We start from the raw sequence: 56,069 nt of genomic DNA, 5'->3' as shown, positions 1-56,069 counted from the left end.
TGGTCTGCGTGAGCTACAACGCGGTGCTCAACCCGGCGCAGCAACGGCTGATTGCGTTGCTACCGCGGCAACGGCTGTGGCTGGTGGCGGGGCGTCTGCCCTATGACCTCGATCTGGCGCCGGGCGCAGCGGGCCGCATGACCGCTTACGCCAATCGGCCCGCCGCGCTCAGCGCGATCGCCCAGCGTTTGCAGGCGCCGTAAAGCATGCGGGCTCGGCGGCGCAAACCTGCGCGTATTCTTGACGTCACGCCCAGCAACGAGGCCGTGCCACGCCTGCCCATCATTGATGCGCTACGCGGCTTTGCGGTGTGCATGATGATTGCGTACCACACCTGTTACGACACCACGTTTTTCCGCCTGACCCATTTTCAGTTTCTGACCGACTGGCGCTGGATGGCCTGGCGCGACGGCATAGTCACCAGCTTCTTGTTGCTGGTTGGCTTGAGCCTGGTGCTGGCCGAACGCCAATCCGCGCGGGGCTTTATCAAGCGTTGGTGGCAAATCGTCGGCGGCGCGGCCTGTGTGTCGGTCGCCAGCTATTACCTGTTTCCAGACTCGTTTATTTATTTTGGCATTCTGCATTTCAATGCCATTGCAGCTTTGATCGGCCGTGGACTGCTGACCCTGGGCCTGTGGAATGCAGCGTTTGGTGGGCTGGCGCTGGCGGTAGGGCTGTTGGTGCAAATGCCGCAGATGAATCCCAAATGGCTTAACTGGATCGGCCTGGTCAGCGAAAAACCAGTGACTGAAGATTACGTGCCGCTGCTGCCATGGATGGGCGTGGTGTTTATCGGCATGGCCCTCGGTTTCTGGTGGAAGCGCCACCAGTTTGCCTTGCCAGCCTGGGTCAGCGCGCTGCAACCGTATCTGCCCAAACCCTTGCTTTGGCTAGGTCGGCACAGTCTGCTGGTGTATCTGCTGCATCAGCCAATACTGTTTGCATTGTTTTATGCCGAATACATGCTGACCCGCTGACTTCCCGAATATCGTAAAAAATACCGCGCCCGGAATTACAAGACCGCGCAGGTATACTGCAACCTTTGCGCGCCTTAAGCGTTAAACCGAATCAGGCTTTTCCAGTCTTCGCACTGGGGCTCTCGATAGACCAAGTCCAGGATTACCCGATGCAACGAATTCTCAAACTGGTGGTAGGCGCACTGCTGTTATCCGCCGCCACTGTCTACGCCGATGACGCGCCGCTGCCTTTCGATGATCCCTCGTCCATGCCGCCGCCCGCGCAAGTGCACAAAGTAATGACCCCGGCCCACAACAGCAAAGCCACCGCGGCCCCGGCCCACGCCAGCAAACGCAGCCACGGTAAAACGCACAGCAAAGCGGGCAAGAAAGCGTCGACCAAAGCCGGTAAAGCGCACGTCACCGCGCTGGCCACTACGCCAAAAGCCGCACACCCCAGCACAGGCAAGGCCAGACAACCCGCGCCCAGCCGCAAAGCCGCCAAACCGGCCCACACCAGCAAAGCCAAAAAATCTGCCGTACCGCGGCACAAGAAAAAGGCCTGATTCGGTCAGGCCTGACTAATCAACAAAGCCGGCATTGCCGGCTTTGTTGATCGGGATATATGAACCGCGCTCAGTTTTTGCGCTGTGGTGGCGGAACTGCGGCTAGCTGGGGCCATGCCCCCGGGTTTGCGCTGGCTCAAGGCCAGATACAACAACAGCCACGCGGGGTTACCGGGTGGCCGTGGGCTCTTTACAGCAGGAAGAAGCTGGCGTCAGGCCAGGGCTTCCAGCCCTTTGCGTTCAACCAGGTTGAGCAGCTTCAGTGACGGACCGTTGGGGTGCTTGTCACCCCGTTCCCATTTCTGCACCGTCGAGGGGCTGGTGTTCAGGTAGGCCGCAAACACAGCCTGGCTGGCCCGGCTGCGCAGGCGCAGGCTCCGGATCTCGTCCGCCGTATAGGCTTTCACCGGCGGCAGGCAGGTGACGTCAAATTCACGCAGGGTCTGCTGGTCCATCAAACCGATTTCGGCGAAGTCCAGGGCAGTTTCATGCAGGGTTTTCAGGAGTCGGCTCGTCATCGTTCTTTACCTCAATCAGTTTGCCTTCGGCCAGCGCATGCGCCAGTTGCGCCGGACTGAGCCCCAGCTGGAATGCGGCCAGCTGCTTCAGGGCTTTCAGCTCTTTGTCATCAATGTTGTCGCGCTCGTTCTTGGCAAAGCCGTACAGGAAGAAGGCACGATCACCCAGGGTCCAGGCCAGCAGCGTGCGCGCACCGCCGCTTTTGCCGCGCCCAGGCAGCGCGACCCGCTTTTTCACAACATGCCCGCCCAAGTCGGCATCGACCAGGCCGTGTTCAATTTCGGCGACGGCGGTGATCAGTGCGGCATGGCTCAGGCCTTCTTTTTCGGCCCATTTGTCAAACGCGCGGGTTGTGTAGATGTGCATGGTCAGACCAGATGTATAGCACGAATTATACCACTCAGTGCAATAGATGGAAGACGTACGGCCGAGGGTCCGCTTGCGTCAGGCCTCACCGTCCAGCTCTTCATCCGCCTCGGCGTCCAGCGCCGCCAGCAGGTCGGCCAGTTCGACCGGCGCCGGTGTTGCGGGCGGGGCATCGTATTCCGCCAGCGCTTGGTCCAGCGCATCACCACGCGGCCGGATGATCCGTCCGGGGTGCGTGGCAGTGTGGATGGCCTTGAGGGCGCGGATGCTGACCTGGGTGTAGATCTGTGTGGTTTCCAGTCTTGCATGGCCGAGCATGGCCTGGATGCTGCAGGCGCAGGTCGTCAGACGGACCACGTTCTCACATGCCCGAGGAAGAACGCCAAATCGTCAAGGCGCTGCTGGAAGGCATGATCCTGAAGTACCAGACCAAGCAGATGGTCAAAGGGCTCAGCAGCTAAACCGGAAGCCCACCGTCAACCCCACGCCACAGGCCGGGGTCAGGGGCTTTTTTAGCAGCTATATACAGATCAACCTACAAACACACCGGCAGGACCCATCCATGACCACGTTCACCCCATCCAGCGGCAACGTCTATGCCGACCTGGGCTATGCAGACCCCGAAGGCATGCGTGCCACCTCGGCCCTGGTCATGCAACTGCAGGACCTGATCGGCGACCGCCCGCTGGCCACTATCGCCACCCGGATCGATCTGCCGGAGGCCGAACTGGCCGCCATCCTGCGCGGGCACTTCAGGCCACACCAGCAGCCACAGCTGGCAGACTACATCGCCGTGCTGCAAGCCCAGGGCTGAATCCCGGCCAAAGGTGACAGCACCCGGCAAGCCCCCGCAGTGAGCAAATAGTGAGCATTTAGTGAGCAAAAAGTAAGCAAATTCCCCAGCCAGACCACTTGAAATAAGCAAATAGTGAGCAAGAAGTGAGCAAACCGGTCTGTGCATGACCGGGTTTGCGATCAGGCACCGCCTGATCGTGTGAGGTGGACGCCGCTTGATGGCTGTTTTGCTGGCAGATGGGGGATTTGAGGGTGAGGGAGATCCTTTCCCTTAACGCATAAAACCATCTACACCATACGCAGGGCACCTGCGAGGACAAGCCATTGATTTGCATGTTGAATTGGCAAATCCAGGTGCAAACATTCAGCTACGCTTTATGGCAAGGCCCTGTTTCAGAACGACATAAGTGTAACTTCGGTGTAACTCCGCCACCAGGCCGCAAACCACCCCGTTTTACGCCTGCCGCACCGCCGAGGACGGCTTCCCGGAACACTCGCCAATCACCCACAGCTGCGGTGGCAGCGTGGTGGCGGGGTTTGCGCTTGCAGATCAAGGTGTTGGTGAGGGTTTGCCTAAAGCCCGGTGGCAACGAGCATGCCGGAAGTTGACCGATTAACCAATACGGATCAAACAGTTAGGGGTGCGGGCAGGCCTGCGTATGGTGTATGTGCTGTTATGCATTAAGGGAACGGGCCAGCAAACACCGCAAATGATCCACGGCCGCCCCCGGAATCCGCAATGCAAAGCGTCCTCACCCACCCCGCTGGCGGCAGCCTGCGGCAATGCCGACGAACCAGTCAGGCAGCAATGGGCAAGTTGGTAAAAAGTAGATGATTGGTAGATTAAAAGTAGGCAAAAAGTAGGCGTTTTACGAGCAGGACACCCGCTGGTAGGCACAAAGTAGGCGAATAGTAGATAAAAAGTAGGCGATTCTGGCGCAGCAGGCAGAACGTAAAAACGCCCGCTCAAGGCGGGCGTCAGTCACTTAACTCAAAGAGGCGTTTACGATACCTGTTCCCACAAGCCCGCAAACGGTGGGTCTGGTTCTACCAAACGCCAAATACACTGGCATTTACTGCACTGATACCAACGCTCTAGTAGGCCCACATTAGAATATGGTGCTTTAACCGGTACTTGTACGAGGCTCGTTTCAGCCTTCAATACCGCGTCAAATGCATCAAAGTCGTTCCACCCTGTAAATGGGCCAGCCTCCCGAAGTGTTCCGCAATCACATTCTTCCACTGTCGCATTGCCGCTCATCTTAGTACGCCTCCCCCAATCTTCCATGCGGGCTGTGCCCCACCGTCAATTAACAACTGACTCTTTCCCCCGATCCACGCACTTCCCTGGGACCCTACCTCTCCAATATGGATAGTGGTTCCTGCGGGTAGTTGAACCGTGGTGTATTGAGTGGCTTGTGCGTTAAATGGGGTGCCCCGAACATTCCCCCACTCAGGTAAAAGGGCCGAATCAATACGAGCCTGAAGAGAACCAGTCGGTTCTTCTAACGACCAAAATGCGCCAAATTCTCTGGACTGGCCAGGCGCCCAAGCCCGATAGACTGTCATGGGCTGCTCCAGTTGCATTGTTGCATAACGACCGCCAGAGAAGGTTCCGGGGAGTCCCGCTAGATCGTTGCCCAAAATGCCGGGGGTAAGTGCATCGGCCTGAGAAAGGATTTGCCCTGGAACACGACCAACAATATCTTGGTAGGCCGAGCCGGCTACTGTACTTGTAATAGTCCCAGACCCAAAGCTCGCCTCTCTCACGAACGCCCCAGTCACCCCAGCCGTCGCCCGACCACTGCCCGACATGAGGGTCACCAGCGGGTCAGCAAACGCTTTGGCCGTATAGGCATACGCATAGCCGTAATTGCCGGCGTTGAAGTTGGCCCGAGCCTGATCCATGCTGGCCGCTCCCGACATCTCATAGCCCAGCTGTTTGGTGCCATTCCAGAACTCGCCAACATAAGCCCCGGCTGTGGCCGCTGACGAAGTCTCCATCACCCCCAGATCACCACGACTGAACCCGCGCTGGAACGCCTGCCAGGTGCTTTCCGGTGTAGCGGTACCACCTGTTGCCTGCCAGACCGGAAGCTCATGCCCGGTGATGCCTTCGCTCGGGTCAGGCAGGGCGTAAATTTCTACACCGTTGGCATAACGGAATCCAGGTCGGCCGTCGTCGCTGAAGATGCGCGCCACCGGTTGATCTGATCCGGTACGGATGATCGGGGTATCGTCACCCGAGGCGGCTGCCCCCACATTCCCGGCGAGGTCCGAGCTACTTTGATAACGATTGGCCTGTGCCCGTTGTGGCACATCCTGCATCTCAGTCGTACCGCTCTGGCCGGCCATCGAGTCCGCAATCTGGTTCTGCGCAGCGAAACAAATAGTGCAGAAAGTACTGCAGTCGGGGCTGGTTCTTGACCTCATCGATCAGCGTGGTCCGTTGCGACCAGACAAAATCCCAGGCTTTGACCACGCGTGCAGGTGCCACGTAACCAGCTTGCCAGTCGGACGCCTGTTGGCGCAGACGTTCAGGTTGCAGCGCTGCGGTCTCACTCGCGGTTCGCCCGATGTATTGCAACAGGCCGGTTTTATCCAGCACGCAGGCGGCGAAACCAAAAACATCGACCGGCCAGTTGGGGCAGGTATGCCAGCTGGGCGCCTCCACCGCATCGGGCGGTCTGCTGGCCGGGCAGGTTCCGTCAGGGAACAAAAACCTGATCAATGTTTCCAGATCCATGCATCTATCCCCCGAAAGTCGAAACAAAAACCGGCGTGCAAGATGCGTGCCGGTGCTCTTGTTGATAGGCGACCTGCAGGATAAATCTTAGGGTGGCTTCAAGGATTTAGGAAAAAGCTCAATCCTCCGCCACGCCGCTCATCGCCGCGGGCAAATTCTGCAGCCAGAACGCGCCGGTAATCGTCTTGGCGTCCGTCACCTTGCCTTCCAGAATGCCCGCTACCAATTCAGCCTGGCTAACCGGCAGGCATTCCACAAACTCGCCTTCATCAGGCTGCGCCGCGCCCTCGGTCAGGCCGTGGGCCAGGTACATATGGATCATTTCGGTGGTGTAGCTGATGATCGGGTGCAGCACGCCCAGCTTTTGCCAGTGCTGCGCGGTGTAGCCGGTTTCTTCCAGCAGTTCGCGCTTGCCGCATTCGAGCGGGTCTTCGCCAATTTCCAGCTTGCCGGCCGGAAATTCCAGAAATACCTGTTTTAGCGGATAGCGATACTGCCGTTCCATCAGCAAACGGCCGTCGGGAAGCACCGGCACCACCATCACTGCGCCTGGGTGTTCGATATATTCGCGCGTGGCGCTGCTGCCGTCGGGCAGGCGCACGGTGTCGCGGTTGATGTGCAGCAGCTTGCCGTCGAACACGCGCTCGGTTGCCACAAAATGTTCGATCAGATGATCATCGTTAGCCATTCTTGTTTTCTTCCGTATAGATAAACACACGGCGGCACCAGGCCGCCGTGTTTCAGAGTATTGCCCCGCCCTGGTTAAAGTTTGACGGGTTTTACATTCCAGATGTCTTCGGCGTATTCGCGGATGGTGCGGTCAGACGAGAACGGCCCCATGCTGGCGATATTGATTGCCGCCGCGCGGGTCCATGCATCCTGCTTGCGATACAGCGCGTCCACCTTGTCTTGCGTGTCGACATAAGAACGGTAGTCGGCCAGCAGTTGGTAGTGGTCGCCCCAGTTAACCAGCACATCAAAGATGGTGCGATAGCGTTCGGGATCATCCGGGCTGAATACGCCAGACGCCAGCATATTCAGCACCTCACGCAGCTCTTCGTCTTCGTCGTAGTACTTGCGCGGGTTGTAGCCTTGGGCGCGCAGCGCTTCGACCTGGGGCGTGGTGTTGCCGAAGATAAAGATATTGTCGTCGCCCACCGCTTCTTTGATTTCGACGTTGGCACCATCCAGCGTGCCGATGGTCAGCGCGCCGTTGAGGGCAAATTTCATATTGCCGGTGCCGGAGGCTTCGGTGCCCGCCAACGAAATCTGCTCCGACAAATCCGCCGCCGGGATGATCAACTCCGCCAGGCTCACGCCATAGTTGGGGATGAACACCACTTTCAGCTTGTCGCCCACGTTGGGGTCGTTGTTGATCTTGCGGCCCACGTCGTTGATCAGCTTGATGATGGTTTTGGCCATCTTGTAGGCCGAAGCCGCTTTGCCGGCAAAGATCACCACGCGCGGCACTACGTCTTTCTCGGGATGCTTCAGGATGCGGTTGTAGCGCGTAATCACGTGCAGCACATTCAGCAACTGGCGCTTGTATTCGTGGATGCGCTTCACCTGCACATCAAACAAGGAATGTGGATCGACCACCCCGCCCAGCTTGCGCGCGATATGCAAAGCCAGACGGCGTTTGTTTTCGAACTTGGCGTCGGCGATGGCTTTGGTGAAGGCCGGAAAATCAACGTGTTCGCGCAGTTCGGCCAGCTCATCCAGATTGCCGCGCCAGGTTTTGCCGATATAGCGATCGATCACGCCCGACAGGGCAGGGTTGGCTTGCGCCAGCCAGCGCCGCGGCGTAATGCCGTTGGTTTTGTTGTTAAAGCGGCCGGGGAACAGCTCGGCAAAGTCTTTAAAGATGGACTGCACCATCAGTTCGGAGTGCAGCGCCGACACGCCATTGATCTTGTGGCTGGCCACCACGGCCAACCAGGCCATGCGCACGCGGCGTTCGCCCGACTCGTCGATCAGCGAGATGCGCCGGATCAGCTCGGTATCGCCCTTGTGATGCGCGCGCGTGTCGTCCAGAAAGCGTTCGTTGATTTCGAAGATCAGCTTCATATGGCGCGGCAGCACGCGGCCGACCAGATCCACCGCCCACGTTTCCAGCGCTTCCTGCATCAGCGTGTGGTTGGTATAGCTGAAGGTCTTTTGCGTGATGTCCCACGCGTCGTCCCAACTGACTTCGTATTCGTCCACCAGAATACGCATCAGCTCAGGGATGGCCAGCACCGGGTGGGTATCGTTCAGGTGGATCGATACCTTGTCGGGGAATTTGCTGAAGTCATCATCGGTCTGGCGGAAGCGCCGGATGATGTCTTGCAGGCTGGCTGAGGTAAAGAAGTACTCCTGGCGCAGACGCAGTTCTTTGCCGCCATAGGTGGAGTCATCGGGGTAGAGCACGCGCGACACGTTTTCGGACAAATTCTTGTCTTCGACCGCGGCAAAATAATCGCCCTGGTTAAACTTGGTCAGGTTGATTTCATTGGAAGCGCGCGCCGACCACAGCCGCAGCGTGTTGGTGGCGGTGGTGTCGTAACCGGGGATGATCTGGTCGTGCGCCTGGGCGAATACGTCATGCGTTTCAATCCAGCGCGTGCGATGGTTTTCTTCTTGCAGACGCCCGCCAAAGCGCACCAGATATTGCACTTCAGGGCGGGCGAATTCCCACGGATAGCCGTAGGCCAGCCAGTAATCGGGCGTCTCGACCTGGTTACCGTCGATGATGCGCTGCTTGAACATGCCATAGTCGTAACGGATGCCGTAGCCATAGCCCGGCAGCGCCAGCGTGGCCATCGAATCCAGAAAGCATGCCGCAAGACGGCCAAGGCCACCGTTGCCGAGTGCGGCATCGGGTTCCAGCTCGACCAGCTCGTTGTAATCCATGCCCAGTTCATCCAGTGCGCCACGCACTTCGTCGTACAGACCCAAGGCCAGCAAGGCATTGGTCAGCGCGCGGCCGATCAGGAATTCCATCGAGAGGTAATACACGCGTTTGACGTCTTGCGAATACTGGGCGCGCGTCGTGCGCATCCAGCGTTCGATCAGGCGGTCGCGCACCGCCAGGAAGGTGGCATTAAGCCAGTCGCGTTGTTGTGCCGAAATCGGATCTTTGCCAATGGCAAACACCAGCTTGTTGGCAATCGAGCGCTTGAGCGCGGCAACATCGGTGCCCGGTGAGTCATGGACGAACGACACAGTCATGTTCGAACTCCAGAAGTTTTTGTCAGTGAGCCAACAGTCTTTCGTAGAGGTGGTAGTACGAGCGCGCCGAGGCTTCCCAGCCAAAGTCTTGTTGCATGGCGTTCTTGCGTACCGCTTTCCATTCCTTTTGCTTTGACCATAGCGCAAATGCACGGCGCATGGCGCGGCGAAGATCATTCACATCAAAGTCATTGAACACAAAACCGGTCGCCGTATTGTCGGCGATATCTTCGAGTGTGCTGTCGACAACGGTATCGGCCAGGCCGCCCACGTGGCGCACCAGTGGCAGCGCGCCGTACTTCAATCCGTAAAGCTGGGTCAGTCCGCACGGTTCAAAGCGGCTGGGCACTAAAACGACGTCAGCAGCGGCCATGATAGAGTGCGACCACGCTTCGTCATAGCCGATCTGCACGGACACTTGTCCTGGATCACGCATCCCGGCGGCGCTGAAGGCGCGTTCCAGCTCGGGGTCGCCGGTGCCCAGCAACACAAACTGGCCGCCTGCGGCTACCAGTTCCGGAAGCAATTCCAGGACCAGATGCAGGCCTTTCTGTTCGGTCAGGCGGCTGACCACGGCAAACAGCGGCGCATCCACATCCGATTGCAGGCTGGTGTGTTCTTGCAGCGCCACTTTGCAACGCGTTTTGTTCTGCGGCTTGGCCACGCTGTAATTGGCGCCGATCAGCGGGTCGGAATCCGGGTTCCACACCTTGGGATCAACGCCATTCAGGATGCCGGTCAGATGCCCGCTGCGATCGCGCAACAAGCCATCCAGGCCGCAGCCTTGCTCGGGCGTGGTGATTTCGGCGGCATAGGTGGGGCTGACCGTGGTGATGTGGTCGGCGTAGTACAAGCCAGCCTTCAAAAAAGAAATCTGGCCATGGAACTCAACCCCTTCCACCGAGAAGAAGTCGCCGGGCAATTGCAGTTCGCCAAAGTGATGCGGCGCAAACACGCCCTGATAAGCCAGGTTGTGAATGGTGAACACCGATTTGGCCGGACGGCCGCGCGCAGCCAGATACGCGGGCAGCAAGCCAGCGTGCCAGTCATGGCCGTGCACAACTTCGGGGCGCCAGTACGGATCGCGACCGCTGGCCAGCTCCGCGCCCACATAACCCAGCAATGCAAAGCGCAGATGGTTATCCGAATACGGTTCCTGGCGCGGGTCCATATACGGATTGCCGCTGCGGTTGTACAACGACGGCGCGTCTATCACGTACACGCCCAGATGCGTGTCGGGCAGGTGGCCATACAGCAAGCGCACCGGGCCGGCAAAGGTATCGAATTCAGCGACCACGCCTTCTTCGACCAGGCCATTACGAATGGCCGGAAAGCCCGGCAACAGCACGCGCACATCGGCGCCCAGTTCTTGCAAGGCCAGCGGCAATGCGCCGGTTACATCAGCCAGGCCGCCAGTTTTTAATAGGGGAAAGAGTTCGGAGCAGACGTGCAGAACCAGCATGGTCGGTTTCCTTGGTCGCGAAGAGCGGGAGATCTACAGAATGACGCCCATATCGGAGTCTGCGCCGCACAACGGCAGCAGACCCGGATACAGGCGTAGCACAGCGCACCACCCCGCCCAGCATACGCAGGCGGGGTGGCAAAGACTTTACAGCGCGGCGAGCATGTCTTTGGTGACCAGCACAATGCCGCCTTCCGAGCGATGGAAACGGCGCTTGTCTTCTTCAACATTCTCGCCAATCACCATGCCTTCCGGGATGGTGCAACCGCGGTCGATGACGCAACGGCGCAGACGCGCCGAGCGGCCGATGGTGACGTCCGGCAGAATCACCGCCGAATCCACCGTGCAGAACGAATGCACGCGCACCTTGTTAAACAGCACCGAATTCAGCACCAACGAGCCGCTGACGATACAACCGCCCGACACCAGCGAATTGAGCGTCATGCCGTGGCTGCCGTTGCGATCCTGCACAAACTTGGCCGGCGGCAGTTGTTCCTGATAGCTCCAGATCGGCCAGTCCTGGTCGTACACATCCAGTTCCGGGGTGACCGAGGCCAGGTCGAGGTTGGCTTTCCAGTAGGCATCGACGGTACCGACATCACGCCAGTAGGCCGGGCCCGACGGGTCGCTCGACACGCAGGACAAATCAAATGGATGCGCAATGGCGGCGCCTTCCAGCACCGCTTTCGGGATCAGATCTTTACCGAAGTCATGCGCTGACTTGTCGTCTTCGATGTCTTTTTCCAGCAGCTGATACATGTAATCGGCATCGAATACATAGATCCCCATGGACGCCAGCGCCACTTCGGGCTTGCCGGGCATGGGCGGTGGGTCCGCCGGTTTTTCCACAAAGTCGATGATCTTGCGATATTCGTCGATATGGATCACACCAAACGCAGTGGCTTCTTCGCGCGGTACTTCAATACACGCCACGGTGCACTTGGCGCCTTGCTCAACGTGGTCGAGCAGCATGCGCGAGTAATCCATCTTGTAGATGTGATCACCGGCCAGAATCACGACATATTCCGGGCGGTAGCTGCGGATGATGTCCAGGTTCTGATACACCGCATCGGCAGTGCCGCGATACCAGTGTTCTTCGTCTATACGTTGCTGCGCGGGCAGCAAGTCGATGAACTCGTTCATCTCGTTGCGCAAGAACGACCAACCGCGTTGCAGATGGCGCAACAGGCTGTGCGACTTGTATTGCGTAATCACGCCGATGCGACGGATGCCCGAGTTCAGGCAGTTGGAAAGCGCAAAGTCGATAATGCGGAACTTGCCGCCGAAATGCACCGCTGGCTTGGCGCGGTGGTCGGTCAGGGCTTTCAGGCGCGAGCCGCGTCCACCCGCGAGCACCAGTGCCACCGATTTATTCGGCAACTGCCGGGCCAGGGTGATTTTGTCCATGATGGGGTACTGCATGGTGTTCTCCACGTGTTGCGGGTGTGCGCCCATAGTTAGCGTCCTGCTACTGGTTTTACGTCACGACGGTGGGTTCTGTCCGCCCGGTTAACTCCGATATCCGTGCCAGATCGCGCGAAAGCTCGATCAGGTCAGACAGTGCGGTTTGCGTTTCCAGGCCATGGCGGCTGGGGTTGGCTTCATAACGTTCAATGTAGACCCGCAGCGTGGCGCCTTCGGTGCCGGTGCCCGACAGGCGATAAACGATGCGGCTGCCGTCATCAAACACCAGACGCAGGCCCTGCTTTTGCGACAGCGAACCATCCACCGGATCGTGATAGGCAAAGTCATCGGCCAGCGCCACTTTGCGACCGCGCAACGGGGTGCCGGTCAGTTGCGGCAAACGCTCGCGCAGGCTGTCCATCAGCTTGTTGGCGGCGTCGGTATCGATGCCTTCAAAGTCGTGGCGCGAATAAAAATGGCGGCCGTATTTGGCCCAGTGCGCCTCAACGATTTCGTTAACGCTCTTGCCGGTGGCGGCCAGGATGTTCAGCCAGAACAGCACGGCCCACACGCCGTCTTTTTCCCGCACATGGTCGGAGCCAGTGCCATAGCTTTCTTCACCGCACAGCGTGGCCTTGCCCGCATCCAGCAGATTGCCGAAGAATTTCCAGCCGGTGGGGGTTTCAAACGCCGGGATATTCAGCGCCTTGGCCACGGCATCTACCGCGCAAGACGTCGGCATCGAGCGTGCCACGCCTGCCAGGCCTTTGTGATAACCGGGCACCAGCGTGGCGTTGGCGGCCATGATGGCCAGGCTGTCGGACGGGGTCACCACCAGGTTGCGGCCCACAATCATGTTGCGGTCGGCATCGCCATCCGAAGCGGCGCCCAGGTCGGCGGCATCGGTGGCGTTCATGTGTTCGATCAGATCGGTGGCGTAGGCCGGGTTGGGGTCAGGATGGTGGCCGCCGAAGTCTTCCAGCGGAATCCCGTTCACTACCGAGCCCTTGGGGGCGCCCAACAAGCCTTCGATAATGCGCGTGGCGTAAGGGCCGGATACCGCCGACAGCGAATCAAAGCGGATGCGGTGGCCGTTGGCCAGCCAGTTCTTGATGGCCGGAAAATCAAACAGCTGCTGCATCAGATCGGCATAGTCTTCCACCGAATCGATCACTTCGACTTCCAGATCACCCAGCTTGCCCAGGCCCAGCGTGTCGATGTCGTAATCAGGCGCATCCACGGTCAGATAACGCGTGATGGTGGTCGATTTCTCGTAGATGGCGTCGGTGACTTTCTCAGGCGCCGGGCCGCCGTTTTCGGTGTTGTACTTGATGCCGAAATCGCCGTCCGGACCGCCCGGATTGTGCGATGCCGACAGAATGATGCCGCCTGACAACTTGCGTTTGCGGATCACGCAGCTGGTGCCCGGCGTCGACAGAATGCCGCCCTGGCCCACCACCACGCGCTTGATGCCATTGGCTGCGGCCATTTTCAGGATGGTCTGCACGGCATTGCGATTGTAGAAGCGACCATCGCCCCCCAAGGCAATCTCGCGCCCACGCACGTCGCCGAGCGCGTCAAAAATGGACTGGACAAAGTTTTCCAGATAATTGGGTTGCTGGAACACCGTCACTTTTTTGCGCAAACCGGACGTGCCCGGTTTCTGCCCTGCAATCGGTTGTGTGGCGATTTCTTTGCTCATCGTTTTGCTTCCGTTGAAATGTCACAGTTTTGATCCAGCGTGCGCGTCAATATCGTCATGCTGCGCGCGCTGGCACGATATTCGTCTTGATGTGCGCCGGTCTGCCTGTCGTGCGCGCTGTCCAGTTCCACGCACCAGTCGCCAGGAGGCAGGCGGAATTCAATCTGGTGGGCGGAGCCATTGCACAGAATCAGGAATTCGCCGCACAGCAAAATGCCCATGGCGCGGGCGGCGTTGTCTTCCCAATCGTGCTGGCGCAAAGGCCCGCCCGACGGGTTTAGCCATTGCACATCGTATTCGCCACTGCTGGCGTCGGGCGTATCTTGCCACCACAGGCCCGATTGCAGCGCATGGCAACGCCGGCGCAATCGCAGCAGGGCGGCAACAAAATCAATCTGGTTCTGGTCGGCATGCGGCCAGTCCAGCCAGGTGGTGGCGTTGTCCTGGCAATAGGCGTTGTTATTGCCTTGCTGGCTGTGGCCGAATTCATCGCCCGCCAACAGCATCGGCGTGCCTTGCGCCAGTAACAAAGATGCCAACAAGGCGCGGCGCGAACGTTCGCGCAGCAACAGTACATCGGCATCGTCGGTGGGGCCTTCCACGCCGCAATTCCACGACTGGTTTTCGTTATGGCCGTCGCGGTTATGTTCGCCGTTGGCGTCGTTATGCTTCTGGTTGTAGCTGGTCAGGTCGGCCAGGGTAAAACCATCGTGCGCCGTGATCAGATTGACGGACGCATACGGTTTGCGGCCGCGGCGCTGAAAAATATCGCTCGATGCCGCCAGCCGTTGCGCCAACTGGCCGCGGTTAACGCCGTCGTGCAGCCAGAAGCGGCGTAGCGAATCGCGAAACTGGTCGTTCCATTCGGCCCAACCGGCGGGAAATTGCCCCAGCTGGTAGCCATCGGGGCCGATATCCCACGGCTCGGCGATCAGTTTGACGCGCGACAACAGCGGGTCTTGCGCCAGCGCGGCAAACACGCCCGCCTGCGTCGAGAAGCGGCCATTAGCGCGGCCCAGCACCGGCGCCAGATCAAAGCGGAAGCCATCCACGTGGCATTCGCTGACCCAGTAACGCAGGCTGTCCATCAACAACTGCAACATGCGCGGCTCACCCAGGTTGAGCGTGTTGCCGCAGCCGGTCCAGTTCTGATATTCGCCGTTGCTGCCCAGATGGTAGTAAGCCGCGTTGTCGATGCCACGCAGCGACAGCGTCGGGCCCAATTCGTCCAGTTCGGCGGTGTGGTTGAACACCACATCCAGAATCACTTCGATGCCGGCCTGATGCAGCGCTTTGACCATATCGCGGAATTCAGACAGCGGGGTGGTGTTGGCGCGGCCGGACCAGAAACGCGGTTCCAGCGCCATAAACGCCAGCGGGTTATAGCCCCAGTAATTGCGCAGATTCATGCGCTGCAAGCGCGGCTCGTCGGCGTGCATGGTTACCGGCATCAGTTCCAGCGCGGTAATGCCCAGCTTTTGCAGATAAGCAATCATGGCCGGATGCGCGATCGCGGCGTAGCTACCGCGCAACTCGCCGGGGATATCCGGATGTTGCATGGTCAGGCCGCGCGGATGCGCTTCGTAGATCACCGTCTGGGCCCACGGATGGTCCAGCGGTACATCGCCTTCCCAGTCATAGGGTTCATCGATCACCCGGGCTTTGGGTGCCAGTTCGCCGCTATCAAGCGGATCGGGCTGGCCGGGTTTACTCAGGTCTTCGCCGTTAAAGGCGGGATGATCCAGCGCACGGCCGACCACGGCGCGCGCATACGGATCCAGCAATAATTTGGCCGGATTATGGCGCTGGCCATGCAGCGGCGCGTATTCGCCATGCACGCGATAGCCATACAACACGCCTGCTTTGCCGCGCGGCAGATAACCGTGCCAGACGCCATTGTCGTTGCCGGGCAGATCAAAACGTTGCAGCTCATTGCCGCCGTGCTCGTCATACAAACACAACTCCACCCGCGTGGCATTGCCCGCATACACGGCAAAGTTGATCCCGCCCGCATCCAGCGACGCGCCTAAAGGCCAGGCGGAGCCGGTTTGCAGCTTGTCGATGGTCTGGGGGGCGGTCTGGCCGAGCGGCATCGTTTATCCCACGCGCTTCAGGTAGATCGTGGCCAGCGGCGGCACGGTCAGGCTCAGGGATTGCGCGTGACCATGGGCACCGATGGCGTCGGTGTGGACTTCGGCGTTGCCGAGATTGCTGCCGCAGTAATGCCCGGCATCGGTATTGAGCACTTCCACATAACGGCCCGCCAGCGGCACGCCGATACGGTAGTCATAGCGCGGCACCGGGGTGAAGTTGCTCAGTACGATGATCTGGTCATTCGGGTCCTCGGCGTGGCGGATAAACGAAAACACCGAGTTTTCGCCATCGTCATGCGCAATCCAGCTGAAACCGGCGCCGTCAAAATCCACCTGGTACAGGGCTGGATTGGTTTTGTAGGTGGTGTTGAGATCGCGCACCAGATCGTGCACGCCGCGATGCCAGTCGATATCCAGCAAATGCCAGTCGAGACTGCTGTCGTGGTTCCACTCGGCGCCCTGGGCAAATTCGCCGCCCATAAACAGCAGCTTCTTGCCCGGGTGCGCCCACATAAAGCCGTAATACGCGCGCAGGTTGGCAAACTTCTGCCAGGTATCGCCCGGCATGCGCGCAATCAACGAGCCTTTGCCGTGCACCACTTCGTCATGCGACAGCGGCAGCACAAAGTTTTCGTTAAACGCATACACCATGCCAAACGTCATCTTGTGGTGATGATATTTGCGATGAATCGGGTCGGTGCCCATGTATTCGAGCGTGTCGTGCATCCAGCCCATATTCCACTTGTAGTGGAAACCCAGGCCACCCATCTCGGGCGGGCGTGATACGGCGGGGAAAGCGGTCGATTCTTCGGCAGAGGTGATGGCTTCGGGGCGGTTGCTGCCGACGATGCTGTTCATGCGCTTGAGGAACTCGATGGCCTCCAGATTCTCGCGGCCGCCAAATTCATTGGGCACCCATTCGCCTTCTTTACGGCTGTAATCGCGATACAACATCGAGGCCACGGCATCCACACGCAGGCCATCCACGCCGTAGCGTTCAATCCAGTACAGCGCATTGCCGGTCAGGTAGTTGCTGACTTCGCGCCGACCGTAGTTATAAATCAGCGTGTTCCAGTCCTGATGAAAGCCTTCGCGGGGATCGGCGTGTTCATACAAATGCGTGCCGTCGAACATGGCCAGGCCATGCGCATCGCTGGGGAAATGCCCCGGCACCCAATCCAGGATCATGCCGATGCCATTGGCGTGGGCGGTTTCGACCAGGTAACGGAAATCTTCCGGCGTGCCAAAGCGCGAGGTGGGCGCGTACATGCCCAGCGGCTGGTAGCCCCAGGAGCCATCAAATGGATGCTCGTTGATTGGCAGTAATTCCAGATGAGTAAAGCCGAGGTCTTTAACGTACGACACCAGTTGATCGGCCAGCTCGCGATAACTGAGCCAACGATTGCCTTCTTCCGGCACGCGCCGCCATGAGCCCAGATGCACTTCATAAATCGACATCGGCGCATTCAAGGCATTGGCTTGCTTGCGTTGTTCGGTCGGTTCAATCCACGCCGGCAGTCTGGCCACGCACGACGCCGTGCTCGGTCGCAATTCGGCCGAGAAACCATACGGATCGGCTTTTAAAAACACATGGCCGTTGGCATCGCGGATTTCGTATTTAAAGTTTTGTCCGATCTGGGCATTGGGCACGAACAATTCCCACACCCCGGCTTCGGCGCGCAAACGCATGGGATGGCGGCGGCCATCCCAGAAATTGAATTCGCCCACCACCGATACCCGGCGCGCGTTCGGCGCCCAGACGGCGAAGGCCACACCGCCAACGCCTTCCAGCGTGGTGGGGTGACTGCCGAGGCGCTCAAACGGCCGCATATGCGTGCCTTCGGCCAGCAACCAGACATCGACATCACCCAGGCAGGGGCCAAAGCGATAAGCGTCTTCCAGTTCCACGGCGCCATCGGGCCAGGTCACTTTCAGACGATACGGAAACCGGTTTTTACGGCGCGGGATGGGGCCGGCAAAAAAGCCGCGCTCATCCACCCTATGTAGTGCGGCAATTTTTTTGCCGGCGGTATCCACCACCACCACTTCGGTTGCACCGGGCTGCAAGGTGCGCACCACCAAGCCATCTTCGACGCTATGCAAACCCAGAACAGAAAACGGATCGGCGTGCGTTCCGGCAAATAACGCATCGATGGCGACGGTATCCACGTAGTGCGGCATGGCGTTGTTCTCTTTTTAGCGGTGTGCAGCGGCGAATCCTGATTAGCAAACCAGGCGCTTGCGCTTGCAACAGTAAATTATTTATCGCCAGTATGAAAGCTGGCTGGCGCTTTATCCCAGCACGACGGCAGAGATATATAAGTTTCTGCTGTTAAAGCTGGACTTTAAAACCGTGACGGTGATCGGTCGGTGATGAGGTGATGCAGCATAAAGCGCGCTGCAAAACTGCGAGGATGGTAAAGGAGAGCGGTCGGCGCTTCTGCCGGGTGTTCGCCTACAAAGCGCGTGTTTGTTGGATTGCGGCAGGTGCGGCCCGCGTCCCGACGCTGTGGGCGGTCGGGCAGGCATTGCCGTTTGGGGCCGGATGGCGCAACCGGCAGATGATCAAAAAAGCGAGAAATTGCTTTGCTTACAAAGCGCTAGAAAACTCCGGCAGGTAATGAGCTGGCGCAGTCATACATGACGGTCTTTTTTTAAGCCGAATTAAGGTGCTGTAATTTTCGCTTTGAGCCGGTTTTAAAACCGGTTTGTTGCAGCGTGAAGCCCGGCTTTGCAATCAAGGTTAATTGCATTGCTGATATGAGTAATAAGCCGGTGATTAATCAGTAGCAGGCAAAAAAACCGCAGCCGCCACTCGGAGCCAGGTGACGCAACCGTCGCGGCATGAGCGCAATCGCGCCGATCCGGCACATCAGGCTGACGGTGGTGCGCAGGCGACGGTGACTGGCGCGATGTCATCGACGCGTGCCGCTAGCTGTGCCACCAGCAGATCGACCGCAACCCGGATACGCGGCGGCAAATGCGGCGTTTTGCGCCAGACCGCATAAGCGTGATGCGCCACCCCCTGATGCTGCGGTAATACGCGCACCAGATGCCCGGCGCGTACGGCATTACGCACCAGCCAGCATGGCAAAAACGCAATGCCGAGCCCGGCGCTGGCGGCGTCGCCCAAGGCCTGCAAGTCGTCCATCAAGATTTGATGTGGCGGCAGGATCTGGCGCACGCTGCCGTCATCGTGCGGAAACGCCCAGGCTTTAGGCCCGTTGCTGTACTTATAAAGCAGTCCGGCATGACGCTCGACCTCACCCAGCCCGGCAGGCATGCCGTGCTGCGCCAGCCATTGGGGTGCGGCATACAAATACATGCGATGCGTGGCGATGGGGCGCGCAATCAGATCGGGATAGTCTGGCAGCGGGCCGTTGCGGATGGCCAGATCGAAACCATCCTCGGCCAGATCGACCACGCGATCGCTAAACGAGAGTTCCAGCGTTAAATCGGGATGCTGCGCCGTCAATTGCAGCAGCAGAGGCGCCACGCACAAGCGCCCGAACAAAACCGGCATCGATACGCGCAAACGCCCACTGACTTGCTGCCGGCCCGATTCGAGCATGGCCGTGGCGCTGCGGATTTCCTCAAGCGCCCGCAAGCAGCGTTCATAAAACACGCTGCCATCGGCAGTGAGCTGCTGGCTGCGCGTGGTGCGATGAAACAAACGTACGCCCAGCCGCTGTTCCAGCCGGGCAACGGTTTTGCCAACCGCTGAACGCGTCAGATGCAGGCGGCTGGCCGCTTCGGCAAAGCTGCCGGACTCGACGGCGGTGACGAACACGGGAATATCTTTAAACGTTTCGCTCATCACCTTGGTTCCTGCGCGGATGCAATGGCCGGAAATTTTATCGCCACTGGTGCGGCATGGGCAACGATATGCTGGCTTCGACGTTTTTAAACCGGAGTCTGACCATGTTTCGCTGGACCATGAGCGCCCTCGGGCGCGATCAACTTATCTATACCGAAGCAGCTATCCCGCAACCCGGACCGGGGCAGATCCGGGTCAAGGTGCACGCGGTATCGCTCAATTATCGCGACAAGCTGGTAATCGAAACCGGCATGGGTCTGCCTTTGCCCCAACCGTTTATTCCGGCCTCGGATATGGCGGGTGTGGTCGATGCCGTGGGGCCAGGGGCGACGCGCTTTGCGCCAGGTGCGCGGGTGATCTCGAACTTTGCCCCGGGCTGGATAGACGGCAAGCCGCACGGCAGCGGGCGCGATCCTGGCTATCACTCGCTGGGCGGGCGCGAACAAGGCGTGCTGGCGGAATATATCGTGCTCGATGAGGACTGGCTCAGCGCCGCGCCCACGAGTCTGAGCGACGCCGAAGCCAGCACTTTGCCGTGCGCCGCGCTCACCGCCTGGTTTGCGTTGGTGGAACTGGGTCGCTTGCAGTCTGGCGAAACCGTGTTGGTACAGGGCACCGGCGGGGTGGCCATGTTTGGCTTGCAGATTGCACATGCCTTGGGCGCCACAGTGTTGGTGACCTCGGGCGACGCGGCCAAATTGCAACGCGCGCTGGCGCTGGGCGCGGCGCATGGCATCCAGCGCCATCAGATCGACTGGGCAGATGCGGCGCTGGAATTGACCGGTAATGTGGGGGTCGATCACGTGCTTGATACCGTCGGCGGCGGCAATCTGGCCCAGTCCTTGCGCGCGGTGGCGGTGGCGGGCCGGGTTTCGCTGATCGGGGTGCTGGATGGTTTTGATGTGTCTGGCCCGGCCGCACCGTTCCTGCTTAAACAGATTACGGTGCAGGGCATTACGGTTGGCCATCGCCGCGCGCTGGAAGATCTGGTGCGCTTTATCGACGCGCACCAGATCAAGCCGGTGATTGACCATCAGTATCGTTTTGCTGAGTTGCCGCAAGCGCTGGACCATCTGGACCGCGGTGCCTTTGGCAAGATCGTGCTGGTGCCCTGAGTCGACGCCAGGCCAGTAAGCAAAGCCCACAGCGCGTGCTGCCGGATGCGGTGCCACGCGCTGTGGGCTTTTGCAATGCCGCGCGGCTAGCCGCCTGCAGGATAGTCGAGTAAAATACTCAGCCTTTCAGCCCTCCAACGGGAATGCCATGCTTGATCGCTTGCGTGAGACCATCCGTGTGATCCTTGATCACGACCCAGCCGCTCGTTCTGCGCTGGAAGTCGTGCTGTGTTACCCGGGATTCCACGCGCAGGCATTCCATCAAGTGGCGCATGGCTTGTGGCAGCGCGACTGTAAATTGCTGGCGCGTTGTGTGTCGCACTTTTCGCGTTGGCTGACCGGCATCGAAATCCATCCGGGCGCGACCTTGGGCCGCCGCGTGTTTATTGACCACGGCATGGGTACGGTGATCGGCGAGACCACCGTCGTCGGCGACGATTGCACCTTGTACCAGGGCGTGACCCTGGGCGGCGTATCGCTGAACGAGGGCAAGCGCCATCCGACGCTGGAAGCGGGCGTGATTGTCGGGGCGGGCGCCAAAGTGCTGGGCGGTTTTACCGTCGGCGCGGGTGCGCGCATAGGCTCGAACGCGGTGGTGATCAAAGAAGTGCCCGCTGGCGCCACCATGGTGGCCAATGTGGCGCGCGAGGTCGATAAAACCCGCGACAAGGCGCGCGCCGAACAAGCGCAGAAGATGGGATTCAGCGCTTACGGTATCTCAGGCGATATGGCCGATCCGCTGGTCCAGGCCATCCATGGCTTGCTGGACCACTCGATGGCCACCGACCGCAAACTGGAAAGCCTGTTGGCGCGGCTGGAAAAAATGGGCGTCGATTGCAGCGATGAGCGCGCCGAGCCCGACAACTTTGACCCCGGCTATCTGAATCGCATTGTTGAGTAAACGCGCCGCCAGGCCCTGAAAACCCTACAAAGCGCCGGGGAATAGTTGAGTACAACACCAGGCTTTTTAGTTGACTAAATTTGTAGGGTATTTTACGATTCGACCCGTAGATTAACGAGACAACGCAATGCGACTCACGACCAAAGGCCGGTTTGCAGTGACAGCGATGCTGGACCTGGCGCTGCGTGAAGCCAATGGCCCGGTCACGCTGGCCGGGATCAGCGAGCGCCAGCAGATTTCGCTGTCTTATCTGGAACAATTGTTTGGCAAGCTACGCCGGCGCGAGCTGGTGGAAAGCGTGCGCGGTCCGGGCGGTGGCTACTGTCTGGCGCGTGAAGCCACGATCATCACCGTCGCCGAAATCATCAAGGCGGTGGACGAGCCGATCGATGCCACCCAATGCGGCGGCAAAGAAAACTGTCTGGAAGAATCACGCTGCATGACCCACGACTTGTGGGCCAGCCTGAATCGCACCATTTATGACTATCTGTCATCGGTGACGCTGGCACAGCTGATGGAACAGCAACTGGAAAAACAACGCCGTCTGCAGCAATGCCAGGCCAGCGTATTGCACGACCAGCGCCATCCGCGCCCCGCCGAAGCGGTGAGCGCGCCCGGCCAGTAAGCCCCCAAGAACATTCGCTATCAATATCAAGAAAGACGTTACGGAGTACCCCATGGATCGCCAGCTGCCGATTTACCTCGATTATTCCGCCACAACGCCGGTTGACCCGCGCGTGGCCGAAAAAATGATTCCGTACCTGACCAATATGTTTGGCAACCCGGCATCGCGTTCGCATGCCTATGGCTGGACGGCGGAAGAAGCAGTCGAGGATGCCCGTGCAGAAGTCGCCGCGCTGCTGAATTGCGATCCGAAAGAAATCGTCTGGACTTCGGGTGCGACCGAATCCGACAACCTGGCCATCAAGGGCGCTGCGCACTTCTATCAAAGCAAGGGCAAGCACCTGATTACGGTCAAGACCGAACACAAAGCCGTGCTCGACACCATGCGTGAGCTGGAGCGCGAAGGCTTTGAAGTCACGTATATGGACGTCAAGGCTGATGGCCTGCTGGATCTGGATGCGCTGAAAGCCACCATCCGCCCGGACACCATCCTGATTTCGGTGATGCTGGTGAACAACGAAATCGGCGTGATTCAGGATGTCGATGCCATTGGCGAACTGTGCCGCGAAAAAGGCATCGTGTTCCACGTTGATGCCGCACAAGCCACCGGCAAAGTGGCGATCGATCTGCAGAAATCCAAAATTGATTTGATGGCGCTGTCGGCGCACAAAACCTACGGCCCGAAGGGCGTGGGCGCGCTGTATATCCGCCGCAAGCCGCGTATCCGTCTGGAAGCGCAAATGCACGGTGGCGGCCATGAGCGCGGTTTCCGCTCGGGCACGCTGGCCACGCACCAGATCGTGGGCATGGGCGAAGCGTACCGCCTGGCGCGCGTTGAAATGAATGAAGAACTGGCGCGCATCCGCGGTCTGCGTGATCGCCTGTGGGCCGGTGTATCGAATATCGAAGAAGTGCATCTGAACGGTGACATGGATGCGCGCGTGCCGCACAACCTGAACGTCAGCTTTAACTTCGTCGAAGGCGAATCGCTGATCATGGCGCTGAAAGAACTGGCGGTGTCGAGCGGCTCGGCGTGTACCTCCGCCAGTCTGGAACCGTCGTATGTGCTGCGTGCCCTGGGCCGTTCGGATGAGCTGGCGCATTCGTCGATCCGCTTTACCATCGGCCGCTTCACCACCGAAGAAGACATTGATTTCACCATCAAGCTGATCCACGACAAGATCGGCAAGCTGCGCGAATTGTCGCCGCTGTGGGAAATGTACAAAGACGGCGTGGATATCAGCCAGATTGAGTGGGCTGCGCACTAAGCGGGCCTGGCGCAGGCGGCTGTGATTCACGCCGCGTGCATGCATATGTGTTAACTGAATGTTGTGCGGGCCGAGATGGCCGCGTGGAGAAAGCAAATGGCTTATAGCGAAAAGGTTCTGGATCATTACGAAAACCCGCGTAACGTGGGTTCGTTTGAAAAAGGCGACGAGACCATCGGTACCGGCATGGTCGGCGCACCGGCCTGTGGCGACGTGATGAAGCTGCAGATCAAGGTGGGCGCGGGTGGCGTGATTGAAGATGCCAAGTTCAAGACCTACGGCTGCGGCTCGGCCATTGCTTCTTCTTCGCTGATCACCGAATGGGTGAAGGGCAAGACGCTGGACGAAGCGCTGGCCATCAAGAACACCCACATCGCCGAAGAACTGGCGCTGCCGCCGGTAAAAATCCACTGCTCCATCCTGGCGGAAGACGCCATCAAGGCGGCCGTGGAAGACTACAAAAAGAAGCACGACGCGTAATGGTTGCCGCCGTGTAGTCACGGCGGGCTGACAGGAGTTTTTGCGATGGCTTTATCTCTGACTGAACGCGCTGCGGTGCATGTGGCCGGTTTTCTGGCCCGCCGCGGCAAGGGTCTGGGCGTGCGGCTGGCGGTCAAGACGGCCGGTTGTTCGGGCATGGCGTACAAGCTTGAGTTTGTCGACGCGCTGAACGAAACCGATATGGAATTCGAGAGCCACGGCGTCAAGATTTATACCGATGCCAAGAGCCTGGCGTATATCGACGGCACTGAACTCGATTACACCAAGGAAGGGTTGAACGAGGGCTTCAAGTTCAACAATCCCAACGTCAAGAACGAGTGCGGCTGCGGCGAATCGTTTCATGTCTGACCAGGCCATTGCCGCATAGCTTGAGGCGCGGCGTCCGCTGTCTGGCCCCAGCGTATTTGACGGCATGATGCTGTCGCAATAGCAGGTGGCTTTGTGCGGTGGGTTACGCCTTGCAGGCTAACCCACCCTATGGTTTCTGCAGGTGGATCCGCCCAGGCAGCACGGCAAGTGGCGCTGCGCCTGGTTACAATGTCGTTAGTCCCCCGAATCCTTCACTTGCGTAGCCCATGACCTTCGACTTTGCCCAGAACCATTTCGAGTTGTTTCAGCTGCCCATCCTGTTTGCGCTAGATAACAAACAGCTGGACGCGCAATACCGCGCGCTGCAGGCCGAGTGGCACCCGGATCGCTTTGCCAGTGGCAGCGATGCCGAGCGGCGCTTGTCGTTGCAGGCGTCGACGCAAGTCAACGAAGCCTGGCAAACGCTGCGTTCACCGGTGGCGCGCGCGCGTTATCTGCTGGCGCTGCAAGGCGTGGATACGCAAGAAGAAACCAATACCGCCATGCCCATGGATTTTCTGATGAACCAGATGATCTGGCGCGAACATATTGCTGAAGGCAAAGCCTCGCAAAATGTGGAACGGTTGGAAGAACTCAATAGCGAACTACGCGAAGAAATGGGCGCGCTTGAATCCGAACTGGCTCAACAGCTGGATGTGGCGCAAGACTTTGCCGCCGCCGCGCTCAGCGTGCGCAAGCTGCGTTTTATGGAAAAGCTGGACCAGGAAATCGGCGACGCGATCGAATCCGTGTTGTTCTGAGCGAGGGTTTGATGGCGCCTGGCGTCGTCCCCTGGCTTTACCTTTGGCGCGCGCCTTGACGCGCGCCTTTTGACATCTGAAGACGCTATGGCACTACTGCAAATTTCTGAACCGGGCATGTCCGCCGCACCGCACCAGCATCGCCTGGCGGTGGGCATCGATCTGGGCACCACCAATTCGCTGGTCGCCACCGTGCGCAGCGGCAGCACCGCCTGCCTGCCCGATAGCGAAGGCCGCACCTTGCTGCCGTCGGTGGTGCATTACAGCGCCAATGGCGTCGATGCAGTCGGCCACAAGGCGCAAGCGCGCCAGAATGCTGATCCGGCCAATACCATCGTCTCGGTTAAACGCTTTATGGGCCGCGGCCTGAAAGACATCGGCGATCTGGCCACGCCGTACCGTTTTGTCGAAGAGCCGGGCATGCTCAAGCTGCATACCGCGGCGGGCATCAAAAGCCCGGTGGAAGTCTCGGCCGATATCCTGCGCACGTTAAAAGACCGCGCCGAAGCCAGCTTGGGCGGCGAACTGGTTGGCGCCGTGATTACCGTGCCCGCGTATTTTGATGATGCGCAGCGCCAGGCCACCAAAGACGCCGCCAAACTGGCCGGTCTGAATGTGTTGCGCTTGCTGAACGAACCGACCGCCGCCGCCATCGCCTACGGGCTGGATAACGGTGCGGAAGGCACTTATGTGATTTATGACCTGGGCGGCGGCACCTTTGATGTGTCGGTGCTGGAGCTGACCCGCGGCGTATTCGAAGTCAAAGCCACCTCGGGTGATTCGCAACTGGGCGGCGATGATTTTGATCATCGCATCCACTGCTGGGTGCTCGAACAAGCCGGCCTGTCGCAACTGAACGCGCACGATACGCGTCTGCTACTGACCCGCGCGCGCGAAGCCAAAGAAGCGCTGACCGACCACGACGTGACGCATATCGCCGCCACCTTGTCGGATGGCCAGGCTATCGATGTTGAATTTACCGTGGCGCAATTCCAGCAACTGACCGCGCACCTGGTGCAAAAGACGCTGACGCCGGTAAAGAAAGCGCTGCGCGATGCCAAAATCACTGCCGCTGATGTGAAAGGCGTGGTGCTGGTGGGCGGCGCCACGCGCATGCCGCATGTGCGCCAAGCCGTCGAAACGCTGTTTGGCCAGACCCCGCTGACCAATCTGGACCCGGACAAAGTGGTTGCGCTGGGCGCGGCGATGCAGGCCGATGTGCTGGCGGGCAACAAGGGCGAAGACGACTGGCTGTTGCTGGATGTCATCCCCTTGTCGCTGGGGCTGGAGACCATGGGTGATCTGGTCGAGAAAGTCATCCCGCGCAATTCCACCATTCCGACCGCACGCGCCCAGGAATTTACGACGTTTAAAGATGGCCAGACCGCGATGGCCATCCATGTATTGCAAGGCGAACGCGAAATGGTGCGCGATTGCCGTTCGCTGGCGCGCTTTGAGTTGCGCGGCATTCCGCCGATGGTGGCCGGTGCGGCGCGCATCCGCGTCACCTTCCAGGTGGATGCCGATGGCTTGTTGTCGGTGTCGGCACGCGAGATGTCCAGCGGCATCGAGGCCAGCATCGCGGTCAAGCCCTCGTATGGCCTGGGCGATGATGAAATCGGCCGCATGCTGATCGATTCGATGAAGCACGCCAACGACGACATGACGCAACGCAAGCTGGCCGAAGCGCGCGTGGATGCGCTCAGTCTGTACCAGGCCACCGAGAACGCGCTGGCGCAGGATGGTCATCTGGTAGACGCCGAAGAACGCGCGGTCATCGACGCGGTGCTGGCCAATCTGCAGCAAAAAATGGCCGCCGAAGACGCCGACGCCATCCGCATCACCGCCGAAAAACTTAACGAAGTGACCGCCACGTTTGCGGCGCGGCGCATGGATGCCGCAGTCAAACGCGGGCTGGCCGGCCACAAGATCGGCGATCTGTAAAACAGCCGAGCCGAACAAGACGATCAGGACTCAACATGACACAAGTAGTGGTTTTGCCGCATCCCCAGTTGTGCCCCGATGGCGCCGTGCTCGAAGTCGAGCCGGGTGTTTCGATTTGCGATGCGCTGCTGGAAGCGGACATCGAAATTGAACACGCCTGCGAGAAATCGTGTGCCTGCACCACCTGCCACGTCATCGTGCGCGAGGGTAGCAACAGCCTGAACGAAGCCGACGAGCTGGAAGAAGACATGCTGGATAAAGCATGGGGTCTGGAGGCGCAATCGCGCTTGTCGTGTCAGGCCATCGTTGCGGCCACCGATCTGGTGGTCGAGATTCCCAAATACACCATCAACCACGCGCGCGAGCATCACTAAGATGACGGGTCCGGTCGAAACGCAAGTCGCGGCCAGCGCCAGTCAGCAGCGCGTGGCCGACGTGCTGGCCCAGCACGGCATTGCCGCCCGCATCGTCACCTTTGATGCATCTACCCGCACCGCCGCTGATGCCGCAGCCGCCATTGGTTGCGATGTGGCGCAAATTGCCAAATCCATCATCCTGAAGGCCAAAGCCAGCAACCGGCTGGTGCTGGTGGTGACCAGCGGCCGTAACCGCGTTGATGAGAAAGCGGTCAGCGCGCTGATTGGTGAGAAAACCGGCCGCGCCGACGCTGATTTTGTGCGCGCCAAAACCGGCTTTGCCATCGGCGGCGTTGCGCCAGTGGCACACGTTGAAACGCCGATTACCCTGATCGACCAGGATTTGTTTGAATACGCAGAAATCTGGGCCGCCGCCGGCACGCCCAACAGCGTATTCCGGCTGACTCCGGAAGAATTGCTGGCGCTCACCGCTGGCCAGGTCGCCCGTGTCAAAGAGGAAACCACCGCATGAAATGGACTGATTCGCTTGATATCGCGATCGAACTGGCTGATCGCTACCCCGAAGTTGACCCGCGCAGCGTGCGCTTTACCGAGCTGATGGATCTGGTGCTGGCGCTGGACGACTTTGATGATGATCCCAAGCGTTGCGGTGAAAAAATTCTGGAAGCCATCCAGCAAGCCTGGATAGACGAAATCTAGGCGGCTTGCTGCACGTCCGCTTTGCTGACGCAGATTCCATCCGGGCGGCCGTTGCCGCGCTGGGGGATTCGCGCCATCATCCATTTGTCATTGCCCTTGTCGTAATCCGGAGCCCTGCCTAGATGCCGCCCGCGCTTGCCCCTGGCGCTTCCGCCGCCACCTCGTCCACCAGCGGTCTGTCTGTTGCCAGCCAGATACTGCAGGCGCGTTTCCGCCTGTTGCAGGTGTTGGAGCAGGCCGAAAGCATCAGCGATTTTCCGCAACGCGTGACCGAAATCGCCCAGCAAATCCAGCTCGCCTGTATGCAGGACAGCGATGTGGCATTGGCGGTCATTCTGCATGCGCAAGAGGGCGGCTACGGTGTGCGCCATGCTGCCGACACCGCAACCGTGGTGGAGATTGTGGCGCGGCGCGTGGGTATGCCCTTGCTGGAACGCCAATCAGTGGTCTGCGCTGCGCTGACCATGAATATCGCCATGCTGGCGTTGCAAGAAGCGCTCACGCAACAGGCCGGGCCACTGACTCCAGCGCAACGTATGACCATGCAGGAACACCCGCAACTGGGCCGCGATATGCTGCGTGGCCTGGGCGTGGCAGATCTGACCTGGCTCGATTGCGTGCTGCAACATCACGAAGCACCGGACGGCAGCGGTTATCCGGCCAAGCTGAGCGGCGAACAGATCCGCTTTGAAGCGCGCTTGATAGGCCTGGCCGACCGTTACAGCGCCATGCTCACGCAAAGCGCGTGGCGTAAAGCGTCGGCGGTGGATAACGCGATGTTTGAGAGCCTGGCGCAAAATGGCGGCGTTGATGCCAAGTTTGGCGCGCTGTTCCGCGAAACCATCGGTGTATATCCGCCCGGTGCGGTCGTGCAATTGCGCAATGGCGAAGTGGCCGTGGTGCGCCATGCCGGTGACGATGACCACGCGCCGTCGGTGGTATCGCTGCTGGACGCCAAAGGCAACCCGCTGCCCGATTCGCCACCGCGTGATACCGCGCAAGCGGGCTATCAGATCGCCCACGTGCTCGACCCGCGTTTGCTGGCCGGACGCCTGCGTTCCACCCACGTCTGGGGCGCCACCGCCGCCGGATTGTAAGCATCGTCGGTGCGGATGTTCGTCACCGACGCTTCGATTTCTTCCCTTGTTGATCGTGAATCACTATGACGTTTAAAGAAATTCTGGACACGCTGCCCAGCGTGGCGCATCTGGCTGCGCTGGAAATCCTTGATGGCGACACCGTCACCGGCCGCCTGGACAACCAACCCGGCCAGGCCGGCAGCGTGCGCGTTTACCACGCGCTGTATCAGGAATTTGGCGCGCTCGACGCCGTGGCGGCGGATAAAGGCTTGCGCCTGTACGCCGAACATACCGCCGATGCGGTGGCCAACCCGGGCAAGCATCCGAATATTGATCGGCTGCTGGTGCTGGCCGAGGGCGGCCAGGCACTGGCGGTGCGGCTGATCGCGGCTTGAGTTGGCTCCAGACGAAAAAAAACGGCGCTCGATGCGCCGTTTTTTTATGCCTGGACCGCCAATGACTTACTCGTCATCATCGCCAATATCAATGGCGTGATCACCGCCATCCGGCTCATTCATCAGCAGCGCCGCGTGTACCACTTCGCGGTTTAGATGGGGCGAGAACAGTTCAATAAAGTCAAAAGCATAGCCGCGCAGATAGGCGTCACGGCGCACGCCGATGCGGGTGGTAGATGGTTCGAACAGATGGCTGGCGTCGATGGCGACCAGGCCATGGTCACGCTCGGGTTCGAAGGCCATGGTGGCCAGGATGCCAACGCCCAGGCCCAGGCCGACGTAGGTTTTGATCACGTCTGAATCGATGGCGGTCAGCACCACATTCGGCGTCAGACCGCGCTGCTCGAATGCACGATTGATCAGCGAGCGGCCGGTAAAGGCAAAGTCATAGGTAATCAGCGGGTAGGCCGCGACGTCTTCCAGGCGGATGGCATGGTCCAGCGCCGTCAGTGGGTGGTCGGCCGGCACCACAATCGAGCGATTCCAGTCGTAGCAAGGCAGCATGGCCAGCTCGTGGTAATGATCGATGCCTTCAGTGGCGATGGCCAGATCGGCGGCGCCTTCGACCACCATTTCGCTGATCTGCGTGGGGCTGCCCTGTTTAATCGACAAGCGCACCTTGGGGTAGCGCGACAAAAAGGCCTTGATGGTGCGGGGCAGGGCGTAACGGGCCTGGGTATGCGTGGTGGCGATGGTCAGACTGCCGCCTTCCACGTTGACGAATTCTTCGCCGATGCGCTTGAGGTTTTGCGCCTGCATCAGGATGCGTTCGGAAATGCGCAGAATCTCGCGGCCTGGCGCGGTGACATCCACGACGCGCTTGCCGTTACGGATAAACACCTGCACGCCCAGTTCGTCTTCGAGCAAACGAATCTGCTTGGAAATCCCGGGTTGCGAGGTATGTAGTTTTTCCGCCGCTTCCGAGACGTTGAGCCCTTGTTTTGCTACTTCTACCAGGTATCGTAATTGTTGTAATTTCATCGCAGCACCAATAAATAACCAGACCTTCTAAAATCTTAACATAACAGTCTAAAGCAATATAAACCCGTTGCTATAATCGCGCGTTCTGCAGTTTTTAATCCATTCCCCACTGCTTTGCGCTCATGCGCCAAGGCGGTCGGCAAGTTCCGGTTGGCAAGGGTCCAAGTGAATACAGGCTTTATCGTTGCGGGTTTGCTGGTTGGTTTTATCGTGGGCATGACCGGTGTAGGCGGCGGTTCTTTGATGACGCCTATCCTGTTGTATTTCGGCATCAACCCCGCCACCGCCGTCGGCACCGATCTGCTGTATGCCGCCATCACCAAGGGCAGCAGCGTCTGGGTTCACAACAAACATCGCAATATTGATTGGCGCGTGACGGGCTGGCTGGCCGTCGGCAGCGTGCCTGCCGCCATCGTTACGCTGGTGCTGCTGCATGTATGCGGCGCAGACACCAAAGCCATCAACGCGCTGATCAAATCAACGCTGGGCGTGGCCTTGTTGTTGACCGCCGCCGCCATTTTGCTCAAGCCGGTGATGCAACGCCTGATGGGCCGCGCCGCGGTGGTCAGCGCCGAGAGCATGCGCTCGCGCCGGACCGTCGCCGCCACCGTGTTCACCGGGGTGGTACTGGGCGTGATTGTGACGCTGTCGTCGATAGGCGCAGGCGCGCTGGGCACGGTGGCCTTGTTTGCGCTGTACCCCTTGCTGCCCACGTCGCGTCTGGTGGGTACCGAGATTGCCCACGCCGTGCCGCTAACGCTGGTGGCCGGGCTGGGCCACGCTGGTCTGGGCAATCTGGATTTGCATATACTCGGCTTCTTGTTAATGGGCTCCTTGCCCGGCATCTACGTGGGTAGCCATCTGGCGGGCCGTCTGCCTGATCGCTTTCTGCGCCCGGCGCTGGCGGTGATGCTGGCCATCGTGGGCACGAAGCTGGTGTTTTAAAACCCCGGATTTAATTGCGGAGCAGGTATGGATCTGGAACAAAAAATCGCCGATACCCTGGCGTTATTGCAGCGCATCGGCACTGAATTCAAACCGGCCGTGTTTGCCAATTCATTTGGCGCGGAAGACATGGTGCTGACCGACCTGATCGCAAAGCACAACATCAATATCCAGTCATTCAGCCTGGATACCGGCCGCTTGCCCAACGAAACCTACGAGCTGATGCAAAAGGTGCACGAGCGTTATCCATCGCATCCGGTGCAGGTGTTTTTCCCCGATGCGGGTCAGATCGAAAGCTGGGTCAACGCCAACGGCATCAATTCAATTTACGACTCGATCGAATTGCGCAAAGCCTGTTGCCATATCCGCAAAGGCGAGCCGCTTAAACGCGCGCTGGCGGGCAAAACGGCGTGGGTAACCGGCTTGCGCCGCGAGCAGTCGCCCACGCGCACCGACCTGGGCAATCAGGAATACGACAGCGGCAATGGTCTGGAAAAATTCAATCCGCTGATTGAATGGACCGAAAAAGACGTGTGGGCTTATCTGCGCGCCAACAACGTGCCGTATAACGCTTTGCACGATAAACACTATCCGTCGATAGGCTGCGCGCCCTGTACCCGCGCCATCGCGGTGGGCGAAGACGTACGCGCTGGCCGTTGGTGGTGGGAAAACCCCGAGAACAAAGAATGCGGTCTGCACGTTAAAAGCGACGTGGTCAGCATCATTCCTGTCTCTAGTTCATTGTCTGCGGCCCCGGGTCGTTGACAGTCAGGTTTTGCCTGACTAGATTCACTGGTTATGCCCCGATAATGCCGCCGCGTCAGGCGGCATTCTCTTGACCGGGATGACCCGGCAAATAAAAAAGCACAAATACAAACGATTTACCCAGTGGATGCTAGAGGAAGGAAACGGTCATGCAAGACATTCAATATCTGATTGGCGTTGATGGCGGCGGCACGGGCACGCGCATTGCCATTGCCGGCCTGGACGGCGTAGAGCTGGTGCGGGCTGAAGGCGGCGCCTCGGCGTTGCAGCAAGGCATCGAAAAAGCGTGGGTCAATATCAACGAGACCATCGCCAAGGGTTTTGATGCGCTGGGCATTACGCCCGATCGCAGCCGTTGCGCCGTGGGCTTTGGTTTGTCGGGCGTGCATAACCGCGCCTGGGCGGCCGAATTTGAAAATACCAATCCCGGCTATGGCCGCGTGATTGTTGAATCCGATGGTTTCTCCACCTTGCTGGGCGCGCATAACGGCGCGCATGGCGGCATTATCGCCGTCGGCACCGGCTCGATAGGCGAAGCGTGGTTGCCTGACGGCGCACGCATCGAAGTGGGCGGCTGGGGCTTTCCGACCTCAGATGAAGGCTCGGGCGCCTATCTGGGACTCAAGGCCATCAACCACGTGCAACGCGTGTTTGACGGCCGCGAGCCGCTGACCGACTTCGGCCGCAAATTATTTAGCGTGGTGGGCGAAACCAAAGAAGCCATCTTTGCCTGGATGGGCAAGATGAAGCAGGGCGAATGCGCCTCGCTGTCGCCGATTGTGGTTGAGTTTGGCGCCACCGATGCCGTAGCCGCACGCTTTCTGGCCGAAGCTGGCCGCGAAATCGAAATTATTGGTAAAGCATTACGCGCCACCGCCCCGGCCTTGCCGCTGGCAATCTGTGGTGGCGGTTTGTCTGAAGCAATGCGCCCGTATATCCCCGCCGAATTCCTGGCAACGACCAGCCGCCCGCAAAAAGATTCGTGTGCCGGCGCGCTGATCCTGATCCACAAAGCCATCACCGGCTAACGCGGCGCTCACGCTGGCGCGGCCCGACTGCGCCAGCGCGTACTTTGCGATGACATCGGCCGCCGTCCACGCGCGGCCGGGGAAGGAGAATAGGGCGATGGATCAACAGCAAAAGCTGCTGTTTCTGAAGCCGGACGCAGACAGCGCCACGCCGCTGTACCTGCAACTGAGCCACAAACTGGCGGCCGCTATCCATGCGGGCTTCTGGAAAGCCGACGACCCGTTGCCGTCCGAGCGTACTTTCTGTGAGGTGCTGGGCGTTTCGCGCGTTACCGCGCGCAAATCGCTCGACCTGTTGTACGAACAAGGCATGATCGTGCGCCGTCAGGGCGCGGGCACGTTTATCACGCCCAAGCTCGAACAATCGCTGTCGCGCCTGACCAACTTGTCTGAGATGTTGAAACAAAGAGGTTTTACGCCAGGCAGCAGGTGGTTACGTCGCGAGGTGGGCCCGGCCACGGCAGAAGAGCTGATGCGGCTGAATCTGGCGCCTAACGCCAAGGTTTCGCGCTTGCTGCGGGTGCGCACGGCGAACGAAGTGGTCATGGCGGTCGAAGAAACTGCGCTGCCGCATCACCTGGTGAACGATCCGCACAAAATTGGCGATTCGCTTTATGAGTACATGCAGAACGCCAAGTTGAGTGTTGTGCGCGCGATACAGAATATCGCTGCCGTGAACGCGAATTCCCGAATCGCAGACCTCGCTGGAATTCCCGAAGGGCATGCGATGTTGCATTTGGTGCGCGTGGGTTATCTGGAAAATGGCCTGCCGGTTGAGCTGACGCACTCATGGTTTCGCAGCGATTACTACGACTTTGTGGTCGAGTTGCATAGATAAACGTAATCATTTCAAACGCTTTTCTTCAGTCGCCGTTGGTCTGTTCGTAGTAGCCGTTCGCACTCGGGCTGTACTCGACTACATATGCCAAATGGATGAGCACGCACTTGCCGGATAGTGGTGCGCGGCTGGCCTGAATCTGGGGCGATGGAAGTGTTTCACCGTATTGATATTTTGTTGTAATCTGCCTGAGCCTCGAAAACGAGGTGGCAAGGTCCGGCGATAGCGGGGCGTTGAAACAAGACATAAGCCCGCCGATAACGAGCGGGTAGCAGAGGATGGATGGATCAGGTCTGCGACCTTTATAAAACAACGCAGCCGATGCATCCGCGGAATCGAACGACGATCTATTGAACCCGACGCCCTATGCGTCCGGTTACGTCTGGGCCCGGCACGTCTGTAGTTTGTGGATGAGCTTCTCGCTGTATGTTTTTGTTTTCGCTGTGTTATTCCTTCCTGAGCCGCAAGTGGCGCCCTGTACGGGTGACCCGACAAAACCGGAACACAGAGGAAACGCGAGATGAAGCTCAACAAGATCATGCTGGCCGTTGCGGCCGCCTCCTGCGCAATGGCATCGCTCCCGGCTGCGGCCGCCGACAAGACCAAAATCGAATTCTGGTCTAACAGTCTGTCCCCCAAGTTTGACGCGGTCATGAAAGAGCTGACTGCCAAATTCAATAGCTCACAAAACGACATCGAAGCCGTTTGGGTTGATGTCGACTGGGATGCTTTCCAGCCGCGCTTTGTGGCCGCCGTCGCCGGTGGCACCGCGCCGTCGCTGGTTAATCTGCCCGTGCCCTGGGCTGCTGAATATGCGCAAAAAGGTCTGATCGAGCCACTCGATAGCAAGATCGCCGGCTTTAAAAACACCTACGCCGATGGCGCCATCAAAGACGTGACCTACGGCGGCAAAATCTACGGCCTGCCCTGGTACAACTCGGTGTCGATCATTGCCTATAACAAGGCGCTGTTTGATAAAGCGGGCCTGAAAGACGCACCCAAAACGCTGGACCAATTGTTCAGCGATTCCAAAGCATTGAAAGATAAAGCCGGTGTGGCTGGCTTTGCCCCCAAGCTGCAAGAATTTTCCAGCTGGTTTATGTATGAAGGCCTGCCCGTCATCAAAGACGGCAAGGCGGTCTTTAACAGCCCGGCGCACGTCAAATTTGTTGAGCGTTTTGCCCAGGCTTATAAAGACGGTTCAATTCCGAAAGACGTTTTCAAGATGGAATTCGAGCAAGAAATTGCCGCTTATGATTCGGGCAAGATTGCGATGATGACCACCGCGCCGCAAGCACTCAAGCGCACGCAAACCGACGCCAAAACCATCTACGCCCAGACCGTGACCGCGCCGTTCCCGGTATCCAAAGGCAATACGCCGTTTGGTGGCTATCTGTTCTTCTGGTCTGTGCCCAAAGGCACCAAAAACGTCGACGCGGCCGTCAAGCTGGGCCAGTTTTTGACCAACGATGAAAACCAGCTGCGCTTTTCCAAAGCCACTGAAACCACGTTCCCGTCCACGCGTAAATCCGTCACTGATGCGTATTTCCAGGCAGGCGCCAATTCGGCAGATCCGATTGAGCATGGTCGCGCTGTGGCTGCCAAAGCCATTGTTAACGCACGCACTTTGACGGTTACCGGTTTGCCGGACGAAGCGTCGATGAACAAGAAACTGCAGGATGAATTGCAGTCAGCGATTGAAGGGCGCAAGTCGGCTAAAGACGCGCTGGATGCCGCCGTCGCCTACTGGAATCAGAAGCTGTCTGCAACAAAATAATAGGTATTAGCCGCAATTGACAGCGGCATACAAAGATGGATTTTGCTGTGGGAATTTTCTGATACACTGCCGCAGCAAAACAGAAAATCCGCATGATCTGGTGAGATACGCCGGGTTCAATGTGGTGTACCGCGAGGAACAGGAAATCCTGGCGTATTTGTCGATAACTCCAAGAGGAAGACAAGATGAAGCTCAATAAGATGTTGACCGTTGGCGCCGTTGTATTCGGTTTCGCAGCCCTGCATGCCCAGGCTGATACCGAACTCGAATTCTGGACCATGAACCTGGCTCCGAAATTCAACGACTATTTCAACAAGGCTGTGACCGATTTCAACAAAGCCAACCCGGGCCTGACCGCCAAGTGGGTTGACATGAACTGGGATCAGATCGAACCGAAACTGATCGCTTCGATCGCTGCTGGCAGCCCGCCGGCGCTGGTTAACTTCAACGTGCCTTGGGTCCATGCCCACGCACAAGCCGGCGACATTCTGCCGATCGACCAGTACCTGGGCGCAGCCAAAGGCGCGTACTCGGTAGGCGCGCTCAAAGACGTGACCGTCAACGGCAAGGTCTATGCCTTCCCGTGGTACAACTCCGTTTCGATCATCGCTTACAACAAAGACATCCTGGCCAAGGCTGGCGTGAAGACCGCTCCGGCTTCGTTCGACCAGTTTGTGGCTGACGGCAAGCAGATCACCGCCAAGACCGGCGTACCGGCTTATGCGCCGAAGCTGGGTAACTTTGTGGGCTGGTTCTACTACGCTGGCCTGCCGGTCATCGAAGGCAACAAGGCTGTGTTCAATTCGCCGAAACACGTAGCTTTCGTGCAGAAGTTTGCTGATCTGTACAAAGCTGGCGTAATGCCGAAAGACGTGTTCAAGGTTGAGTTCGAGCAAGAAATCGCTGCTTACAACTCCGGCAAGATCGCCATGATGACGACCGCGCCGCAAGCCCTCAAGCGCACCGAAACCGATGCCAAGGCTGTATACGCCAAGACTGGCGTGGCTGCTTTCCCGACTGATGCCGGCAAGATGGCATTCGGCGCATGGCTGATGGACTTCGTGGTACCGAAAGGCACCAAGGATCCGGCCGCTGCCGCCAAGCTGGGTCTGTTCCTGACCGGCGATGCACAGCAAGTTGCTTTCTCGAAGGCAACCGAAACCACCTTCCCGTCGACCAAGAAGGGCAACCTGGACCCGTACTTCCAGTCGGGCGCCAAGTCGGCTGATCCGGTTGAGCAAGGCCGTGCTGTTGCTGCCAAGTCGATGGACAAGGCTGTAACGCTGACCATCCCGCCGGGCGTGCTGCCGGACGAAGCTGCAATGACCAAGAAACTGCAAGACGAAATCCAGGACGCGATCGAAGGCCGCAAGCCGGTCAAGGCCGCACTGGACGAAGCCGTTGCCGCATGGAACGAAAAGCTGGTCAAGTAATTTGATTTAAGCCAGACCCGGTGCGGAACACGCAGCAAATGCGGTTCCGCACCGATCTTTGCAATATAAAAATAAAGCTACAGTCGAGTTAAGCCGTGAAGAATACCCGCAGTTACGCCGCTATTGCCTATTTGTTCCTGGCCCCGGCTTTGATCCTGATGGGCGTATTTACATTCTGGCCAGTAGGCTTTAATACGTATCTCGCTTTCCAGGATTATTCCATTGCCGATGGCACCGCCACCTGGAATAACTTTGCGCATTTCAAATACATATTCCATGAAGAATTATTCTGGAATGCCCTCAAGAATTCGCTGCTGTATTTGCTGATCGTGCCGGTCATTCAGCTGGGCGCATTGGTATTGGCCAAGCTGGTCAATAACAAATTGCCGGGCATGACGTTTTTCCGCGCCACGTTTTATATCCCGGTGATTACTTCGATTTCGATTGCCGGTGTGGTCTGGATTTACGTTTACAAATACGACGGCATGCTCACCTGGTTGCTGACCAGCCTGGGTCTGTTGCATGACCAGATCGACTGGTTGGGCGAACCCAAAATTGCGCTGTACATGATGATGATCTTTACCTTCTGGAAAGGTATTGGTTATTACATGGTGCTGTATCTTGCCGGCCTGCAAGCCATTCCCAGCGAAGTGGAAGAAGCCGCCGTGCTCGATGGCGCCAATGCCTGGCAGCGGTTCTGGAAGATCACCGTGCCGATGGTCAAACCGACCATCCTGTTGTGCACGCTGCTGTCGACCATCGCCGCAATCAAGGTCATGCAAGAACCGATCGTGCTGACCAAGGGTGGCAAGGGCGACACGTATACCGCGCTGTTCTACGTATACGACCAGGCGTTCCGCAACTTCAATTTTGGCCGGGCTGCGGCCGCAGGTTTGGTAATCACCTTCTTCTGCGTGCTTCTCGCCATCATCCAGTTCCGCTTCTTTGGCGAAAAGAAATAAGGCAGGGGTAAATATATTATGGCCATGGGTAGAAATTCGCGGCGGATCATGGGTTTGACCGGGCATTACGCCGGTCTGATCGCATTCGCCATCTTTACCGCCTTCCCCTTGTGGTGGGCGGCCTCGGTCGGTTTATCGACCAATCCCGAAAACATGTACACGTTTCCACGTTCGTTCTGGCCCACGGAGCCAGGCTTGCTGTGGTTCGCCAAAGTGTTTACGGACATGCCGTTCCTCACTTACCTGAAAAACTCCACCATCATGGCCATCATGACCGTGATCGGCGTGGTGATCGTGTCGGTGCTGGCGGGTTATCCGTTAGCGCGGCTCAAGTTTGTGGGTAGCAAAACCATCTTCGTGATCATCATCCTGACCATGATGTTGCCGTCCGAAGTCGCGATGATTCCTAACTTCATCACGATGAAGCACCTGCATCTGATCAACGAATATCTGGGCGCCACCGTTATCAACTTCTCGGCGGCCTTCGGTATTTTCCTGATGAAGCAAGCGTTCGAGATGGTGCCGCAAGACTTGATCGACGCCGCGCGTGTGGATGGCGCCACCGAGATGCAGATTCTGTGGCGCATCATGGTGCCGGTCTCGGCGCCGTCGATTGCCGCACTGGGCATTTTTACGCTGGTTAACGCGTGGAATGATTATCTGTGGCCCTCCATTATTCTCACCAGCCGTGAGAAACTGCCGCTGGCCGTAGGCGTCTTCAATGATCTGACCGGCCCGTTCGCTACGTCAGACAGCATGGTGATGGCTGCCATCGTGATGACGGTGATCCCCGTACTGGTGTTCTTCGCCTTTACCCAACGCTACTTTGTCAGCGGCATGGATGGCGCGGTCAAATAAGACCGGCACACCACAGATACGCTTCAGAACCATCAAGAATTTTAGGGAATCGAGTAAATGGCATCGGTTACGCTCAAGGGCATTAAAAAGAGTTACACCAAAGACGTTACGGTCATCAAAGGCGTCGATCTGCAAATCAAGGACGGCGAATTCGTCGTATTTGTCGGCCCGTCGGGCTGCGGTAAATCCACGCTGCTGCGCATGATCGCCGGCCTGGAAGACATCACCGAAGGCGAATTGATGATAGGCGACGCGGTCGCCAACGATGTGCACGCGTCCAAACGCGGCATCGCCATGGTGTTCCAGAGCTACGCGCTGTATCCGCATATGAGCGTGTACGACAATATGGCGTTCTCGCTGAAACTGGCGGGCGCGGACAAAGCGGAAATCGACAAGCGCGTGCAACGTGCCGCCGAGATTCTGCAAATTACCCATCTGCTGGAACGCAAACCCAAAGCCCTGTCGGGCGGCCAACGCCAACGTGTGGCCATCGGCCGCGCCATCGTGCGTGAGCCGCAAGTGTTCTTGTTTGACGAACCGCTGTCCAACCTGGATGCATCGCTGCGTCTGAATATGCGCGTCGAGTTGTCCAAGCTGCACGCCGATCTCAAAACCACCATGATCTACGTGACGCACGATCAGGTTGAAGCCATGACCCTGGCCGACCGTATCGTGGTGTTTAACGCTGGCGTGGTGCAGCAAGTGGGTTCGCCGCTGGAAATGTACGAGAACCCGGCCAACCTGTTTGTGGCTGGCTTCCTCGGCTCGCCCAAGATGAATCTGCTGGAAGCGCAACTGGTAGGCGTCGAAAACGGCCTGGCCGTGGTGCGTCTGCCCAAGGGCATCACCGTGCGCGCCGCCGTCGACGCTTCGCGTGCAACGGCGGGCTCCAAGGTAACGCTGGGCGTACGTCCGGAACATATCCAGCTGGCCACCGAAGGCGATGTCGGCATCCCGGCACGCGTTGATCTGGTCGAGCATCTGGGCGATATCGTATTGGCCTATGTGGAAATCCCGGGCGTTAACGACATCCTGTCGGTCAAGCTGCCGGGCCACTACACCAGCCTTAAACGCGGCGACGCGGTGCGCCTGGTGTTTCCGGAAAGCAATGCGCTGGTGTTTGATGAAGCTGGTCTGGCGTTCAAGCGCACCGTTTGATTTGCTGCCGCTTGCGTCATGCAGAAAGCCCCGCAGTTGCGGGGCTTTCTGTTTTGGGCCCGCCACTGGCGGCCTAATGCTGTACTTGCACCATGTGTTCCGGCACATGCTTGTATTTGAAACCAAGTGCAAACACGATCGCCAGCAGCAAGGCATAGCCGGCAAAGATCAGCCAGATGCTGTGCCAGTCGCGCACGCCGCTCACGGTGTAATGATCGACGATGGCGCCGCTGGCCCTGGCGCCGACAAAGGCGCCCAGCCCGTTAACGATGGTCATGAACAAGCCTTGGGCACTGGCGCGTATGGTCGGGCTGACTTCTTTCTCGATATAGATCGAGCCCGAGATGTTAAAGAAATCGAAGGCGCAGCCGTACACCACCATCGACAGCAACAACCACACCATGCCCAGTGGTGAGGGGTTGCCGATGGCAAAGAAGCCAAAGCGCAAAGCCCACGCCAGCATGCTGACCACCATCACCGTCTTGATGCCAAAGCGCCGCAGCATGTAGGGAATGGCCATGATGAAAAAGATTTCGGAAATCTGCGACATCGACAGCAGCATGGACGGGTATTGCACCACCACGCTATCGGCGTACTGCGGCTGGTTGGCAAAGTCGTGCAGGAAGGGATTGCCAAAGGTATTGGTCACCTGCAGCACTACGCCCAGCAGCATGGCAAACAAAAAGAACAACGCCATTTGCGGTCGCTTGAACAATACAAACGCATCCAGCCCAAAGCGGCTGGCCAGGCTTTGATTGGCGCCGCGTTCGGCGGTGGGCACCGTGGGCAAGGTCAGCGCATAAGCCGCCAGCAATAACGAGGCGCCACCGGCGATATAAAGCTGCACATTGCTCAGCTCAAAATGCAGCAAGCTGATCGCCCACATCGCCACGATAAAGCCGGCGGTGCCAAACACACGAATGCGTGGAAAATTCGCCACCGTATCCAGCCCGGCCTTGCCGAGGCAGAAGTAGGTGATGGTGTTGGACAGTGCCATGGTGGGCATGAACATCATCATATTGATCAGCATCACCCAGAACATCACGCTCGGCTGCTGAACCTGTGCGGCATAAAACAGCGCCAGGCCGCTGATGGTATGGCATAGCGCGTACAGCCGGTTGGCGGGCACCCATTTGTCCGCCACGATGCCCAGCAGGCCCGGCATGATGATGGCGGCCAGGCCTTTGGTGCTGTAAACCTCGCCCACTTGCATGCCGGTAAAACCGAGGGTGCGGATCATATAGGCGCCAAACGTGACCACCCAGGCGCCCCAGATAAAGTACTGCAGAAACGAAAGAACTTTGAGCCGGTTTTTCATGATGATTTTCCGTTTTTGCGCGCAGGCAGGCCGGCGAGAGTAATGCCCGCCAGAATGGCGGCCACGCCGCCCAGCTGCAGCGCGCTGATGGGGAGTTTCAGAACCAGGACGGAGAGCAATATCGTGATGGGCAGTTGCATGGCACTAAGTACTGAGGCCAGGCCGGTGCTGATCAGCGGGGCACCCAGCGAAAACATCAGCACGCTGAACACCGAGCCAAAGAAGGCAAGGAACAAGCCATAAGTACTGAGCACCTGCCACAGGCTGCCGGCATGCAACAAAAAGGTGGGCGGCACGATCAGCGCCGCGAACAGGGCGCCGCCGCTCACCATCAACGCTGCACGCAGCATGGGGTCAAGTTGCAGGCCGATGCGGCCGCTGGCAAAAATCCGCAGGGTGTTGGATAGCGCAGCCGCCAGTCCGAGCGCGGTGCCGGTCCAGTTAAGTCCATCCAGTCCCAGCACCGGCAAGTTCACCGCCAGTGCGCTTCCGACCAGGATGATCGCCACCGCCAGCAAGCGCGCCAGCGACGGCCATTGCCGCCGCAACACGCCGTCCAGCACGATGCCCATCCAGGTAAATTGCAGGAACAGCACCACGGCCAGCGCGGGCGACACAAACTGCAGCGTCGCGTAATACAGCAAGGTGGTTGCGCCCGTCGTAATCCCTGCCAGCAAGGTCGGCAGCGCCGTGCGCAAAGTTGGCGCGCGCCAGCAGCGGCGCCGCGCCCCTACCACCAGCCAGAGCAACAGCGCCCCCACCACTAACTGGCTGCCGATCACATCGTTCAGGTTCAGGCCCGCCCGATATGCCAGCGCCACCACGGTGGATAACACGCCATAGCTACAAGCCCCCAGAAACACCAGAATGCCACCCTTCATACGTCATCCGTCCTGTTGTGCCCGATGGCGCTTAGAAGTTGTATTTGACGGTGGCGATGTAGCCATCGGTAAGGCCGGGCTGGCCCAGCGTGTTCCAGGCGTAGCGGTACTGAATGCCGGTCGACCATGCTGGCGCGGCTGCAGGCAACCACCACAGCGCCAGCGTGCCGTTGAGGCTCTCTCGATCAGCGCCGCGCGGCACATAGCTGGTTTTGCGGGCGAAGTCGTATTCGTTCCAGTTGGTGACGCGCCAGTTCTGGCCCAGCAGGTTAAATTTCTTGCCCGCAGACCAGCCCAGTTGATAGCCATTCCAGCCGGCAAATTCAACCCGGGCCGCGCTCACGCTTTTATTGGTGTAAAGCGCGCCGATAAAGGGGGCAAACCAGGCGTCGGCGATAAAGAAGTTGGTGCTGAAACCGGTCACCAGGTTGACCTCATGAAAGCCCTTGGCCACACCCGGCTTGGCCTGGATAAACAAAGCCGGGCCCTTGCTGCCGTCTTTGCTCAGGTAATAACGAAACTGGCCTTTGGCGAAAAACGAGTATTTGTCGGAATCGTTATTAAAATGCTCAAAATCGACGAAGCCATATAATTCGCCCCAATCGTAATTGCTGGCGCCTTCTAATTCGATATAGGCGTTGTTGGCGCGTTTGGCCTTGTTGTGATTCCAGTCCAGATAATTCAGGCTCACATCGCCAAACCCGCTTTTATATTCAGCCTGCGCTGCAGCCGCGGCCCATAGCATTGCACCTGCGATGATCAGATAACGCATATTGACTCCCACATGGTTGGTTTTTTTGTTTGCGGCGCTGAGATTCAATCAAACAGTGGGGATATGAATGCGCTGAGCGCGCTTGCCTGTATCGGGCTTATCTATCGCTATTAGCGATGCTGAATGCTAATGTCGGATTTATAGCGGGTCCAATACTGGAATAGGCTCTATTTAATAACGGGTGCGAATAGATCAATGCCGGGATTTTTGTGGAATAAGAAATTTCGCATAAATTTTTGCAAGAAGGCTGTCTGGCGCTGACGGGGCAGGAAGAGCGAATGCGGCTTTTATAAGTTAGCCGTTAACTTGTAAAGAATGATTGGATGGCGCTTATCCACGCACCGGAGCAATAGATAGACCGCAACATGGCACAAAATGGCCGGATGAAGTTCGCCATGCCCGCAGGTGCCTGGGCAAAAAAAACCCGGCTAATGCCGGGTTTCTTGATCTGCCATCGTGCCAACCTTAGCGCACGCGTTCCGCCACATAGCGCTTTAACACTTCGGCATCCGCTTCCATTACATCAAAGCGTTGCGGCAGTTGTTCCAGATCGGCCAGGCCAGCGGGTGGCACGGGTTTCTGGCCCAGCGCTTCGAGCATGGTGGCTTCGAACTTGGCGGGCAGGGCGGTTTCCATGATGACGACCTTAACGCCCGCCTCGCGATGTGCCTTGGCGGCGTGGTAGCCGTCGGCGGTGTGCGGGTCGACTTGCACGCCGTATTTGCTGAACACTTCGCGGATATTGGCGATGCGATCGGCGTGCGTGCTTTTCTCGGAGCGGAAACCGAATTCGTCGCGCAGGCGGGCGAAATCGGCGGCTGCCAGATCAAAGCCTTTTTCTTTTTCCACCGTATGCCACAGCGCCGCCAGTTTGGCCCCGTCGCGGCCGGTCAGGTCAAACACAAAGCGTTCCAGGTTGGAGGCCTTGGAGATATCCATCGACGGGCTGGAGGTCTCGTAAGTCAGTTCCAGGGCGCGTGGATGGTAGCCGCCGGTTTTGAAGAACTCGTCCAGCACGTCGTTTTCGTTGGTGGCCACAATCAGGCGGCGGATTGGCAGACCCATCTGACGCGCGACGTGGGCGGCGCAGATATTGCCGAAGTTGCCCGAGGGCACGCAGAAATCGACTGGCTCGCCCACTTGTCCGGCCACCGCAAAATAGCCTTTGAAGTAGTAGACCACCTGCGCCACGATGCGGCCCCAGTTGATGCTGTTGACCGCGCCTATCTTGTACTGGCGTTTGAAATCAGCGTCGTTGTTGAGCGCTTTGACCATGTCCTGGCAGGCGTCGAACATCGATTTGACCGAGATATTGAAGATGTTTTCGTCTTGCAGCGAAAACATCTGTGCGCGCTGGAAGGCGCTCATTTTGCCAAAGGGCGACAGCATAAAGACGTTGACGCCTTTCTTGCCGCGCATGGCGTATTCGGCCGCACTGCCGGTGTCACCGCTGGTGGCGCCGACAATATTGATTTGCTCGCCCTGACGCGTCAGCACGTATTCAAACAGATTGCCCAGCAACTGCATGGCCATGTCTTTGAAGGCCAGCGTCGGGCCGTTGGACAATTGCTGGATAAACAGATCGTCTTCGAGTCGGGTAACCGGCGTGATGTCGGCGTTGCCGAACGCGGCCACGGTGTAGGTCTTGTCGATCAAGGTCTTGAGATCGGCAGGCGGGATGTCGTCGACAAAGCGGCTGATCACGGCAAAAGCCAGGTCGGTATAGCTCAGACCGGCCAAGGCGTTCAGTTCATCGGCGCTCAGGCGCGGATAGGCGTCGGGCACCACCAGACCGCCATCAGGGGCCAGGCCGCCCAACAGGATTTCAGAAAAACGCTTGGGCGGCATGCCGCCGCGAGTAGAGATGTAATGCATGGCTATGTAGTTTTCCAGATCAATCGGGCGCGGTGAGCTCGTAGTGTTCTACCTTCGGAAACGGATGGTAGAAACCGTGCAGCAGCGCCTTCCATTGTTGATACTGCGGCGAGCCACGAAAACCTTCGGTGTGGTCTTGCAGCGTTTGCCATCTGACCAGCAAAACATAGTGATCCGGGCGTTCCAGGCAATGTTGCAGCTCGTGGCTGATATAGCCGGGCATGCCCGCGATGATGTTTTGCGCCTGACCAAAAGCCGCTTCAAAAGCGGCGCGCTGGCCAGGACGGATATCCAGATGGGCCACTTCCAGAATCATTGCGCGGTGGCCGTATCGATTTGCTGGCCGAGGCAGCTGAAACCCGCCGCTGCGGCGCGGGCTTCCAGCACGCGCTTCAGGCCATCGTCATCGAGTTGCGCATCCGCGCCAGAGATCAGCGCATTGATGCGCTTGTCATCCTTGAGCTTGCTGCCAACGCAGCCGCAAAACGCATTGCGATCCAGCTCGATCTGCAGCTTGGCCAGCACGTCGGCCGCACCGGCAGGCAGTTCTTTTTTCTTGCATTGCGCCACCGCCTGGCCGCGCAGCAACTGGATATTCACCGCCCGTACGCTGGTGTTTTCGGCGTAGGCAGGGGCGGTGAGCGCAAGACTGAGCAGCGTCAGCAGCAGCGGCTTAACCATGCAGATGTTCCAGCCGCAGCTTGACCACGTGGCCGGTAATGCTGTCCAGCGCTTCGATGCGCGCCAACGCTTCATTGACGCGGCGTTCCACGGCCAGGTGGGTCAGGATGATGATGTCGGCCCGGCCATCCACCTGTTCGGCAGCGGGCTTTTGCAGCATGGAATCGACCGAGATATTGGCCTCGGCCAGGATGCGCGTCACATCGGCCAGCACGCCCGGTTTGTCATTGGCGTCCATGCGCAGGTAGTAGCAGGTTTCCACATCGTCGATCGGCAGGATAGGCAGATTGGCGATGGCGCTAGGCTGGAAGGCCAAATGCGGCACGCGGTTTTCCGGGTCGGCGGTGGCCAGACGGGTCACGTCGACCAGATCGGCGATGACGGCCGAAGCGGTCGGCTCAGCGCCCGCGCCGGGGCCGTAATACAGCGTGGCGCCAACGGCGTCGCCTTTGACCAGCACGGCGTTCATCACGCCGTCGACATTGGCGATCAGCCGTTTGCTCGGGATCAGGGTCGGTGCGACGCGCAGTTCAATGCCGTTTTCGCGGCGGCGCGTGACGCCGAGTAATTTGATGCGATAGCCGAGTTCGGATGCATATTTGATATCAAGCGCATCCAGCTTGCTGATGCCTTCCAGATACGCTTTCTCGAATTGCACCGGAATGCCGAAGGCAATCGCGCTCATGATGGTCAGCTTGTGCGCGGCATCATGGCCTTCGATATCGAAGGTCGGATCGGCTTCGGCATAACCCAGCCGTTGCGCGTCGGCCAGCGCGGCGGCAAAGCTCATGCCCTTGTCGCGCATTTCGGTCAGGATAAAGTTGCTGGTGCCGTTGATAATGCCGGCGATCCATTCGATGCGGTTGGCAGTCAGGCCTTCGCGCAAGGCCTTGATCACCGGAATACCACCGGCCACGGCGGCTTCAAACGACACCATCACGCCTTTTTCTTGCGCGCGGGCGAAGATTTCATTGCCGTACTCGGCAATCAGCTTTTTGTTGGCGGTGACCACATGCTTGCCGTTTTCGATGGCGCGCAAGACCAGATCCTTGGCGATGGTGGTGCCACCGATCAGTTCCACCACGATGTCGACATCGGGATGGTCCGCCACGGTCATCACATCGGCCACTACTTCGATATCCGGGCCACAAACGGTGCGTGCACGTTCGAGGTCACGGCTAGCCGCAATCTTGATCACAATAGGCCGGCCAGCGCGGCGGGCAATTTCTTCCGCGTTGCGTTTGAGCACGGCGGCCGTGCCACCGCCGACGGTGCCCACACCGCACAGACCCACATGAATCGCTTTCATTTCAGCGCCTTTTTAAAGTTGTACGAGGCGATATGCATCCCCTCGCGAAAATAGAATTTATGCGCCAATGCGCGCTGCACGCCGGAATCCAGGGCCAGCACGTCGCAGCCCTGCGTATTGGCTCGCGCTTCAAGCCAATCCAGCAGCATTTTGCCCACGCCTTTTGAGCGCTGGGCAGCATCGGTAACCAGGTCATCGACATACAGCCGACGCCCTTCGTAGGTATTTTCAATAATCCGCCACAAGGCCAGCCCGAGCACTTTGTCGTCTTTGACCACCGCAATCAGACGGCCGCCATTGGCGGCAATCTGCGCCAATCGCCCGGCATAGTCTGCGGGCAGATTGGGGCGCAATTGCACATGCACGGCTTCGGCTTGCGCCAGCCAGCGCGGTTGCACAATGCGTGCGGTGTCGTCGATCAGCTCGAGCACTTGCATCAGTCGTTTCCGTAACGCTTGCGATAGTTGCCCAGAAAGCGTTCGATGCGATCGAGCGCATCGCCCAGGTCGTCCATATTCGGCAAGAAGGTGATGCGGAAATGATCGGGATGCGGCCAGTTAAAGCCGGTGCCTTGCACCAGCAGTACTTTTTCTTCTTGCAGCAGTTCCAGAATCAGTTGCTGGTCGTCCTTGACCGGGTACATGGCCGGATCGAGCCGCGGAAACATATACAGCGCCGCCTTGGGCTTGGCGCACGTCACGCCGGGGATGGCATTCAGGCGCTCATAGGCCAGTTCGCGCTGCTTGTGCAGACGGCCGCCCGGCCGCACCAGATCGCCAATGCTTTGATAGCCCCCCAGCGCGGTCTGGATGGCGTATTGCGACGGCACGTTGGAGCACAGCCGCATGGTGGCCAGGATGTTCAGACCTTCGATGTAGTCTTTGGCGATTTTCTTGTTGCCCGACACCACCATCCAGCCCGCGCGATAACCGCAGGCGCGATAGTTTTTGGACAAGCCGTTGAAGGTGACAAACAGCACGTCATCGGCCAGCGAAGCAATCGAGGTATGCGTGGCGCCGTCATACAGCACCTTGTCGTAAATCTCGTCGGCGTAAATGATCAGCTTGTTCTGGCGTGCAATCTCAACGATTTCGCGCAGCAGATCGTCGGGGTAGAGCGCACCGGTGGGGTTGTTGGGGTTGATCACCACGATGGCGCGGGTGCGCGGGGTGATCTTGGCACGGATGTCGTCCAGCGATGGCAGCCAATCGTTAGACGCATCGCACAGATAATGGCGCGGTGTGCCGCCGGCCAGGCTGACGGCGGCGGTCCAGAGCGGATAGTCCGGCATCGGCACCAGCACTTCGTCGCCATTGTTGAGCAAGCCTTGCATGCTCATCACGATCAGTTCGGATGCGCCGTTGCCGATATAGATATCGTCCACGGTGACATCGGCAATCTTCTTTTCCTGCGTGTAATGCATGATGGCTTTACGCGCCGGAAACAAACCCTTGCTGTCTACATAGCCGGCCGCCGCAGGCAGATTGCGGATGACGTCCTGTACAACTTCTTCTGGCGCATCAAAGCCAAACGAGGCGAGGTTGCCGATATTGAGCTTGATGATGCGATAGCCATCTTCTTCCATCTGCCGCGCTTTTTCTGGCACGGGGCCACGGATTTCGTAGCAGACGTTTAACAGCTTGTTCGACTTGAGAATGGCATCCATGGGCTGATCGGTATTAAGACAGGGGAACCGCCTATTCTAGCGAAGAAGATGCTGCGTTGCAGGGTGGTGACAGCAATTGGTGCGCGATTTATTTATTTCGTAGTTTTCAAGGTGTTACATGGCCCGCCCGTGGTGCGGGGGGCGGGCCGTCAGGATTACTGCATCGTAATGTCGGCGTTGATTTGTTTGACGCGATTGCGCAGCGCCACGGTGTACATCAACTCATCCGCACCGTGATAGTTGGCATCAGGCACAAAATACACCGCCACCCCCTCCACCGCGCGGCCGACGCAGGCGTCGCCTTCGCCAATGACGTATTGCTCGTAATGCAGCTCAACCTTGCCGTGCATGGGCGCGCCGCGCACGGTCACTTCGGGCACTGGGCGGGCGCGGCAGTGGTTGTCCCACATGGCATGCGTGCCCAACCGCACAGTCTGGCCGTTGCTGGTGCTGCGATTGATGGCGCTGATGATGACCGGCAGTTCTGTATTGATGGGCGCTTGCGGCACCAGCGGCGCATTGCTGGCCACCATATTGGCGGTGGCGGCGGCTTGCGGGGCCGGCGCGTTTGCCGCTACCGGAACGGCAGGTGCGACGGTTGCGGCAGGGGCCGTGGCGGCTACGGGTTTGGCTGGCGCGCTGCTGGTGGCCACCATTTGTGCTTTATCGACTGGAATGTCACTGAACACACCCATGGTAACGACCAGTGCGTTCGGATAGTCATAAGCCGAACCGTTGGCACTATCCACTGCCACGCCGATGATCCCGCCCGCCAGGATATTGCCGAATACCGCCGCTTGCGTGCTGGAATGCGCGGCGATCGAACCCTTGTCCTGGTCCTTGCTGCACACCACATGCAGATCGCCATAGGCGCGATGCACTTCCACCATGCCGGGGGTATCGACTTCCCACTGGCCTTTGTCATTGCTCAGTACACAATGCGCGCCGGTAATGCCGGTGTCGTTTTTGCGCGCCTGGATTCCCACGGTCTGATGCGTGCCTTTTACGATTGAAGCACAGCCCGTCATCTGCAAACTGGCGGCAGCCGCCAGCGCGAGCAGCAATAGCCGCCCGTATCTCGTCCCTTTACTCATACATCACGCCCCGGAATTGATTTTTGATTTATTGGATTTGTTTGTTTTGTGCGTCAGCCAACGTAGTGGTTTTGTATAAAAGCGTGTCGGCGTGTCGGATTCTACTTACATCAATTGCAACCAACAGCACGCCTGGCAAATAAACAACACCATGTAGCGCTGTCAGCTTGCTGCAGCAAAAACCATAAGCGCGGAGGGGGCGAAGGCGGCGGGCGGCCAGGTTAGAATGTCGCCACTTTGCCTGGCGTATATCTCTGGAACCGCATCATGAAACTGCACCATACCAACGTCGATCATCTCAACCAGTTCACGTCGTATGGCGATGGCTTCGTCAAGGTTAATCAACAGCAATACGAGGGCAGCCTGATTGTGGGCGCCAATGAAATCCGCGAATGGGCACCGGCCTCGTTTGCCGAGTTGGCGCCTGAGCATTTCAGCCAGATTCTTGAATTGAAGCCCGAAGTCGTGCTGCTGGGCACCGGCAAAACCATCCAGTTTCCGCATCCGCGCCTGTACGCTGCGCTCAGCGCCGCGCATATCGGCGTGGACGTGATGGACATCGGCGCGCTGTGCCGCACGTTTAATATCCTGACCGCCGAAGACCGCAAGGTGATCGCGCTGGTGCTGGCGCGCTAGGTTACCCGCGAAGGTGGAATCGGCCGCCGCATAGGGTGGGTCAAGACCCACCACTCAAAGTGGCATGCCAAAAACACCGTCCGTGGAAATAACTTTGTCTGGTGGGTCGAGACCCACCCTATGAGGGGCGGGAGGGTTACGGTTGGCGCGCCAGGGTGCGCCCCAGGCGGCGTTCCAGCAGGCGTTGCACCTGCTCAAAAATCAAACTCAGGCACCAGTAAATCGCCGCAGCGGCCACGTACAGCGGAAACGGCTGAAACGTGGTCGAGATGACTTCCTTGGTGGCCAGCATCAGTTCGGTCACCGCAATCACCGACACCAGCGACGTGTCTTTAATCAAACTGATCAAGCTGTTGGACAAGCTCGGCACCGCCAGCCGTAGCGCCTGCGGCCACACGATGTAATGCAGCGTTTGCCAACGCCCCATGCCCTGGCTGAAAGCGGCTTCCCACTGCCCGCGATCCACACCGTTGATGGCACCGCGCATGGTTTCGGACACATAAGCGCCCGTGTTCAAGCTCAAGGCCAGAATGCCCGCCGTAATCGGCTCAAACTGGATGCCGATGGCGGGCAGACCGTAATAGATGATGAAGATCTGCACCAGCAACGGCGTGCCGCGCATTGCGCTCACATACAAGGCGGCGGGCCATTGCAGCGCCTTGACGCCCGACAGCCGCAGCACCGCCAGCAGCGCCCCCACCAGCAAGCCGCCCACCATCGCGCCCACCGCAAACAGCAGCGTGTAGCCGGTGCCTTTGAGCAGATACGGCCAGGCGGATTGCAACAGCGCGAGTGTATTCATGGCGAGTTCCAGCAAGCAAAACCCCCTGCCGGGCAGGGGGTTCTGAGGATCAGAGTGCCGCCATTATAAGCGGCCTCGATCTTGATGTTGATGGGCGATATTTATTGTGCTGCCACCGGCTTGCTCACATCACGGCCAAACCACTTGGTCGAGATCTTGGTGTATGTGCCGTCCGCCTTGATGTCCGCCAGCGCCTTGTTCAACGCGGCCTTGAATTTGGGGTTGTTCTTTACAAACGGAATGCCGTTCAGCGACGGCTCGCCCACGCCCGCACCGGCCTTCAGCGGCAGATTGGTTTTGTGGATCAGGTAGGGAATCATCAGCGTGTCGTTCAGCGCCGCGTCGATGCGGCTCAGTGCCAGGTCTTGCAGATATTCCTGTTCGCCCGGATAGGTTTTGACGTCGATGCCGTTTACGGCTTTCAGCATCTCGGCAAAGTTGGTGCCCTGGCCCACGCCCACTTTTTTGCCTTTCAGATCATCCAGCGTCTTGAAGTTGCGGCTGTCATCCTTGCGCACCACCAACTGCGCTTGCGACAACACGTACGGGTCGCTGAAATCAAACGATTCCTGGCGCTTGGCGGTAATGCCCACCTGGTTGACGATCACGTCGTATTTGCCCGCGCTCAGGCCGGCCAGAATGCCGCTCCACTCGGTGGTGGTGAACTCGGCTTTGACGCCGAGTTTTTGTGCCAGCGCTTGCGCAATCTCGACATCAAAACCGGTCAGCTGGCCGTTGTCTTTGTAGTTGAACGGCGGATAAGTGCCCTCGACGGCCACCCGCAGCGTGCCGCGTTGCTTCACGCTATCAAGCAAATCGGCGGCCATGGCCGAGGCGGCGGTGATGCCCAACAGGGCGGCGATCAGGACTTTACGCACTAGCATAGGTTTTCCAGTTATAAGTGTTTGTAAAAATCAATGACCCAAGAATAAAGGCGCGAACGCCAGACGGTCAAATGCGGTTTCTACTTATAAAAACCAGGATAAATCTGGCGGCGGGCTGTTCTACATTAGACCGACCGGCTTGAACTCAAGCCCTGATTGCGCCATCTTTGCCGCATTGCGCGCAAGCGCCCCCAGCCGGACATATCCCCATGACTACGCCATTACGTATTGATTTTGTCTCTGATGTTTCATGCCCGTGGTGCGCCATCGGCCTGAATGGTTTGCAGCAGGCGCTGCGCAATCTGCAAGGCGATGTGCAGGCTGAACTGCATTTCCAGCCGTTTGAGCTCAACCCGCAAATGGCGCCGGAAGGCGAAGACGTCCTGGAACATCTGGCACGCAAATATGGCAGCACGCCGGAGCAGGCCGCAGGCAATCAGGAAGCGATTCGTGCGCGCGGCGCCGCTGTGGGCTTTACCTTCAATATGGGCGAACGCCGCCGCATCTATAACACCTTTGATGCGCATCGCTTGCTGTACTGGGCGGAGCAGGAAGGCCGCCAGGCTGAGCTGAAGCATGCCTTGTTCAAGGCCTATTTCACCGACGGCAAAGACCCCAGCGACCACGCTGTGCTGACTGCCCTGGTGGCGGAGGTTGGCCTGGATGCCGCGCGCGCGGCGCAAATTCTGGGCAGTGATGAATTTGCCGAGGACGTGCGCCATCAGGAACAGTTTTTCTTGCGCAACGGCATTAACTCGGTGCCCGCCGTCATTATTAACCAGCGTCATCTGATCCAGGGCGGCCAGCCACCCGAGGTATTTGAGCAAGCACTACGCCAGATCGCGGCGCAAGCCTGACAAGTATTTGCGCCAGACAAGCTTACGCTTATGACATGCGGGTAGTGTAAACTTCGGTCGATACAACTTATAAGGTAAGGCGCGCGTGGAAAAGCTGGAACGCTTGCCCAGTGGAGTCAAAGGGCTCGATGCCTTGTTCAAGGGCGGCATGGTCGCGGGTTCGTCCTATATCGTGCAGGGCCGCCCCGGATCGGGCAAAACCATCCTGGCCAACCAGGTGGCGTTTAATCACGTACGCCAGGGCGGTCGCGCCTTGTTTGCCACTTTGCTGGCCGAATCCCACGAGCGCCTGTTTCAGTTTCTGTCGACCATGAGCTTTTTTGACCCCAGCGCCATCGGGGCCGAAATCCAGTACGTCAGCGCCTTTGATACCCTTGCCAATGATGGGCTGGACGATGTGGTGCGCCTGCTGCGCCGCGAAATCATTCGGCAGAAAGCCACGTTGCTGGTGGTGGACGGTTTGCTGAATGCGCGCTCCAAGGCCGAAACCCCCATCGACACCAAAAAATTCATCGCCGAACTGCAAGGCCACGCCGCCTTTGCCGGTTGCACCGTGATGTTTTTGACCAGTGCCATGCTGCAAGACAGCAGCCCCGAGCACACCATGGTCGATGGCGTGATCGAACTGGGCGAAGAGTTGTATGGCTCGCGCTCCATTCGCCGCCTGCAATTGCGCAAAACGCGCGGTAGCGGCGCGATTTCCGGTCTGCATGAATTTGAAATCACCGACCACGGTCTGGTGGTGTATCCGCGGCTCGAAGCCCTGCTGTCGAGCCCGTCCATGCCCGATATTCCCGATCTGACTCGCGTGCATTCCGGTATCGATAGCCTGGATCGCCTGATCGAAGGCGGCATTCCGCGCTCATCGGTCACCTTGATCATGGGCCCGTCCGGCATCGGCAAAACCACGCTGGGGCTGAGTTTTCTGGCGCAATGTACGCCGGAAGAACCGGGCCTGCATTTCGGCTTTTACGAAACGCCCGCGCGCTTGCAAGTCAAAGCCCGGTCGCTGGGCATTGATCTGCAAAGCCGGCTGGACAGTGGCGCGCTGCATATCCAGTGGCAACCGACCACCGAGACCCTGATTGACGTATTGGGCTATCGCTTGCTGGATGCCGTCGAGAAAACCGGCGCCCGCCGGGTGTTTATTGACAGCCTTAGTGGCATGGCGCGCGCGGCCAGTAATAGCGGCCGCATAGTCGAATTCTTTAGCGCGTTGATGAATGAGCTGCGCTCGCGTGACGTGACCGTGTACGCCAGCTGGGAAATGCGCGATATGTTCGGCTCTGAAATCAAAGCGCCCGCGCCCGAATTGTCGAGCATCGTCGACAACCTGTTCTTGATGCGCTTTGTCGAATTGCGCGCAGAACTGAAGCGCGCGCTGTCGGTGCTTAAAATGCGCGACAGTCTGTATGACACCTCCTTGCTGGAAGTCCTGCTCAGCCAGCGCGGTATCGAGCTGGCCAGCACCTTTGGCGGCGCCACCACCGTGCTTTCGGGCTCGGCCACTCCGTTGTCGGCCGGGTAGGGCCGTCACGTGCAGCCGGGAGCGCCCTTATGACCACCATTCTGGTTGTGGACGATGAGTTTCTCATCGCAGACATCCTCGGCATGGCGCTGGAGGACGAAGGCTATATGGTGGTGTTTGCCAGCAACGGTAAACGCGCGCTGGAAGTCCTGGCGCGGGAGCGTGCTGGTCTGGTGATCACGGATTTCATGATGCCGATCATGAATGGCATGGAACTGGCGCAGCACATCAAAAGCCGACCCGAGACCGCCAGCCTGCCCATCATCTTGATGAGCGGGGCGCAGGCGCATATTGCCAACCGGCATCCGGAATTGTTCGACGCCGTCTACGACAAGCCCTTTGATATCGACGTGCTGATTGCCCGCGTGGCTGAACTGGTCGGCCACCCCTCGGCCGATTAAACCGGTGCTGCTGGCCCGGCCGTGCCACGGTTTGCGCGCGATACAATTGCTCTGCCATTTGCCGTAGCCCTGCCGCCTACAGCGTTGCGGGCACCTTTCTGACTGTTGTCTCAGCCCGACCCGCGTACGGTGCTTGTGAATGCGCGCTCGCGCACTGATCCCACAACAGGTACGGAGACTCTCATGCAACGCAAAGCATCGGCAGAATGGAAGGGCGGTTTCAAAGACGGTAAAGGCACCATCTCAACCGGCAGTGGCGTGCTCAATAGCGCCCCGTACGGGTTTCATGCCCGCTTTGAAGACGGCCCGGGCACCAATCCGGAAGAACTGATCGGTGCCGCGCATGCCGGATGTTTTTCGATGGCCTTGTCGGTTGCGCTGGGTCAGGCCGGTTTGACTGCCGAGAAGATCGCCACCAACGCCACCGTCACCTTTGGGCCGCAAGGCGACGGCTTTGCCATCACCGACGTGCACCTCGATCTGGTCGCCAAAATCCCCGGTGCCACCGATGAGCAATTCCAGCAGATCGCCGCCGGCGCCAAAGCCAATTGCCCGGTCAGCAAAGTGCTGAACGCCAATATCACGCTCACGGCCAAGCTCGAAGCGTAACGGGATGGGGTGGGTTGTATCCCACCCATACCAACTACCCGGCGCGATGAATCCGTTCTTCGGCTACCAAACGCTTTCGCATACGGTGGGACTCGGCGTCCCCGTCAGACCCACCAGCCAAAGTGGTATGCCAAGCTCGGTGCCCGTAGTTATGGCTTTGCTTGGTGGGTCATGACCCACCCTATGCATCAAGCGGCGACGCGCGCGACGCGCTACATGCGGCGCAAGATGTCGAGAAACTCCACGCCGCTGTGGCTCACTTCCTCGCCCTTGCGCGTGGCTAAACCAAACGCGTTCGCATAC

General features: G+C 58.8%; 57 protein-coding genes (1 of these 57 running past the window's edge). 31 read left to right on the top strand and 26 right to left on the bottom strand.

The genetic code is table 11. The annotated features are described in order from the left end of the window. From nagZ to ACYQ1A_RS16930, 3 genes are all read left to right on the top strand, one after another. Positions 1-203, top strand: the 3' portion of a protein-coding gene (gene nagZ / locus ACYQ1A_RS16940; protein WP_499363810.1) for a beta-N-acetylhexosaminidase. Its footprint begins 1,339 nt before the window's first position; only the last 203 of its 1,542 coding nucleotides appear in the window; its start codon lies beyond the left edge, outside the window; the stop codon is at positions 201-203. Between the two features lie 3 nt (positions 204-206). After that, positions 207-977, top strand: coding sequence for a heparan-alpha-glucosaminide N-acetyltransferase (locus ACYQ1A_RS16935; RefSeq protein ID WP_499363808.1), 771 nt, complete (start codon positions 207-209; stop codon positions 975-977). A 149-nt stretch (positions 978-1,126) separates the two neighbouring features. Then, positions 1,127-1,522 carry a hypothetical protein gene (locus ACYQ1A_RS16930; RefSeq protein ID WP_499363807.1) on the top strand — a complete coding sequence of 132 codons (396 nt, stop codon included), beginning with the start codon at positions 1,127-1,129 and terminating at the stop codon, positions 1,520-1,522. 212 nt (positions 1,523-1,734) lie between these two features. Here ACYQ1A_RS16930 and ACYQ1A_RS16925 read toward each other — a convergent pair whose 3' ends face one another. From ACYQ1A_RS16925 to ACYQ1A_RS16915, 3 genes are all read right to left on the bottom strand, one after another. After that, positions 1,735-2,040, bottom strand: a complete 306-nt coding sequence (locus ACYQ1A_RS16925; protein ID WP_499363805.1) for a helix-turn-helix domain-containing protein — start codon at positions 2,038-2,040, stop codon at positions 1,735-1,737. Then, the gene (locus tag ACYQ1A_RS16920; RefSeq protein ID WP_499363803.1) at positions 2,009-2,407 is read right to left on the bottom strand and encodes a type II toxin-antitoxin system RelE/ParE family toxin; all 399 of its coding nucleotides are present in this window, start codon (positions 2,405-2,407) and stop codon (positions 2,009-2,011) included. Before ACYQ1A_RS16920 ends, ACYQ1A_RS16925 begins: the two co-directional genes overlap by 32 nt. A gap of 78 nt (positions 2,408-2,485) precedes the next feature. Then, positions 2,486-2,764: a hypothetical protein gene (locus ACYQ1A_RS16915; RefSeq protein WP_499363802.1), complete on the bottom strand. Its 279-nt coding sequence runs from the start codon at positions 2,762-2,764 to the stop codon at positions 2,486-2,488. Between the two features lie 205 nt (positions 2,765-2,969). On the opposite strand from ACYQ1A_RS16915, the gene ACYQ1A_RS16910 reads away from it, so the two are divergent. After that, entirely contained in the window at positions 2,970-3,221 is a 252-nt protein-coding gene (locus ACYQ1A_RS16910; RefSeq protein ID WP_499363800.1) for a hypothetical protein, read from the top strand. 1,238 nt (positions 3,222-4,459) lie between these two features. Here ACYQ1A_RS16910 and ACYQ1A_RS16905 read toward each other — a convergent pair. The 10 genes from ACYQ1A_RS16905 to ACYQ1A_RS16860 all read right to left on the bottom strand — a co-directional run bounded on the left by ACYQ1A_RS16905 (position 4,460) and on the right by ACYQ1A_RS16860 (position 19,636). Continuing rightward, positions 4,460-5,557 (bottom strand): hypothetical protein, encoded by a 1,098-nt coding sequence (locus tag ACYQ1A_RS16905; RefSeq protein ID WP_499363799.1) that lies wholly within the window; start codon positions 5,555-5,557, stop codon positions 4,460-4,462. Then, the gene (locus ACYQ1A_RS16900; protein WP_499363798.1) at positions 5,532-5,948 is read right to left on the bottom strand and encodes a hypothetical protein; all 417 of its coding nucleotides are present in this window, start codon (positions 5,946-5,948) and stop codon (positions 5,532-5,534) included. The genes ACYQ1A_RS16905 and ACYQ1A_RS16900 overlap by 26 nt, the downstream gene beginning before the upstream one ends. A 118-nt stretch (positions 5,949-6,066) precedes the next feature. Next, on the bottom strand, positions 6,067-6,636 hold the full coding sequence (locus tag ACYQ1A_RS16895; protein ID WP_499363797.1) for an NUDIX domain-containing protein: 570 nt from the start codon (positions 6,634-6,636) through the stop codon (positions 6,067-6,069). 74 nt (positions 6,637-6,710) lie between these two features. Then, a complete protein-coding gene (glgP, locus tag ACYQ1A_RS16890; protein WP_499363795.1) occupies positions 6,711-9,158 on the bottom strand; it encodes a glycogen/starch/alpha-glucan family phosphorylase in 2,448 nt (815 codons plus the stop codon). A gap of 22 nt (positions 9,159-9,180) precedes the next feature. Further along, positions 9,181-10,620: a glycogen synthase GlgA gene (gene glgA / locus ACYQ1A_RS16885; protein ID WP_499363793.1), complete on the bottom strand. Its 1,440-nt coding sequence runs from the start codon at positions 10,618-10,620 to the stop codon at positions 9,181-9,183. A gap of 147 nt (positions 10,621-10,767) precedes the next feature. Next, positions 10,768-12,075, bottom strand: a complete 1,308-nt coding sequence (gene glgC, locus ACYQ1A_RS16880; protein WP_499363791.1) for a glucose-1-phosphate adenylyltransferase — start codon at positions 12,073-12,075, stop codon at positions 10,768-10,770. A 22-nt stretch (positions 12,076-12,097) separates the two neighbouring features. After that, the gene (locus ACYQ1A_RS16875) at positions 12,098-13,726 is read right to left on the bottom strand and encodes an alpha-D-glucose phosphate-specific phosphoglucomutase (protein WP_499363789.1); all 1,629 of its coding nucleotides are present in this window, start codon (positions 13,724-13,726) and stop codon (positions 12,098-12,100) included. After that, positions 13,723-15,819 carry a glycogen debranching protein GlgX gene (glgX, locus tag ACYQ1A_RS16870; protein WP_499363788.1) on the bottom strand — a complete coding sequence of 699 codons (2,097 nt, stop codon included), beginning with the start codon at positions 15,817-15,819 and terminating at the stop codon, positions 13,723-13,725. The genes ACYQ1A_RS16875 and glgX overlap by 4 nt, the downstream gene beginning before the upstream one ends. A 3-nt stretch (positions 15,820-15,822) precedes the next feature. Then, positions 15,823-18,000 (bottom strand): 1,4-alpha-glucan branching protein GlgB, encoded by a 2,178-nt coding sequence (glgB, locus tag ACYQ1A_RS16865; RefSeq protein WP_499363786.1) that lies wholly within the window; start codon positions 17,998-18,000, stop codon positions 15,823-15,825. 691 nt (positions 18,001-18,691) lie between these two features. Beyond that, entirely contained in the window at positions 18,692-19,636 is a 945-nt protein-coding gene (locus tag ACYQ1A_RS16860) for a LysR family transcriptional regulator (RefSeq protein WP_499363785.1), read from the bottom strand. A gap of 56 nt (positions 19,637-19,692) precedes the next feature. Here ACYQ1A_RS16860 and ACYQ1A_RS16855 point away from each other — a divergent pair, with 56 nt between their 5' ends. The 13 genes from ACYQ1A_RS16855 (at position 19,693) to ACYQ1A_RS16795 (ending at position 29,648) form a co-directional block, all read left to right on the top strand. After that, a complete protein-coding gene (locus ACYQ1A_RS16855; protein WP_499363784.1) occupies positions 19,693-20,751 on the top strand; it encodes a zinc-dependent alcohol dehydrogenase family protein in 1,059 nt (352 codons plus the stop codon). A 148-nt stretch (positions 20,752-20,899) separates the two neighbouring features. Beyond that, positions 20,900-21,652, top strand: coding sequence for a serine O-acetyltransferase (gene cysE, locus ACYQ1A_RS16850; protein WP_499363782.1), 753 nt, complete (start codon positions 20,900-20,902; stop codon positions 21,650-21,652). Between the two features lie 127 nt (positions 21,653-21,779). Further along, positions 21,780-22,277, top strand: a complete 498-nt coding sequence (iscR, locus tag ACYQ1A_RS16845; RefSeq protein ID WP_499363781.1) for a Fe-S cluster assembly transcriptional regulator IscR — start codon at positions 21,780-21,782, stop codon at positions 22,275-22,277. A gap of 52 nt (positions 22,278-22,329) precedes the next feature. Continuing rightward, positions 22,330-23,544: an IscS subfamily cysteine desulfurase gene (locus ACYQ1A_RS16840; RefSeq protein WP_499363779.1), complete on the top strand. Its 1,215-nt coding sequence runs from the start codon at positions 22,330-22,332 to the stop codon at positions 23,542-23,544. Between the two features lie 96 nt (positions 23,545-23,640). Then, positions 23,641-24,024 carry a Fe-S cluster assembly scaffold IscU gene (gene iscU, locus ACYQ1A_RS16835; RefSeq protein ID WP_499363777.1) on the top strand — a complete coding sequence of 128 codons (384 nt, stop codon included), beginning with the start codon at positions 23,641-23,643 and terminating at the stop codon, positions 24,022-24,024. Between the two features lie 45 nt (positions 24,025-24,069). Next, positions 24,070-24,393 (top strand): iron-sulfur cluster assembly protein IscA, encoded by a 324-nt coding sequence (gene iscA / locus ACYQ1A_RS16830; protein WP_053937487.1) that lies wholly within the window; start codon positions 24,070-24,072, stop codon positions 24,391-24,393. A 227-nt stretch (positions 24,394-24,620) separates the two neighbouring features. After that, positions 24,621-25,154: a Fe-S protein assembly co-chaperone HscB gene (hscB, locus tag ACYQ1A_RS16825; protein ID WP_053937486.1), complete on the top strand. Its 534-nt coding sequence runs from the start codon at positions 24,621-24,623 to the stop codon at positions 25,152-25,154. An 87-nt stretch (positions 25,155-25,241) separates the two neighbouring features. After that, positions 25,242-27,098, top strand: coding sequence for a Fe-S protein assembly chaperone HscA (gene hscA / locus ACYQ1A_RS16820; RefSeq protein WP_499363774.1), 1,857 nt, complete (start codon positions 25,242-25,244; stop codon positions 27,096-27,098). A gap of 35 nt (positions 27,099-27,133) precedes the next feature. After that, positions 27,134-27,472, top strand: a complete 339-nt coding sequence (gene fdx / locus ACYQ1A_RS16815) for an ISC system 2Fe-2S type ferredoxin (protein WP_062220703.1) — start codon at positions 27,134-27,136, stop codon at positions 27,470-27,472. Position 27,473: 1 nt separating this feature from the next. Beyond that, on the top strand, positions 27,474-27,986 hold the full coding sequence (locus ACYQ1A_RS16810; protein ID WP_062220706.1) for a YbaK/EbsC family protein: 513 nt from the start codon (positions 27,474-27,476) through the stop codon (positions 27,984-27,986). Then, entirely contained in the window at positions 27,983-28,174 is a 192-nt protein-coding gene (gene iscX, locus ACYQ1A_RS16805; protein ID WP_499363772.1) for a Fe-S cluster assembly protein IscX, read from the top strand. The genes ACYQ1A_RS16810 and iscX overlap by 4 nt, the downstream gene beginning before the upstream one ends. A 122-nt stretch (positions 28,175-28,296) precedes the next feature. Next, complete coding sequence (locus ACYQ1A_RS16800) at positions 28,297-29,271, top strand: HD-GYP domain-containing protein (protein WP_499363770.1); 975 nt, start codon at positions 28,297-28,299, stop codon at positions 29,269-29,271. Between the two features lie 65 nt (positions 29,272-29,336). Continuing rightward, positions 29,337-29,648: a DUF2322 family protein gene (locus ACYQ1A_RS16795; RefSeq protein WP_053937480.1), complete on the top strand. Its 312-nt coding sequence runs from the start codon at positions 29,337-29,339 to the stop codon at positions 29,646-29,648. Positions 29,649-29,714: 66 nt separating this feature from the next. Here ACYQ1A_RS16795 and cysB read toward each other — a convergent pair whose 3' ends face one another. After that, positions 29,715-30,689 (bottom strand): HTH-type transcriptional regulator CysB, encoded by a 975-nt coding sequence (gene cysB, locus ACYQ1A_RS16790; RefSeq protein ID WP_499363769.1) that lies wholly within the window; start codon positions 30,687-30,689, stop codon positions 29,715-29,717. Positions 30,690-30,854: 165 nt separating this feature from the next. Between cysB and ACYQ1A_RS16785 the strand changes: the two genes are divergently transcribed. From ACYQ1A_RS16785 to ACYQ1A_RS16745, 9 genes are all read left to right on the top strand, one after another. Next, on the top strand, positions 30,855-31,634 hold the full coding sequence (locus ACYQ1A_RS16785) for a sulfite exporter TauE/SafE family protein (protein WP_499363767.1): 780 nt from the start codon (positions 30,855-30,857) through the stop codon (positions 31,632-31,634). A gap of 27 nt (positions 31,635-31,661) precedes the next feature. After that, positions 31,662-32,399: a phosphoadenylyl-sulfate reductase gene (locus ACYQ1A_RS16780; protein WP_053937478.1), complete on the top strand. Its 738-nt coding sequence runs from the start codon at positions 31,662-31,664 to the stop codon at positions 32,397-32,399. Between the two features lie 149 nt (positions 32,400-32,548). Continuing rightward, entirely contained in the window at positions 32,549-33,427 is an 879-nt protein-coding gene (locus tag ACYQ1A_RS16775; RefSeq protein ID WP_499363766.1) for a glucosamine kinase nucleotide-binding domain-containing protein, read from the top strand. Between the two features lie 97 nt (positions 33,428-33,524). Then, positions 33,525-34,265 carry a GntR family transcriptional regulator gene (locus ACYQ1A_RS16770; protein ID WP_062220713.1) on the top strand — a complete coding sequence of 247 codons (741 nt, stop codon included), beginning with the start codon at positions 33,525-33,527 and terminating at the stop codon, positions 34,263-34,265. 520 nt (positions 34,266-34,785) lie between these two features. Then, the gene (locus tag ACYQ1A_RS16765) at positions 34,786-36,042 is read left to right on the top strand and encodes an ABC transporter substrate-binding protein (protein ID WP_499363764.1); all 1,257 of its coding nucleotides are present in this window, start codon (positions 34,786-34,788) and stop codon (positions 36,040-36,042) included. A 185-nt stretch (positions 36,043-36,227) separates the two neighbouring features. Continuing rightward, positions 36,228-37,475, top strand: coding sequence for an ABC transporter substrate-binding protein (locus ACYQ1A_RS16760; protein WP_499363763.1), 1,248 nt, complete (start codon positions 36,228-36,230; stop codon positions 37,473-37,475). A gap of 95 nt (positions 37,476-37,570) precedes the next feature. Continuing rightward, positions 37,571-38,437, top strand: a complete 867-nt coding sequence (locus ACYQ1A_RS16755; protein WP_499363761.1) for a carbohydrate ABC transporter permease — start codon at positions 37,571-37,573, stop codon at positions 38,435-38,437. A 48-nt stretch (positions 38,438-38,485) separates the two neighbouring features. Further along, positions 38,486-39,295 (top strand): carbohydrate ABC transporter permease, encoded by an 810-nt coding sequence (locus ACYQ1A_RS16750; protein WP_499363759.1) that lies wholly within the window; start codon positions 38,486-38,488, stop codon positions 39,293-39,295. A 57-nt stretch (positions 39,296-39,352) separates the two neighbouring features. Continuing rightward, on the top strand, positions 39,353-40,453 hold the full coding sequence (locus ACYQ1A_RS16745; protein WP_499363758.1) for an ABC transporter ATP-binding protein: 1,101 nt from the start codon (positions 39,353-39,355) through the stop codon (positions 40,451-40,453). A gap of 73 nt (positions 40,454-40,526) precedes the next feature. Here ACYQ1A_RS16745 and ACYQ1A_RS16740 read toward each other — a convergent pair whose 3' ends face one another. The 10 genes from ACYQ1A_RS16740 to ACYQ1A_RS16695 all read right to left on the bottom strand — a co-directional run bounded on the left by ACYQ1A_RS16740 (position 40,527) and on the right by ACYQ1A_RS16695 (position 50,049). Beyond that, positions 40,527-41,771, bottom strand: a complete 1,245-nt coding sequence (locus ACYQ1A_RS16740; RefSeq protein ID WP_499363756.1) for a nucleoside permease — start codon at positions 41,769-41,771, stop codon at positions 40,527-40,529. Then, entirely contained in the window at positions 41,768-42,652 is an 885-nt protein-coding gene (locus ACYQ1A_RS16735) for an EamA family transporter (protein WP_499363755.1), read from the bottom strand. The genes ACYQ1A_RS16740 and ACYQ1A_RS16735 overlap by 4 nt, the downstream gene beginning before the upstream one ends. A gap of 31 nt (positions 42,653-42,683) precedes the next feature. Further along, positions 42,684-43,424: an outer membrane protein OmpK gene (locus tag ACYQ1A_RS16730; RefSeq protein WP_499363754.1), complete on the bottom strand. Its 741-nt coding sequence runs from the start codon at positions 43,422-43,424 to the stop codon at positions 42,684-42,686. A 465-nt stretch (positions 43,425-43,889) separates the two neighbouring features. Next, positions 43,890-45,299 carry a threonine synthase gene (gene thrC / locus ACYQ1A_RS16725; protein ID WP_499363752.1) on the bottom strand — a complete coding sequence of 470 codons (1,410 nt, stop codon included), beginning with the start codon at positions 45,297-45,299 and terminating at the stop codon, positions 43,890-43,892. 19 nt (positions 45,300-45,318) lie between these two features. Then, complete coding sequence (locus ACYQ1A_RS16720) at positions 45,319-45,615, bottom strand: antibiotic biosynthesis monooxygenase family protein (protein WP_062220735.1); 297 nt, start codon at positions 45,613-45,615, stop codon at positions 45,319-45,321. Next, positions 45,612-45,980 (bottom strand): hypothetical protein, encoded by a 369-nt coding sequence (locus ACYQ1A_RS16715; protein WP_499363750.1) that lies wholly within the window; start codon positions 45,978-45,980, stop codon positions 45,612-45,614. The genes ACYQ1A_RS16720 and ACYQ1A_RS16715 overlap by 4 nt, the downstream gene beginning before the upstream one ends. Beyond that, positions 45,973-47,289 (bottom strand): homoserine dehydrogenase, encoded by a 1,317-nt coding sequence (locus tag ACYQ1A_RS16710; protein WP_499363749.1) that lies wholly within the window; start codon positions 47,287-47,289, stop codon positions 45,973-45,975. The genes ACYQ1A_RS16715 and ACYQ1A_RS16710 overlap by 8 nt, the downstream gene beginning before the upstream one ends. After that, the gene (locus tag ACYQ1A_RS16705; protein ID WP_499363748.1) at positions 47,286-47,726 is read right to left on the bottom strand and encodes a GNAT family N-acetyltransferase; all 441 of its coding nucleotides are present in this window, start codon (positions 47,724-47,726) and stop codon (positions 47,286-47,288) included. Before ACYQ1A_RS16705 ends, ACYQ1A_RS16710 begins: the two co-directional genes overlap by 4 nt. Then, positions 47,726-48,955: a pyridoxal phosphate-dependent aminotransferase gene (locus ACYQ1A_RS16700; RefSeq protein WP_499363747.1), complete on the bottom strand. Its 1,230-nt coding sequence runs from the start codon at positions 48,953-48,955 to the stop codon at positions 47,726-47,728. Before ACYQ1A_RS16700 ends, ACYQ1A_RS16705 begins: the two co-directional genes overlap by 1 nt. Before the next feature lie 155 nt (positions 48,956-49,110). Beyond that, complete coding sequence (locus ACYQ1A_RS16695) at positions 49,111-50,049, bottom strand: hypothetical protein (RefSeq protein ID WP_499363745.1); 939 nt, start codon at positions 50,047-50,049, stop codon at positions 49,111-49,113. A 267-nt stretch (positions 50,050-50,316) separates the two neighbouring features. Here ACYQ1A_RS16695 and ACYQ1A_RS16690 point away from each other — a divergent pair, with 267 nt between their 5' ends. Continuing rightward, entirely contained in the window at positions 50,317-50,685 is a 369-nt protein-coding gene (locus ACYQ1A_RS16690) for an Mth938-like domain-containing protein (RefSeq protein ID WP_062224775.1), read from the top strand. A 136-nt stretch (positions 50,686-50,821) separates the two neighbouring features. On the opposite strand, the gene ACYQ1A_RS16685 is transcribed toward ACYQ1A_RS16690, so the two are convergent. Both ACYQ1A_RS16685 and ACYQ1A_RS16680 read right to left on the bottom strand, forming a co-directional pair. Continuing rightward, entirely contained in the window at positions 50,822-51,487 is a 666-nt protein-coding gene (locus tag ACYQ1A_RS16685; protein WP_499363744.1) for an amino acid ABC transporter permease, read from the bottom strand. Between the two features lie 101 nt (positions 51,488-51,588). Further along, positions 51,589-52,371 carry a transporter substrate-binding domain-containing protein gene (locus ACYQ1A_RS16680; RefSeq protein WP_499363742.1) on the bottom strand — a complete coding sequence of 261 codons (783 nt, stop codon included), beginning with the start codon at positions 52,369-52,371 and terminating at the stop codon, positions 51,589-51,591. A gap of 209 nt (positions 52,372-52,580) precedes the next feature. Here ACYQ1A_RS16680 and ACYQ1A_RS16675 point away from each other — a divergent pair, with 209 nt between their 5' ends. The 4 genes from ACYQ1A_RS16675 (at position 52,581) to ACYQ1A_RS16660 (ending at position 55,766) form a co-directional block, all read left to right on the top strand. Beyond that, positions 52,581-53,228, top strand: coding sequence for a DsbA family oxidoreductase (locus ACYQ1A_RS16675; RefSeq protein WP_499363741.1), 648 nt, complete (start codon positions 52,581-52,583; stop codon positions 53,226-53,228). Positions 53,229-53,313: 85 nt separating this feature from the next. After that, positions 53,314-54,756, top strand: coding sequence for an ATPase domain-containing protein (locus ACYQ1A_RS16670; RefSeq protein WP_499363739.1), 1,443 nt, complete (start codon positions 53,314-53,316; stop codon positions 54,754-54,756). 29 nt (positions 54,757-54,785) lie between these two features. Continuing rightward, positions 54,786-55,157, top strand: coding sequence for a response regulator (locus ACYQ1A_RS16665; protein WP_062224776.1), 372 nt, complete (start codon positions 54,786-54,788; stop codon positions 55,155-55,157). 183 nt (positions 55,158-55,340) lie between these two features. After that, positions 55,341-55,766, top strand: coding sequence for an OsmC family protein (locus ACYQ1A_RS16660; protein WP_062224777.1), 426 nt, complete (start codon positions 55,341-55,343; stop codon positions 55,764-55,766). The last annotated feature ends 303 nt before the right edge of the window (positions 55,767-56,069 follow it).

Source organism: Silvimonas sp. JCM 19000 (assembly GCF_054652575.1).
The sequence above is the reverse complement of the archived record's forward strand: the minus strand, read 5'-3'. Positions and strand labels throughout refer to the sequence as shown.

Excerpts from the sequence above, each read along its gene's own strand:
- ACYQ1A_RS16695 (WP_499363745.1), bottom strand. The coding sequence starts at position 50,049 with ATGAGTAAAGGGACGAGATACGGGCGGCTATTGCTGCTCGCGCTGGCG.
- glgP (WP_499363795.1), bottom strand. The coding sequence starts at position 9,158 with ATGACTGTGTCGTTCGTCCATGACTCACCGGGCACCGATGTTGCCGCG.
- ACYQ1A_RS16680 (WP_499363742.1), bottom strand. The coding sequence starts at position 52,371 with ATGCTAGTGCGTAAAGTCCTGATCGCCGCCCTGTTGGGCATCACCGCC.
- iscR (WP_499363781.1), top strand. The coding sequence starts at position 21,780 with ATGCGACTCACGACCAAAGGCCGGTTTGCAGTGACAGCGATGCTGGAC.
- glgB (WP_499363786.1), bottom strand. The coding sequence starts at position 18,000 with ATGCCGCACTACGTGGATACCGTCGCCATCGATGCGTTATTTGCCGGA.
- glgC (WP_499363791.1), bottom strand. The coding sequence starts at position 12,075 with ATGGGCGCACACCCGCAACACGTGGAGAACACCATGCAGTACCCCATC.
- ACYQ1A_RS16735 (WP_499363755.1), bottom strand. The coding sequence starts at position 42,652 with ATGAAGGGTGGCATTCTGGTGTTTCTGGGGGCTTGTAGCTATGGCGTG.
- glgA (WP_499363793.1), bottom strand. The coding sequence starts at position 10,620 with ATGCTGGTTCTGCACGTCTGCTCCGAACTCTTTCCCCTATTAAAAACT.
- ACYQ1A_RS16860 (WP_499363785.1), bottom strand. The coding sequence starts at position 19,636 with ATGAGCGAAACGTTTAAAGATATTCCCGTGTTCGTCACCGCCGTCGAG.
- ACYQ1A_RS16905 (WP_499363799.1), bottom strand. The coding sequence starts at position 5,557 with ATGGCCGGCCAGAGCGGTACGACTGAGATGCAGGATGTGCCACAACGG.
- ACYQ1A_RS16705 (WP_499363748.1), bottom strand. The coding sequence starts at position 47,726 with ATGCAAGTGCTCGAGCTGATCGACGACACCGCACGCATTGTGCAACCG.
- cysB (WP_499363769.1), bottom strand. The coding sequence starts at position 30,689 with ATGAAATTACAACAATTACGATACCTGGTAGAAGTAGCAAAACAAGGG.
- ACYQ1A_RS16730 (WP_499363754.1), bottom strand. The coding sequence starts at position 43,424 with ATGCGTTATCTGATCATCGCAGGTGCAATGCTATGGGCCGCGGCTGCA.
- ACYQ1A_RS16740 (WP_499363756.1), bottom strand. The coding sequence starts at position 41,771 with ATGAAAAACCGGCTCAAAGTTCTTTCGTTTCTGCAGTACTTTATCTGG.
- ACYQ1A_RS16840 (WP_499363779.1), top strand. The coding sequence starts at position 22,330 with ATGGATCGCCAGCTGCCGATTTACCTCGATTATTCCGCCACAACGCCG.
- ACYQ1A_RS16810 (WP_062220706.1), top strand. The coding sequence starts at position 27,474 with ATGACGGGTCCGGTCGAAACGCAAGTCGCGGCCAGCGCCAGTCAGCAG.
- ACYQ1A_RS16800 (WP_499363770.1), top strand. The coding sequence starts at position 28,297 with ATGCCGCCCGCGCTTGCCCCTGGCGCTTCCGCCGCCACCTCGTCCACC.
- ACYQ1A_RS16665 (WP_062224776.1), top strand. The coding sequence starts at position 54,786 with ATGACCACCATTCTGGTTGTGGACGATGAGTTTCTCATCGCAGACATC.
- hscA (WP_499363774.1), top strand. The coding sequence starts at position 25,242 with ATGGCACTACTGCAAATTTCTGAACCGGGCATGTCCGCCGCACCGCAC.
- hscB (WP_053937486.1), top strand. The coding sequence starts at position 24,621 with ATGACCTTCGACTTTGCCCAGAACCATTTCGAGTTGTTTCAGCTGCCC.
- ACYQ1A_RS16715 (WP_499363750.1), bottom strand. The coding sequence starts at position 45,980 with ATGGTTAAGCCGCTGCTGCTGACGCTGCTCAGTCTTGCGCTCACCGCC.
- ACYQ1A_RS16935 (WP_499363808.1), top strand. The coding sequence starts at position 207 with ATGCGGGCTCGGCGGCGCAAACCTGCGCGTATTCTTGACGTCACGCCC.
- ACYQ1A_RS16925 (WP_499363805.1), bottom strand. The coding sequence starts at position 2,040 with ATGACGAGCCGACTCCTGAAAACCCTGCATGAAACTGCCCTGGACTTC.
- ACYQ1A_RS16770 (WP_062220713.1), top strand. The coding sequence starts at position 33,525 with ATGGATCAACAGCAAAAGCTGCTGTTTCTGAAGCCGGACGCAGACAGC.
- ACYQ1A_RS16855 (WP_499363784.1), top strand. The coding sequence starts at position 19,693 with ATGGGCAACGATATGCTGGCTTCGACGTTTTTAAACCGGAGTCTGACC.
- fdx (WP_062220703.1), top strand. The coding sequence starts at position 27,134 with ATGACACAAGTAGTGGTTTTGCCGCATCCCCAGTTGTGCCCCGATGGC.
- ACYQ1A_RS16895 (WP_499363797.1), bottom strand. The coding sequence starts at position 6,636 with ATGGCTAACGATGATCATCTGATCGAACATTTTGTGGCAACCGAGCGC.
- ACYQ1A_RS16765 (WP_499363764.1), top strand. The coding sequence starts at position 34,786 with ATGAAGCTCAACAAGATCATGCTGGCCGTTGCGGCCGCCTCCTGCGCA.
- ACYQ1A_RS16875 (WP_499363789.1), bottom strand. The coding sequence starts at position 13,726 with ATGAGCAAAGAAATCGCCACACAACCGATTGCAGGGCAGAAACCGGGC.
- iscU (WP_499363777.1), top strand. The coding sequence starts at position 23,641 with ATGGCTTATAGCGAAAAGGTTCTGGATCATTACGAAAACCCGCGTAAC.
- ACYQ1A_RS16660 (WP_062224777.1), top strand. The coding sequence starts at position 55,341 with ATGCAACGCAAAGCATCGGCAGAATGGAAGGGCGGTTTCAAAGACGGT.
- ACYQ1A_RS16750 (WP_499363759.1), top strand. The coding sequence starts at position 38,486 with ATGGGTTTGACCGGGCATTACGCCGGTCTGATCGCATTCGCCATCTTT.
- ACYQ1A_RS16745 (WP_499363758.1), top strand. The coding sequence starts at position 39,353 with ATGGCATCGGTTACGCTCAAGGGCATTAAAAAGAGTTACACCAAAGAC.
- ACYQ1A_RS16920 (WP_499363803.1), bottom strand. The coding sequence starts at position 2,407 with ATGCACATCTACACAACCCGCGCGTTTGACAAATGGGCCGAAAAAGAA.
- ACYQ1A_RS16690 (WP_062224775.1), top strand. The coding sequence starts at position 50,317 with ATGAAACTGCACCATACCAACGTCGATCATCTCAACCAGTTCACGTCG.
- ACYQ1A_RS16780 (WP_053937478.1), top strand. The coding sequence starts at position 31,662 with ATGGATCTGGAACAAAAAATCGCCGATACCCTGGCGTTATTGCAGCGC.
- ACYQ1A_RS16930 (WP_499363807.1), top strand. The coding sequence starts at position 1,127 with ATGCAACGAATTCTCAAACTGGTGGTAGGCGCACTGCTGTTATCCGCC.
- ACYQ1A_RS16795 (WP_053937480.1), top strand. The coding sequence starts at position 29,337 with ATGACGTTTAAAGAAATTCTGGACACGCTGCCCAGCGTGGCGCATCTG.
- ACYQ1A_RS16760 (WP_499363763.1), top strand. The coding sequence starts at position 36,228 with ATGAAGCTCAATAAGATGTTGACCGTTGGCGCCGTTGTATTCGGTTTC.
- thrC (WP_499363752.1), bottom strand. The coding sequence starts at position 45,299 with ATGCATTACATCTCTACTCGCGGCGGCATGCCGCCCAAGCGTTTTTCT.
- iscA (WP_053937487.1), top strand. The coding sequence starts at position 24,070 with ATGGCTTTATCTCTGACTGAACGCGCTGCGGTGCATGTGGCCGGTTTT.
- ACYQ1A_RS16675 (WP_499363741.1), top strand. The coding sequence starts at position 52,581 with ATGACTACGCCATTACGTATTGATTTTGTCTCTGATGTTTCATGCCCG.
- cysE (WP_499363782.1), top strand. The coding sequence starts at position 20,900 with ATGCTTGATCGCTTGCGTGAGACCATCCGTGTGATCCTTGATCACGAC.
- ACYQ1A_RS16700 (WP_499363747.1), bottom strand. The coding sequence starts at position 48,955 with ATGGATGCCATTCTCAAGTCGAACAAGCTGTTAAACGTCTGCTACGAA.
- ACYQ1A_RS16910 (WP_499363800.1), top strand. The coding sequence starts at position 2,970 with ATGACCACGTTCACCCCATCCAGCGGCAACGTCTATGCCGACCTGGGC.
- ACYQ1A_RS16685 (WP_499363744.1), bottom strand. The coding sequence starts at position 51,487 with ATGAATACACTCGCGCTGTTGCAATCCGCCTGGCCGTATCTGCTCAAA.
- ACYQ1A_RS16900 (WP_499363798.1), bottom strand. The coding sequence starts at position 5,948 with ATGGATCTGGAAACATTGATCAGGTTTTTGTTCCCTGACGGAACCTGC.
- ACYQ1A_RS16775 (WP_499363766.1), top strand. The coding sequence starts at position 32,549 with ATGCAAGACATTCAATATCTGATTGGCGTTGATGGCGGCGGCACGGGC.
- glgX (WP_499363788.1), bottom strand. The coding sequence starts at position 15,819 with ATGCCGCTCGGCCAGACCGCCCCCCAGACCATCGACAAGCTGCAAACC.
- iscX (WP_499363772.1), top strand. The coding sequence starts at position 27,983 with ATGAAATGGACTGATTCGCTTGATATCGCGATCGAACTGGCTGATCGC.
- ACYQ1A_RS16720 (WP_062220735.1), bottom strand. The coding sequence starts at position 45,615 with ATGATTCTGGAAGTGGCCCATCTGGATATCCGTCCTGGCCAGCGCGCC.
- ACYQ1A_RS16710 (WP_499363749.1), bottom strand. The coding sequence starts at position 47,289 with ATGAAAGCGATTCATGTGGGTCTGTGCGGTGTGGGCACCGTCGGCGGT.